Below are 57,531 nucleotides of genomic sequence, written 5' to 3' on the forward strand. Positions count from 1 at the left end.
CAAGACCATGAAGGTCGAGCGCGACGGCAAGATCATCAAGACGATCCCGATCACCGCGGGCGCGCCGTCCACGACCACGTACAACGGTCAGATGGTCATCAGCGAGAAGTACAAGGTGACCCGGATGAACGGCGCCACGGTCGGCTTCGGCGGTGAGTACGACATCAAGGACGTGCCGCACGCGATGCGCCTGTCCACCTCGGGCACCTTCGTCCACGGCAACTACTGGGCCTCGTCCGGGACCTTCGGCTCCGCCAACGTCAGCCACGGCTGCGTCGGCCTGCGCGACACGCGCGGCGCGGGCGACGGCTCCACCCCGGCGGCCTGGTTCTACGACCGCTCGCTCATCGGTGACGTGGTCGTCGTGAAGAACTCGAAGGACAAGCAGATCGCCCCGGACAACGGCCTCAACGGCTGGAACATGTCCTGGTCGGAGTGGATCAAGTAGGACCCGCTCGATCGAGCAGACCCTTCCGAAGGGGCCCGGTGCTGTGACCAACGGCACCGGGCCCCTCGGCGTTAACGCCCACTAACCTTCCCTCCATGACTGTGAACCTCGAAGTCGCCGAAGGCGTCGGCACGATCCGCCTCGACCGCCCCCCGATGAACGCGCTCGACATCGCCGTCCAGGACCGGCTGCGCGACTTGGCCCAGGAGGCGAGCGACCGTGACGACGTGCGGGCGGTGATCCTGTACGGCGGCGAGAAGGTCTTCGCGGCCGGCGCGGACATCAAGGAGATGCAGGTCATGGACCACGCGGCCATGGTGAAGCGGTCGCGCGCGCTCCAGGACGCGTTCACGGCGATCGCCCGCATCCCCAAGCCCGTCGTCGCCGCGATCACCGGTTACGCGCTGGGCGGCGGCTGCGAGCTGGCGCTCTGCGCCGACTACCGGATCGCCGCCGACAACGCCAAGCTCGGCCAGCCCGAGATCCTGCTCGGCCTGATCCCCGGCGCCGGCGGCACCCAGCGGCTCTCCCGGCTCGTGGGCCCCTCCAAGGCGAAGGACCTCATCTTCACCGGCCGGATGGTCAAGGCGGACGAGGCCCTGACGCTCGGTCTGGTGGACCGTGTCGTCCCGGCGGCCGAGGTGTACGAGCAGGCGCACGCCTGGGCCGCGAAGCTCGCCCAGGGCCCCGCCATCGCGCTGCGCGCCGCGAAGGAGGCGATCGACCAGGGTCTGGAGGCCGACATCGACACCGGCCTCGCGATCGAACGCACCTGGTTCGCGGGCCTGTTCGCGACCGAGGACCGGGAGACCGGGATGCGGAGCTTCGTCGAGGAGGGTCCGGGCAAGGCGAAGTTCGCCTGACGGCCGCTCAGCCTTCTGGCCGCTGGCATATGCCGGAGGAATCTCGCGGAATTGTCGATTCCGGGGTACGGATTCCTCCGGAACGGCCACGCGGCCCCGTCCGTGCGGCCATGATGGGGGCATGGCGGGCCTGGAGGGTGTGGAACAACCGCGGCAGCACGGCGGTGCGACCGCCGCACGCTGGGTACCGACCGCCGAGGACGAACAGGCCCTCAAAGCGCTGGAGTTGTACGGAAACCCGGCCGACGACGACGTCCGGTTGCCGTCCCGCCCCGAGTCCGCCGCCGTCGCCCGCCGGCTCACGCAGTGTGTGGTGCTCCGTCAGTGGGCCCTGACGCCGCAGATCGCGGAGCACGCGGTCTTACTCGTCTCGGAACTCGTCGGGAACGCCGTCCGGCACACCGGGGCGCGCGTCTTCGCCCTGCGGCTGCTCCGCCGTCGTGGCTGGATCCGGATCGAGGTCCGCGACCCCTCGCGCGGTCTGCCCTGTCTGATGCCCGTACAGGAGATGGACATCAGCGGCCGCGGCCTCTTCCTCGTCGACAAGCTCTCCGACCGCTGGGGCGTGGACCTGCAGCCGCGCGGCAAGACCACCTGGTTCGAGATGCGGGTGTCGGACCGCTGATTCGCGTCGACCGCTGATCCGCATCGGGCCGCCGATACACAAAAACCCCCGTGAGGGGGCTTCTGTGTAGGGAGCGCCGCGGATCGGGGGGGTGTAATCCACGGTGCTCGAACGACCTGGCCCGGGTCAATGGGGGTCGTGGCTCCGACTATGGCAGACAGGTGGCCTTGCCGCCAAAAGTCCCTATCAGGTCAAAATCGGTCAAACCGGTATGGTTCGCCGATGAATCATTGGTGACCTGAAGCACCCGCCTTGTAAATGGTGAATAAGTATGGCCTTCATCGGGTGTTTCCTCGCCCTGTCCGCATGCCGGACGCCCGGCGCGAACCTGTAAACGTCCTGAATTGGCTCAATCGTTATTTTTCGGACAGCCCGCCCCTTTAATGGGCGCGTGACCCTCACCGACCGTCGCGGCGCGCTCCGGGCAGGTGCGGCGGCCGCCCTCGCGGGAGCCGTCGCCGGAGCCCTCACCACCGCCTGCGACACGGAGACCCGCCCCGCACCCCGAGGCCCCGCCCCGGCCCCCAGGCCCGTCGGCGCCCCGGCGCCCCGCCGCTTCCCCGGCCTTCCCGCCGAGATCGTCAGCGGCCCGCGCGACCGCCCCCGGGTCGCCCTCACCTTCCACGGCCAGGGCGACCCGAACCTCGCCCGCGCCGTGCTCACCGAGGCCGAGAAGGGCGGGGCCCGGGTCACCGTCCTCGCCGTGGGCGAGTGGCTCGACGCGTACCCCGACCTCGCCCGCCGCGTCCTCGACGGCGGCCACGACCTCGGCAACCACACCCAGCGCCACCTCGACGTCGACGCGATGACGGAGGACGAGGCGCACGCCGAGATCGCCGCCTGCGCCACCCGACTGCGCCGCCTCACCGGCTCCATCGGCACCTGGTTCCGGCCCTCCAGGACCCAGCACGCCGGCGAGGCCGTCCGCCGGGCCGCCCTCCGGGCCGGCTACCCGCACGTCCTCTCGTACGACGTCGACTCCCTCGACCACACCTCACCCGGCGCCCCGGCCGTCGTCCGCACCGTCACCGGCCAGGTCCGCGGCGGATCCGTGGTGAGCCTGCACCTCGGCTACGCGGACACCCTCGCCGCCCTGCCGCCCCTCCTCGCCGACCTCGACCGCCGCGGCCTGCGCGCGGTGACGACCACGGAGCTGCTGACCTGATGCTGCCTCTCACCACGCGCACCAAGAGCCTCCTCGCCGCCGCGCTGCTCGCCGCGCTCGCCGGGTGCGGCACCGCCGACAGGGCCGCCGAGCCCCGGGGCGGCGCCAAGGAGGAGGCCGCCGCGCTCCCCGCCGTACCGAAGAAGGCCGCACCCGCGGGACTGCCGGGCATGCCGCCGGTCCTCGACCCGAACGACATCTACGCGGCCGACCGTCCGGGCAAGCTCTCGCCCGTCGTCAAGGGCTTCCCCAGCCGGGTCTACGTCCCCAACACCAACTCCAACACCGTCTCCGTCATCGACCCGGCGACGTACAAGGTCATCGAGACGATCCCGGTCGGCATCCAGCCGCAGCACGTCGTGCCGTCCTGGGACATGAAGACCCTCTGGGTCAACAACAACCGGGGCCACACGCTCACCCCCATCGACCCGGCCACCGGCGTCGCGGGCAAGCCCGTCGAGGTCCACGACCCGTACAACCTGTACTTCACGCCCAACGGGAAGTACGCCGTCGTCATGGCCTCCCTCGACCGCGAGCTGGTCTTCCGCGACCCGCACACGATGGAACGGAAGAAGACCGTCCCGGTCTCCTGCTACGGCGTCAACCACGCCGACTTCTCCGCCGACGGCCGGTACTTCGTCGTCTCCTGCGAGTTCTCCGGCGAACTCCTGAAGGTCGACACGGAGAAGATGGAGGTCGTCGGCCAGCAGCGGCTGCCCTTCGAGGGCGCCATGCCGCAGGACGTCAAGATCTCCCCGGACGGCAAGACCTTCTACATCGCCGACATGATGGCCCACGGCATGTGGGTCCTCGACGGCGAGAAGTTCACGACTCCGCGGCTCCTGCCGACCGGCAAGGGCTGCCACGGCCTCTACATCTCCCGCGACTCCAAGGAGATGTACGTCCCCAACCGGGGCGAGGGTTCCGTCTCGGTCTTCGACTTCGCCGCGAACCGGCTGACGAAGAAGTGGTGGCTGCCGGACGGCGGCTCCCCGGACATGGGCGGCGTCTCGGCCGACGGCAAGGTGCTGTGGCTGTCAGGCCGTTACGACTCCGAGGTCTACGCGATCGACACGACGACCGGCAAGCAGCTGGCCCGCATCCCGGTCGGCGGCGGCCCGCACGGCCTGGCGGTCTACCCGCAGCCGGGCAGGTACTCGCTGGGCCACACGGGCATCTTCCGCTGACTCGGCTCAGCGCGCGACAGGGGCGTCCCCTGGGCTCAGCGCGCGACGGGGGTGTCCCCTGGGCTCAGCGCGCGACGGGGGTGTCCCCTGGGCTCAGCGCGCGACGGGGGTGTCCCCTGGGCTCAGCGCGCGAGGGGGCGTCCCCGCCCCGGGGCTCAGCCCACGACGGGGTGCGTCCCCCGCCCCCGGGCTCAGCGCGCGACCAACAGGGCCTCCGAGGCCACCGGGCGGTAGCCCGCCGCCTGGAAGGCCCGGACGCTGCGGGCGTTGCCCGGGGCCTGCTGCGCCCAGACCACGTCGTCCGGCGTCAGGTGCCGGGCGGCGAGGGCGAGGGCCCGGCCGATCCCACGGTGCCTGGCGTCCTCGTCCACCTCGATCGCCGCCTCCCAGCGGCCCGCCACGCCCCGGCCCAGGATCAGCACTCCGCCGTCGGCCGCCCAGACCCGTACGTCGTCGCGGTACTTCCTCGCCCGCGCGACGCGGCCGTACTCCGCGTCCGCCATCTCCCGCAGCGGCAGCTCGGGCTCGCCGGGCAGCGCCGTGGCGACCGTCAGCAGGTCGACGCAGTCCATGCGGCGGCCCGTACGCGCCATCAGGGCGAGAAGGAACCCGGGGTTCATCGAGGCGGCCAGCGGATCGCTCGACGTGGCCGCCAGCTCCGCCCGTACCCACTCCGGATCCTGGTCGGTGAAGACGACCGAGTGCGCGGTGAAGGCGAGGACCCCCGCGTCCCGGGTGCTCGGCTGGGGGACGACCGTCGTCGAACCGTCCGGCGGCGGGAACTGCCCCCGTGCCGCCGCCGCCAGGATCCGTGCCACGTCGTCGCTCATATCTCCATGATCCACCAAGGCCCGACGCCCGGTCCGGGCGGGTCGCCCGATAATCTGGCCCCCGTCATCGAAGCATCGAGAAGGGGCGGAAACAGTGGCGGACATCGAGTCGGCACGCACGGCGTTCGAGCGGTTCGACGTGGACAAGGACGGCTTCATCACCGCTGCCGAGTACAAGAGCGTGATGGCCCAGCTGGGTGACTTCAACGTCACCGAGACGGTCGCGGAGGCGCTCATCAAGCAGCGGGACGACAACAGCGACGGCAAGCTCTCCTGGGACGAGTTCTGGGCCCACCTCAGCAAGGCCTGACCCTCCGGAGCAGGGCGGGCGGCGTGTACTCCGTGCGTACGCACGTGAGTTGCCGCCCGTCCGGGCGCCGGTGACGATCGAGCGGTGACGCCCACCGGATCCGCACGTACCTCGATACGTCCGACGGCCGCCGCGCTCGCCGTCATAGCCGTCCTGGCCGCCGCCCTGCTCGCCCTCATAGGCGCCGGCGTCGCCCAGACGGGCACCGGGGAACTCCGCGTCCCGGCGGCCGGCACCACGAGCCTCCTGCGGCTCCTCGTCCTCGTCGCGCTCGCCGTCCATCTGGGCGAACTCGCCGGCGTCCGGCTGGCCAGGGACGGCCCGCTGCCACGCAGCTGGTCGGCGCCCGCCTCGGTGGCCGGAGCGGCCGCGACGGCCGGCCTGATTCTCCTCTTCGCCGCGGTCAGCGGCCTGGGCCTCACCACGGTCTACGCCACCCGCGAGGGCAAACTGCTCCTCGTCACGGCGAACGCCTTCGCCTTCGCGGCCCTCTGCGCCGCGAGCCGCCGCCCGGGCCTGGCCCTGGCCCCCCTGGCGGTCGTGGTCGGCGCGGAAGCCCTCCGAGCCCACCCCGAACCGACCTCCCCGGCGGTGGGCGTCACCCTCACGGTCGTCCACCTGACGGCGGCCTCGCTCTGGTGCGGCGGCCTGCTGTACGTCCTGCGGACGCTACGACTTCGCGGCGGGGACCGGGCCGTCCTCCTCCGCTACGCCCGGGTCGCCGCCTGGATCTTCACCGCCCTGGTGGTCACCGGCACCTGCTCGACCCTGCGCCGCCTCCCCCTGGACCTCGTCCTCACGACGGCCTACGGCAGGGTCCTCCTGGCCAAACTGGCCCTGGTGGCCACAGCCAGCCTCCTGGCCCTGACCGCCCGGCACCGCCTCCTGCACGACGCGGACGCGGAGACCCCGGCCCGGATCGAGCTGTGCGTACTGGGCGCGGTCGTCGTGGTCTCCGCCATCCTCACGGTGCTCCCGGACCCCCACTGGCTCATGCGCTGAGCCGCGCCGCACGCCGCGTTCGCACCCTTGACATGGTTCTACTCCGGGTGGCCCCACCCCGGAGGGCGTGCCGATGCGGGGCGTCGGACGCCGTCCTAGGGTCGGCTGCATCGAAGGCGGGGCCGTCCGATCTCTTGCGAGGTGCTGGCCATGTGGAGACACGTCGCGCAGGCCACTGCCGCCGGGTCGATCATCGTCCTGGCGATCGTCGCGCCCGCAGGAGCGGTCTCCCCGTCGGCCCCGTTCGATGCTGAGGCGGAGAAGATCTGCGCCACCGCGAAGGCGCATAGGGAAGCCGGAACACTCGATCGGGCGAAGGCGCTCTACACCAAGGTCGCGGCGGGTGACGGGGAGAAGAACTGCGCCGTCGAGGGCTTGAAGCGCGTCGCGGAGCAACGTCAACTGGCGGCGAGGTGGGTCACCGAGGGACAGCAACTGATCCGTACAGGAGATCTTGACGGTGCACTCTTCAATTTCCGATCCGCGCTCGAGAAGGACCGGGGCAACGCAAAGGCTGCGGCGGGCATCGCGCGCGTGGCACGGCTCAAGGAACTTCCGCACCCCACCGCGTCGAGCAACTGGGATCGTTTCTACGACGACTGGGTGAAGCCTCTCGGTCGGCTGCTGCTGTTCATCGTGATCGCGTTGGGAGCCCTGTACGCCCTCGCCGGCCTGGCCTCGCGGGCCCTCGTGCGGGTCAAGGCGGTCGCGTGGCCGACTCCTCTGAAATGGACCGTGGGTGGCGTCGGCTCCTTCCTGATCTTCGGCGCGGGGGCGATGCTGCCGATCTTCGCCATGTTCGAACCGTTCACCACCGGAGGGCCGCTGATCGGATGCGCGGCCGCCGTGATCGTGGTGATCGCGCTCGGCGCCGTCGTGCTGGTCCTGTGGACGATCAGCAAGCCTCCGTACGACTGGAGGCACTGGCTGGGCCTGCTGATCTCCCTGGCTGCCGCGGTCGCTGTGGCGTGCGCCCTGCTCGTGCTCCCCCTGGGCCATGAGACACGCCTCATGGTGGCCTACATCGTCCTCGCGTTCGTCGGAGTCCTGCTGACGGGGGCCGCGTTGGGGCAGAACCTGCGACTTCAGGTCGAGGTGCAGAAGGCCGACGGCGCGGTGAGCGCGGCCGCCACCGATTACCTGCTCGCCCGCATGAAGGGGCTCGGCACCGAGTCGCCGAAGGCACTCGACCGTGCCACCTCGGCGCTGACCACCACGCCCCTGAGCAAGATCACCAGTGAGGAGCTGAGCGCGCTGCCCGCCGGGAAGGTCGTGGGTGCGCTGTCCCGTCTCTTCTTCGTGCTCAGACCGGACCTCACCTGGAGGGCACGGGTCACGCTCGTGGACGACGACCGCGTCTCCATCAGCCTGTCCCGCAACGGCCGCCATGCCCAGAGCGTGGTCTTCAGCAGACCTGATCTCGGCCTGGCGGCGATCCCCGCCGGGGCGGAGGAGGCCGAAAGCACCGCCGGACGGGATCGTGCCTCTGCCCAGATGCTCACCGGCGCCGCCGCCTTCATCCTGCTGCACCTCAGCAAGGCGCATCTGGAGCTCCAGGACGATCTGTGTGGGGCACGGCACTGGAAGAGCGTCGCGCTGCAGGTCATCGCCCGGAGCAAGTCACTCATCGACGAGGTCGATGATCAGGCTGCGGAACGCGTGGGGCTGCTGAGCCGAGCGATGGATCAGGACCCCGATTTCCTGCTGGCGCGCTTCGAGTACATGTGGGCGGCTTACAAGCGCATTCCCCCGGAGGAGACGGACCACGCCGCGTTCGCGGCGGCTCTCGATCAGCAGTACGTCAGTTCAGGCCTGGCGGAGAAGGGAGACGCGGCCGAGGGCTGGGCCCCGCTGCGGATCCGGGTCATGTACAGCAGTGCCACGCAATGGCTCAACGGCTACGTGGCCGAGGACAAGAAGAAGGGGATCGCGCTGCAGGAAGCAGCGCGGTCCGTCGTGGAGCTGAACCGTCTGTGCACGTTCCCTTGGAAGAGAGAGCAGCTGACCGAGCAGGCCAAACAGATGCTTCCCTTCGCCGAGAACCTGAAGTACTGCGTCGAGGCGCTGTGCGGACGCGCCCCCCAGGCGGACGCGGGATGGCTGCACCCTCATGAGGAGGCGCCTCCCTCACCACGGCTGACCTACGACCACGCCTGCCTGGACTGTTTTCTGGCGGACCTCCCGGGGCAGGACCGCGAGCTACGGCTGGGCGAGGCGGTCGAGGACCTGCGGTTCGCGGTCGCCACCGACGACGACAAGAGCAGCGCGGCCACCGATCCCTGTTTCAGCGCCCTTCGGGCCGACGACCGGTTCAGGCGCCTGGTGGGTACCCCGCCCGGGCACTTCCTGGACCTGTCGGTGCTCGCCTCGCACAAGGAGCCGCTGACGAAGGCCGGCATCACCTCCGCCTTCGATCTCGTTCGCAGGACACGGAGCACCGCGCAACGGGACCACCTGGCGGCCTACCTGAAGGTCTCCCGCGTGGTTGTCGACCAGCTCCGCGACATGGCGATGCTCGCCCAGGTCCATCGGGACCTGAGCGAGCCGGGCATGCTCCACCTGCTCATCGCAGTGGGTGTCGCTTCCCCCGCGGCTCTTCGCGAAGAAGCCCGCCGGAATCCGAAGCAGCTCGTCAAACGGATCCGCAGCCAGGCCTCCGAGGAGCGACTGAAACCACGCGGAGTGCGGCCGCCATGGCTCTGGCTGATCGCCGCACGAAGGTAACGCGCTGGTCAGGGCCTACAGCCTCAGCACTCGATGATGTTCACCGCGAGCCCGCCCCGCGCCGTCTCCTTGTACTTGACCGACATGTCCGCGCCGGTCTCCTTCATCGTCTTGATGACCTTGTCCAGCGAGACCAGGTGGCTGCCGTCGCCGCGCAGGGCCATCTTCGCCGCCGTGACCGCCTTGACCGCCGCCATGCCGTTGCGCTCGATGCACGGGATCTGGACCAGGCCGCCGACCGGGTCGCAGGTCAGGCCCAGGTTGTGTTCCATGCCGATCTCGGCCGCGTTCTCGACCTGCTCCGGGCTGCCGCCCATGACCTCGGCGAGGGCGCCGGCCGCCATCGAGCAGGCCGAGCCGACCTCGCCCTGGCAGCCGACCTCGGCGCCGGAGATCGAGGCGTTCTCCTTGAAGAGCATGCCCACCGCGCCCGCCGCGAGCATGAAGCGGACCACGCCCTCGTCGTCGGCGCCCGGAACGAAGTTCATGTAGTAGTGCAGGACCGCGGGGATGATGCCCGCCGCGCCGTTCGTCGGGGCGGTGACCACGCGGCCGCCCGCCGCGTTCTCCTCGTTCACGGCCATCGCGTAGAGCGTGATCCACTCCATCGCGAGCGCCGCCGGGTCGCCCTCGGAGCGCAGCTTGCGGGCCGTGTTCGCGGCGCGGCGGCGGACCTTCAGACCGCCGGGCAGGATGCCCTCGCGGGACATGCCGCGCGAGACGCAGGCCTGCATGACCCGCCAGATCTCCAGGAGACCCGTGCGGATCTCGTCCTCGGTGCGCCAGGCCTTCTCGTTCTCCATCATCATCGCGGAGATCGACAGGCCGGTCTCCTTCGCGAGGCGGAGCAGCTCGTCGCCGGTGCGGAAGGGGTACTTCAGGACCGTGTCGTCCGGGATGATCGGGTCCGAGCCCTCGACGGCGTCCTCGTCCACGACGAAGCCGCCGCCGACCGAGTAGTACGTCTTCTCCAGGACCAGCGCGCCCTCGGCGTCGTACGCGAAGATCGTCATGCCGTTGGCGTGGTACGGCAGCGCCTTGCGGCGGTGCAGGATCAGGTCCTCGTCGAAGTCGAAGGGGATCTCGTGCGCGCCGAGCAGGTTGATCCGGCCGCTCGACCTGATCCGCTCGACCTTGTCGTCCGCCGTCTCGACGTCGACCGTGCGCGGGGAGTCGCCCTCAAGACCGAGCAGGACGGCCTTCGGGGTGCCGTGGCCGTGGCCGGTCGCGCCCAGCGAGCCGTACAGCTCGGCCCGTATCGACGCGGTGTGGGCGAGGAGCCCTTCGTTCTTCAGCCGGCGGGCGAACATCCGGGCCGCGCGCATCGGGCCCACCGTGTGGGAGCTGGACGGGCCGATGCCGATCGAGAACAGGTCGAAGACCGAGATGGCCACGGGGAACTCCTTGTGGGGGGCTGACGCCGTTGTCTGCCGGGGTGGTGCAGAACTGAGCGGGAAAAAGGGGCTGGGGCACCGCGCTCACTGTCCAGTGTGCGCGGTGCCCCGGAACTTCGTACGTACGAAACCTGGAACTAAAGCGTACGAAATTACTTCAGGCCGGGGTACAGCGGGTGCTTCTCGGCGAGAGCGGTCACGCGGGCCTTGAGGGACTCCGCGTCGAAGCCGGGCTTCAGGGTCTCCGCGATGATGTCGGCGACCTCGGTGAAGTCCTCGGTGCCGAAGCCGCGGGTGGCGAGCGCCGGCGTACCGATGCGCAGACCCGAGGTGACCATCGGCGGACGCGGGTCGTTCGGGATCGCGTTCCGGTTGACCGTGATGCCGACCTCGTGGAGGCGGTCCTCGGCCTGCTGACCGTCCAGCTCGGAGTTGCGCAGGTCGACCAGGACCAGGTGCACGTCCGTGCCGCCGGACAGGACCGAGACGCCGTGCGCGGTGACGTCGTCCTGGACCAGACGCTCGGCGAGGATCCGGGCGCCGTCCAGCGTGCGCTGCTGGCGCTCCTTGAACTCCTCCGAGGCCGCGATCTTGAACGAGACGGCCTTGGCCGCGATCACGTGCTCCAGCGGGCCGCCCTGGAAACCGGGGAAGACCGAGGAGTTCAGCTTCTTCGCGAACTCCTTCTTCGCGAGGATGATGCCGCCGCGCGGGCCGCCGAGCGTCTTGTGCGTGGTCGAGGTGACCACGTCCGCGTACTCGACCGGGTTCGGGTGCAGACCGGCCGCGACCAGACCCGCGAAGTGGGCCATGTCGACCCACAGGTACGCCTCGACCTCGTCGGCGATCCGGCGGAACTCGGCGAAGTCCAGCTGACGCGGGTAGGCGGACCAGCCCGCGATGATCACCTTGGGGCGGTGCTCCTTGGCGAGGCGCTCGACCTCGGCCATGTCGACCAGACCGGCCTCGTCCACGTGGTACGCGACCACGTTGAACTGCTTGCCCGAGAAGTTCAGGCGCATGCCGTGGGTCAGGTGACCGCCGTGGGCCAGGTCCAGGCCCAGGATCGTGTCGCCGGGCTGGGCGATCGCGAAGAGCGCGGCCTGGTTCGCGGAGGCGCCGGAGTGCGGCTGGACGTTGGCGTACTCGGCGCCGAACAGGTCCTTGATCCGGTCGATGGCGATCTGCTCGGCCACGTCGACGTGCTCGCAGCCGCCGTAGTAGCGGCGGCCCGGGTAGCCCTCGGCGTACTTGTTGGTGAGGACCGAGCCCTGGGCCTCCATGACCGAGACCGGAGCGAAGTTCTCCGAGGCGATCATCTCGAGGGTGGACTGCTGGCGGTGGAGCTCGGCGTCGACGGCGGCGGCGACGTCGGGGTCCAGCTCGTGGAGAGGGGTGTTCAGAAGCGACATGAATCGATCCCTACGGGGTCTCGGTTAGCCGGCGGTGAAGGCGGTGTACTCGTCGGCGGAGAGCAGGTCGCCCGGCTCGTCCGTGATGCGCACCTTGAACAGCCAGCCACCCTCGAACGGGGCGGAGTTCACCAGGGAGGGGTCGTCCACGACGTCCTGGTTGGCCTCGACGATCTCGCCGGTCACGGGCGCGTACAGGTCGCTGACGGACTTGGTGGACTCCAGCTCGCCACAGGACTCGCCCGCGGTCACCGTGTCACCGACCTCCGGGAGCTGCACGAAGACGACGTCGCCGAGGGCGTTCGCCGCGTGCTCCGTGATGCCGACCGTCGCGACGCCGTCGACGACGGCCGACAGCCACTCGTGCTCCTTGCTGTAGCGAAGCTGCTGGGGGTTGCTCATGTCGTGATTCTCCTGGATCGGGGGAGTGCTGGTGTACGCGGGTCTTACGGGATGAGACGCGGGGTGAGACGTTCCGGCGTGTGAGGCGTGTGAAACGTCACTTCTGGCGCTTGTAGAAGGGCAGCGCCACGACCTCGTACGGCTCGTGGGTGCCGCGGATGTCCACACCTACACCCTGCGTGCCGGGCTCGGCGTGCGCCGCGTCCACGTAGGCCATCGCGATCGGCTTTCCGAGCGTCGGCGACGGGGCGCCGGAGGTGACCTCGCCGATGACCTGGCCGTCCGCGACGACCGCCATGCCGGCGCGCGGGACGCGGCGGCCCTCGGCGATCAGGCCGACGAGCTTGCGCGGCGGGGCGGTCTCGGCGCGCTCCGCGGCCTTCTCGAGCGCCTCGCGGCCGACGAAGCGGCCCTCGTTCGTCGTCTTCTCGAACTTCACGACCCGGCCGAGGCCCGCGTCGAACGGGGTGAGCGAGGTCGTCAGCTCGTGCCCGTACAGCGGCATGCCCGCCTCCAGGCGGAGCGTGTCACGGCAGGAGAGGCCGCAGGGGATGAGCCCGACCGGGGCGCCCGCCTCGGTCAGCGCCTTCCAGACGCCCTCGGCGTGCTCCGGCTTCAGGAACAGCTCGAAGCCGTCCTCGCCGGTGTAGCCGGTACGGGCGATCAGCGCGGGGACCCCGGCGACCGTGCCCGGGAGACCGGCGTAGTACTTCAGCCCGTCCAGGTCGGCGTCGGTGATCGACTTCAGGATGCCGGGGGACTCCGGGCCCTGGACGGCGAGCAGGGCGTACGCGTCACGGTCGTCGCGGACCTCGGCGTCGAAACCGGCCGCGCGCTCGACGAGCGCGTCGAGGACGATCTGCGCGTTGGAGGCGTTGGCGACGACCATGTACTCCGTCTCGCCGAGCCGGTAGACGATCAGGTCGTCGAGGATGCCGCCGTCCTTCTGGCAGATCATCGTGTAGCGCGCGCGGCCCACGCCCACCGTGGAGATGTTGCCGACCAGCGCGTGGTCGAGCAGTTCGACGGCCTGCGGACCGGTGACGGTGATCTCACCCATGTGGGAGAGGTCGAAGAGGCCCGCCTTGGTGCGGACGGCGACGTGCTCGTCGCGCTCACTGCCGTAGCGCAGCGGCATGTCCCAGCCGGCGAAGTCGGTCATGGTCGCGCCCAGCGAACGATGCAGGGCATCGAGGGCGGTCAGACGGGGGGCAGACGTGCTCATGGGTGGCTCCCGGATCCCAAGGGCGGAAAACATGACGGGCGAGGACGTCCTCCCCATCTGTCATGGAACCTGAGAGGTTCACCGAGAGCATCTCGTCACCGAGAGATCGGCTTGCACCTTGGGTGGAGCCGCACCGGGCACGCCGGGGCGGTTCACTTTTCAGATCTGCCTCATCCACGCGGTACGGGGCCTGAGAGATTCAAGGGAGGGTCTTGCTCCTTCGGCGCCCGGGGCCCACCGTGGTGGTTCCGGGACTCTCCCGCGCGGATTCGAGCGGCCGGTATGAGGTTGTGTGCGCTTGGCGCGCACATCATTGCACGCGGTGTCCGATCGGCAAATCGCTTGTGACTGATTACCCCTTCTTTACACTTTGTGGGAAAGGGGTCCCGGGGACCCGACAGGGGGAGAGACGATGACGATCCAGCGCACCGGCGCCTACGCCACGGGTACGGGGATACCGGCTCCGCGCTCCCGCGCCCGCAGCCGCAGGCGCCGCGCCGTACCCCTGCTGCGCGATCTGCGCGAGCGCGGCGGCCGCGGCCCCCGGACGCTCTCCTTCGCCACCGGGGACCTCGTGGTGGTCTCCGGGCTGCCCGGGAGCGGCAAGTCGACGCTGATGCGGCGCGCCGCCGAGGGCCTCGGCATCGACTCCCAGGACGCCCGCGAGCGCTGGGAGGCCCGGCTGCCCGCCTTCCTGCCGTACGCGGTCTACCGCCCGCTGGCCCGGATCGCCCACTACGCCGGGCTGCGGCGCGCGCTCCGCGCCGGGCGGAGCGTCGTCGTCCACGACTGCGGCACCCAGTCCTGGGTGCGGAACTGGCTGGCCCGCGAGGCCCGCCGCCGGGGCAGCGCCCTCCATCTGATCCTGCTCGACGTGACGCCCGACACCGCCCGCGCCGGCCAGCGCGAGCGCGGCCGGGGCGTCTCGGGGTACGCCTTCGCCCGGCACCGCCGGGCCGTCGGGCGGCTGCTCGGCTCGGTCGAGTCCGGCCGCCTGCCCCGCGGCTGCGCCTCGGCGACCCTGCTCGACAGGGACGCCGCCGGAGCCCTGCGGACGATCGCCTTCCGCTCCGCCCACTGAGCCCTTTTGGCCACGGGGGTGCCAGGGCGGCGTTAGGGTTCTGCCCCGAGGGCGTCGTGACCTGGGCGCGTGAGTAAGGGGAATCGGGAACCGTGGACGTTACGTGGCCGGGCAACGAGCTCGAAGAGGTCCTCGCGGCCTCGCTCGGCAACCCCTCCGCAGGAGGCCGTCTCGTCGAGGTCCTCGGCCGGAGCCCCGTCTGGGTGCCGCTGCCCAACGGCGGCAGCCCCGAGAGCAGGGACCTCGACCTGCCCACGATGGAGATCGACGGACTGCCGTACGTCCCCGTCTTCAGCTCCGAGCAGCAGTTCCTGGCCTGCGTCGGCAGCCACATGTCCTTCACGGTCGCCCCCGCCCGTGACTTCGCCCGCGGCCTGCCCCCGCAGCTCGGCATCGCCGTGAACCCGGGCGGCACCGTCGGCGCCCCGCTGCCCCCGCCCGCCGTCGCCGAGCTCTGCCGCGTCGGCCGCACCCCGCTGGACGGCCCCGCGAGCGGTGGCCGGGTCCGGCTCTTCGAGCCCGACTGGCAGGACGACCCCGTCGACTTCCTCACCGCGGCCGCCGCCGAGTTCGACGCCACCGGCGTCGTCCTCTCCGCCCGCCGCGCCCTCGCCAGCGTCGAGGGCACCGAACCGGCCCTCTTCGTCGGCGTCGAGCTCGTCACCTGGGACGGCGTCGACCGGAACGCCCCGCTCGACGCCCTCGGCCGCGCGCTCGGCCGGGTCGAGGTGGCCTGGCCGGTCAACCTCATCCTGCTCGACGTCGCGCAGGATCCGGTCGGCGACTGGATGCAGGAGCGGGTGCGCCCCTTCTATCAGCGGGCGTCCCGGTAATTAAGCTGGTGCGGTGGACGGAAGAGGGGCGGAAAACAGGGTGAGCGCGTCAGGCACCGCTGCGGCCGGGCAGGTCGAGCACACGCTGCGCCAAGTGGCACCCGGGCGCTACGACGCGTACGAGCAGCTGCTGCACGCCCTCGCCGACGGCAGCGTCTGGACGCTGCTCTGGCAGGGCACGCCCGGCTCGCCCGACGCCCAGTACGGCCACATGGACGTCGACGGCTTCGGGTACGCCCCGTGCGTCACCTCCGCCCAGGAGCTCGCCGCCTCCGGCTGGAACCGCGCCCACGAGGTGGTCACGGGCCGCGAGATCGCCCGCGCGCTCTACCCCGACCGGGTGGGCATCTGGCTCAACCCGCACGACCCGAACGGCGGCGTCGGCATCCCCTGGGCCGACCTCCGCCGGATCGCCACCGGTCTCGACCGGATGCCGGCCGGACCGCTGCGGCTCTCCGAACCCGCCGTGGAGATCCCCCAGTTCTACGCCCTGCTCACCCAGAACGCCCACCGCACCCCGTCCGTACGGGCGCTGCGCCGGGCCTGGGTGCAGCCCGCGCTCGGCTCCCCGTACCTCGCCATCGGCCTCGACCTGTACGACAGCTCCGCCGCCTCGGTCGAGTCGGTGCGGGCGATGATGCGCCAGACGGTCTCCGCCGTCCCCGACGGCCTGCCCGTCTCGACGGTCGCGATGTCGGACACGTACGACCCCGTCGCGATGTGGCTGCGCGCCAACGCGCGGCCGTTCTACGACCGTGACGCGCACGCGGCGCCCGCTCCGCCCGCCCCCGGCTACGGCTACCCTCCGGCCGTGCCCCGCACGTACTGATACGTCCGCTCCGTCACCCCAATTCGCCCCTGTCACGGGGGGGTTGGGTCAGATGTCCGTTCTGGCCGAATAGTGGGCGAGATGGTCCGCTGGCACGATCGCAGCGTCCGGATAACGGAAGACAACGAACCGCATCACGGTTGAGCAAACATTCACCGTGAGGTCTGGCGGGTGATCGTGGCCACATTGAAGACTCCCCGGAACACCGGGCGTTCGGCCTCCTGGCCGGTGCCCCGCAGTTGTTCCACCAAGCCGCTACCCGCGGCGGGCAAGGGCCGGCTACCGGCGGCCGAGAGGGGTCCTCACCACGATGACGGCACCACTGCACGAGACGAGTGCGGCCGAGTCGACCGCCACCGTCAATGCCGTGCCCCCAGCGCCGCCCGGCAAGACGATCGAGGGGCGTTCCCCCTGGCAGATCGCCTGGACCAGGCTCAAGCGGGACAAGCTCGCGCTGGCCGGCGGCGCGATCGTGATCTTCCTGGTCATCGTCGCCGTCCTCGCGCCCGTCATCGTGGGGCTGCTCGGCCACCCGCCGGACGAGTTCCACGAGGACCAGATCGACCCGCTCTTCGGCACCCCGATCGGCCCCTACGGCGGCATCAGCTCCGACTTCCTCCTCGGAGTCGAGCCGGTCAACGGCCGCGACGTCTTCAGCCGCATCATCTACGGGGCCCGGATCTCGCTGCTCGTCGCCTTCCTCGCGGCGATGTTCGCGGTCGTCCTCGGCACCATCCTCGGCATCGTCGCCGGCTACTTCGGCGGCTGGGTCGACGCGGCGCTCAGCCGGATCATGGACGTCATGCTCGCGTTCCCGCAGCTGCTCTTCACCATCGCCCTGGTCTCCGTGCTCCCCAACGAGCTGCTCGGCTTCTCCGGTTCGGGGGTCCGCATCGGCGCGCTGGTCGTGGTGATCGGCTTCTTCGGCTGGCCGTACGTCGGCCGGATCGTCCGCGGCCAGACCCTCTCGCTGCGCAATCGCGAGTACGTGGAGGCCGCCCGCAGCCTGGGCGCCGGCCGCCTCTACATCCTGCGCCGGGAGCTGCTGCCCAACCTGATCGCCCCGATCATGGTCTACGCGACCCTCATGATCCCCACCAACATCCTCACCGAAGCGGCCCTCAGCTTCCTCGGCGCGGGTGTGAAGCCGCCCACCGCTTCCTGGGGCCAGATGCTCTCGACGGCCATCTCCACCTACGAGTCGGACCCCCTGTTCATGGTGATCCCCGGCCTCGCGATCTTCATCACCGTTCTGGCGTTCAACCTCTTCGGCGACGGCGTGCGAGACGCGCTCGACCCGAAGGCCGCTCGCTGACGCCCGGCGCCGCACCGCCTGCCAGCCCGCACAGACCCGCCCCTGCCGCTGTTGACAGGAGGCAATCAACACCGGCGGACCGCCTTGACGGCCGCCACTATTCCGGAGGTTGCGAGACCATGACTCTGAACAGCTCTCAGCGGCGCAGAATGGCCGCGGGCGCGCTGCTCGCGGCGGCCACGATGGTCGTCACCACCGCCTGCGGTGGCGGCAGCGGTGACGGCGGCAGCAAGGGCAAGGCCGGCGCCCCCGGCTTCGACGCCGCCGTGAACAAGGTCGCCAACCCCTCGGACAAGAAGGGCGGCGAGCTGAAGTTCATCGGCTCGCAGGAGGCCGACTCGTGGGACCCGCAGCGCGGCTACTACGGCTTCGTGTGGGACTTCGCGCGCTACTACACGCGCCAGCTGGTCAGCTTCAAGGCCGAGCCGGGCGCCGCCTCCACCGAGCTGGTGTCCGACCTCGCCACCGACACCGGCAAGGTCTCGGCCGACGGCCTCACCTACACCTTCACCCTGAAGGACGGGGTGACCTGGGAGGACGGCAAGCCGATCACCTCCAAGGACATCAAGTACGGCATCGAGCGCATCTGGGCCCAGGACGTCATCTCCGGCGGCCCGATCTACCTCCAGCAGGTCCTCGACCCGAAGATGGAGTACAAGGGTCCCTACAAGGACACCTCGCCGGACAAGCTCGGCCTCAAGGCGATCGAGACCCCGGACGACAAGACCATCATCTTCAAGCTGCCTGTCGCCAACGGTGACTTCCTGCAGATGCTGGCCATGCCCGCCGCCTCCCCGGTCCGCCAGGACAAGGACACCAAGGCCCAGTACGGCCTGAAGCCCTTCTCCTCCGGCCCGTACAAGTGGCAGTCCTACACCCCCAACAAGTCGATGCTGCTCGTCCGCAACGACAAGTGGGACGCCAAGACGGACACCATCCGCAAGGCGCTGCCGGACAAGATCAGCGTCAAGTTCACCACCAACGCCGACGACATGGACAACCGTCTGGTCGAGGGCGAGTACGACCTCGACCTCAACGCCACGGGTGTCGGCGCCGCGGCCCGCGCCAAGGTGCTCCAGCAGCACAAGGAGAACGCGGACAACCCGCAGACCGGCTTCATCCGCTACGCGGTCTTCCCGCAGACGGTCATCGACAACGTCGAGTGCCGCAAGGCGATCATCTACGCGGCCGACTCCAAGTCCCTGCAGACCGCCCGTGGTGGCCCGCAGGCCGGTGGCGACATCGCCACCAACATGCTGCCGCCGGCGATCAAGGGTGCCGACCCGAAGGCCGACCCGTACGGCAAGCTGGCCGGCAAGCCGGACATCGCCAAGGCCAAGGAGGCCCTGGCCAAGTGCGGCAAGCCGAACGGCTTCAAGACCACGATCGCGGTCCGCAACAACAAGAAGATCGAGATCGCGACCGCCGAGTCCCTCCAGCAGTCGCTGAAGGCCGTCGGCATCGACGCCCAGATCGACCAGTTCGACGGCGCCCAGACCTCCGGCATCATCGGTTCGCCGAAGGTGGTCAAGGACAAGGGCTACGGCATCATCATCATGGGCTGGGGCGCCGACTTCCCGTCGGGCCAGGGCTTCCTGCAGCCGCTGGTCGACGGTCGCTTCATCCTCCAGAGCGGTAACAACAACTTCTCGGAGCTGAACGACCCGTCGGTCAACAAGCTCTTCGACGACGCGCTGAAGGAGACCGACCCGACCAAGGCCGGCGAGCTCTACAAGCAGATCAACACGAAGGTCTCGGACGCCGCCGTCTACCTGCCCTTCACCCACGAGAAGAACATCATCTGGCGTTCCTCGCGGCTGACCAACGTCTACACGGCCGACGCCTACAACGGCCGCTACGACTACGCGTCGCTCGGCGTCGTGAAGTAAGTCGAGTCTCCATCCACCCGCTCCAACGGCGCACCACCCGCCGCTAGGTCCGAAGGGCAGGTGATGGCCGCTCACGGCGGCCGGGGAACCCGATCGGGATCCCCGGCCGCCGGTCGGCCGACCGCATGCTTGCATATCTCGTCCGACGGCTGTTCGCCGTCGCAGTGATGCTGATGGTCGTCACCCTGGCGACGCTCAGCATCTTCTTCCTCATCCCCAAGATGACCGGCAGCGACCCTGCCGCGATGTTCGTCGGCAAGCAGGCGGATCCGGCTTCCATCGAAGCTGTCCGGCAGAAGCTGGGCCTGGACGAGCCGATCCTGGTGCAGTTCTGGCACTTCGTCTCCGGAATCTTCGTCGGCCGCGACTACGTCGGCGGCGGCAGCACCATCTCCTGCGAGGCACCCTGCTTCGGTTACTCGTTCCGTACCGAGCAGGACGTCTCGACGATGCTGGTCGACGCGTTCCCCGTCACCATCTCCATGGTCATCGGCGCCGCCGTGCTGTGGCTGGTCATGGGCGTCTCGACCGGTGTGGTCTCCGCCCTCAAGCGGGGCACCATCGTCGACCGCGCCGCGATGGTCACCGCCCTCGCCGGTGTCTCGCTCCCCATCTTCTTCACCGCCATGCTGGCGATGCTGATCTTCCGCACCCAGCTGGGCTGGCTCAACGCCTCGTACGTGCCGATCAGCGAGTCCTTCGGCAGCTGGTTCGGCGGACTGCTGCTGCCCTGGATCACCCTCGCCTTCCTGTACGCGGCGATGTACGCGCGGCTCACCCGCGCCACCATGCTGGAGGTCCTCGGCGAGGACTACATCCGTACGGCACGGGCCAAGGGTCTGCCGGAGCGGGTCGTGCTCGGCAAGCACGCCATGCGCTCCACGATGACCCCCATCCTGACCATCTTCGGCATGGACCTCGGCGCCCTCGTCGGCGGCGCGATCCTGACCGAGACCGCGTTCAACCTCCAGGGCCTCGGCTGGATGGCGATCAAGGGAGTCAGCGAGCGCGACCTGCCGCTGATCATGGCGGTCACGCTCATCACCGCGGCCGCCGTCGTCATCGCCAACCTCGTGGTGGACCTTCTGTACGCGGTGATCGACCCCCGAGTGAGGCTCGCATGACGGACAAGCTGACCAAGACCGGTGCGGCCCTGGGCGAGCCGGTCGCGTCCGGGAGCGCCCCGTCCGACGCCTTCCTCGACGTCCGCGACCTGAAGATCCACTTCCCGACCGACGACGGCCTGGTCAAGTCCGTCGACGGGCTCAGCTTCCAGCTGGAGAAGGGCAAGACCCTCGGCATCGTGGGCGAGTCCGGCTCCGGCAAGTCGGTCACCTCGCTCGGCATCATGGGCCTGCACACCGTCGGCCAGTACGGCCGGCAGAAGGCCCGGATCTCCGGCGAGATCTGGCTGAACGGCCGCGAGCTGCTCACGGCCGACCCCGAAGAGGTGCGCAAGCTGCGCGGCCGCGACATGGCGATGATCTTCCAGGACCCGCTGTCCGCGATGCACCCGTACTACTCGGTCGGCGCGCAGATCGTCGAGGCGTACCGGGTCCACCACCCGGTCGACAAGAAGACCGCGAAGAAGCGGGCCGTCGAACTCCTCGACCGGGTCGGCATTCCCGAGCCGGCGAAGCGCTTCTCCAACTACCCGCACGAGTTCTCCGGCGGTATGCGCCAGCGCGCGATGATCGCGATGGCGCTGGTCAACAACCCCGAACTGCTCATCGCGGACGAGCCGACCACCGCGCTCGACGTGACCGTGCAGGCACAGATCCTGGACCTGATCCGGGACCTGCAGAAGGAGTTCGGCTCCGCGGTCGTCATCATCACGCACGACCTCGGCGTCGTCGCAGAGGTCGCCGACGACATCCTCGTGATGTACGGCGGCCGCTGCGTGGAGCGCGGACCGGCCGAGGCGGTCTTCTACGAGCCGCAGCACCCCTACACCTGGGGCCTGCTCGGCTCGATGCCGCGCATCGACCGGGAGCAGACCGAGCGCCTCATCCCGGTGAAGGGCAACCCGCCCAGCCTGATCAACGTCCCCAGCGGCTGCGCCTTCAACCCGCGCTGCCCGTACGCGGACGTGCCCAAGGGCGGCATCACGCGCACCGAGCGCCCCGAGCTGAAGGAGACGGGCAGCCGTCACCACTCCGCGTGCCACATGTCGCGCGAGGAGCGGACCCGGATCTGGACCGAAGAGATTGCGCCGAAGCTGTGAGCGACAACAAGAGCACCGAGCCCCTGCTCAAGGTCAACGGCCTGGTCAAGCACTTCCCGATCAAGAAGGGGCTGCTGCAGCGCCAGGTCGGGGCGGTCAAGGCGGTCGACGGCATCGACTTCGAGGTCTACCCCGGTGAGACGCTGGGCGTGGTCGGCGAGTCGGGCTGCGGCAAGTCGACGATGGGCCGGCTGATCACGCGGCTGCTCGAACCGACGGGCGGCAAGGTCGAGTTCGAGGGCGTGGACGTCTCGCACCTCGGCGTGGCCAAGATGCGTCCGCTGCGCCGCGACATCCAGATGATCTTCCAGGACCCGTACGGCTCGCTGAACCCGCGCCACACGGTCGGCTCGATCGTCTCGGCGCCCTTCCGCCTCCAGGGCGTGGAGCCCGAGGGCGGGGTCAAGAAGGAGGTCCAGCGCCTGCTCGGCCTGGTCGGCCTGAACCCGGAGCACTACAACCGCTACCCGCACGAGTTCTCGGGCGGCCAGCGCCAGCGCATCGGCATCGCGCGGGCGCTCGCCCTGAAGCCCAAGCTGGTCGTCGCGGACGAGCCGGTCTCGGCGCTGGACGTCTCGATCCAGGCGCAGGTGGTGAACCTCCTGGACGACCTCCAGGACGAGCTGGGCCTCACGTACGTGATCATCGCCCACGACCTGTCGGTGATCCGGCACGTCTCGGACCGGATCGCGGTCATGTACCTCGGCAAGATCGTGGAGCTGGCGGACCGCAAGTCGCTCTACGAGTCGCCGATGCACCCGTACACCCGGGCCCTGATGTCGGCGGTCCCGATCCCGGACCCCCGCCGCAGGGGCGCGAAGAGCGAGCGCATCCTCCTCACCGGTGACGTACCGTCCCCGATCGCCCCGCCGCCGGGCTGCCGCTTCCACACCCGCTGCTGGAAGGCGACGGAGGTCTGCAAGACGGTGGAGCCCCCGCTCGTCGAACTCCGCCCGGGCCAGCGCGTCGCCTGCCACCACCCGGAGAACGCGGAGGGCGTGACGGTCCCCTCGGCGAGGGAGTCGGTCGAGGTGACGATCACCAAGGCGCCCCCGGCGGAGGCGCCGGAGACGGTCGAGGCGCCGGAGACGGCCGACGGCGACACGCCGAAGGCGTAGTGGCCTCCGAGGCCCCTCACCGCCCGAACCGGGCAGTGAGGGGCCTCGCCGCGCGGCGCGAAGGCTGCGGCCTCCCGGGGGTTCGGGGCGGAGCCCCAGGTCCCGTCAGGGTTTCGGGAAGGGGTGGGGTGGGGGAATCCACCACCCCACCCCGCCCCACGCCGTTCGGGCGCCGCCCCCCGCCGCGCAGCCACCGCGCAACGGGGCCCTGAGGCGGACCCCCAGGCCGTTCCGGCGCACCCGTGCACACCCGTCACAATGGTCGCCGTGGTTCACGATCTGTTCAGTCCCTCCGTTCAACACGCCCTCGACCTCGTCGGCATCTTCGTCTTCGCCATCTCCGGCGCCCTCCTCGCCGTCCGCAAGAACTTCGACGTCTTCGGCATCGCCGTCCTCGCCGAGGTCACCGCGCTCGGCGGCGGCCTCCTCCGCGACCTGATCATCGGCGCCGTACCCCCCGCCGCCTTCACCGACCTCGGCTACTTCCTCATGCCGCTCGTCGCCACGGTCCTGGTCTTCTTCCTCCACCCCCAGGTCGAGCGGACCCAGACCGCGGTCAACGTCTTCGACGCCGCCGGCCTCGGCCTCTTCGCCGTCACCGGCACCACCAAGGCGTACGACTACGGCCTCGGCCTCACCTCCTCCGCGGCCCTCGGCCTCGCGACCGCCGTCGGCGGCGGTGTCCTGCGCGACGTGCTCGCCAACGAGGTCCCCTCCCTGCTCCGTTGGGACCGCGACCTCTACGCCGTGCCCGCCATCGTCGGCGCCACGATGGTCGTGCTCTGCATCCGCTTCGACGCCCTCAACGCGTACACCAGCGGCGCCGCCGTCCTCACCGCGTTCGTGCTGCGCCTGCTCGCCATGCGCTACCACTGGCGCGCGCCCCGCGCCTGGAACCGCCGTTCCTCCGCCCGCGAGGAGCCAGAAAAAGCTACCGCTTAGTAGTGTCCTGCTGTACCGTCGGAACCATGAGCACGAGCATCGAGACGATCGCGGGGACGAGCGAGTTCGACCGCGACACCGCCGTCACCCTCCGCGCCCCCGGCGTCTACGACGCCGACCTCTCCGCCGGCTGGACGATCATCAGCGCCGTCAACGGCGGCTACCTCCTCGCCCTGCTCGGCCGCGCCCTCGGCGACCACCTCCCGCACCCCGACCCGTTCACGATCTCGGCGCACTACCTCACGCCGTCCGTGCCCGGACCCGCGGTGATCCGCACGGAGACCGTCCGCACCGGCCGCACCCTCTCCACCGGCCAGGCCTCCCTCTTCCAGTACGCCGAGGACGGCACCGAGGTCGAGCGCATCCGCGTCCTCGCCTCCTACGGCGACCTCGACGCGCTCACCGACGAGGTCCGCACCACCGCCACGCCCCCGGCCTTCGCCCCCATCGAGCAGTGCTTCGGCGCCTCCGACGGCCCCCGGCCGCCGATCCCCGGCTCCAGCGCCATCACCGACCGCCTCGCCCTCAAGCTCGACCCGGCCACCGTCGGCTGGGCGATCGGCGCGCCCTCCGGGAAGGGCGAGATGCGCGCCTGGTTCGCCCTCGCCGACGGCCGCGAGCCCGACGCGCTCTCCCTGCTCCTCACCGTCGACGCCCTGCCGCCGACCTCCTTCGAGCTGGGCCTGAAGGGCTGGACCCCGACCGTCGAGCTGACGACGCACGTCCGCTGCCGCCCGGCCCCCGGCCCGCTGCGTGTCTCCATCACCACCCGCAACCTCGCCGGCGGCTTCCTGGAGGAGGACGCCGAGGTCTGGGACAGCGCCGACCGCCTCGTCGCCCAGTCCCGCCAACTCGCCCGCGCCCCGCGCGGCTAGGGCCTTTCGTTTGGATCATGCCGTACGGGAGCGGCGACCGAGGTGGGCGCCGTCCCGAGGGGGCGGACCGGTGGGCGCGGTGGGTGCCACCCACGAGCCGGGTGCGGGTACGGGCAGCTCCACCCCGGGGGCGCGAACGGGTCACCACCGCACGCCCTCGTAGAATCAAGAAACCATGGCTTATCTCGACCACGCCGCGACCACGCCCATGCTCCCCGAGGCGATCGCGGCGATGACCGCCCACCTCGCCGTCACGGGCAACGCCTCCTCCCTGCACGCCGCCGGGCGGCGCGCCCGGCGGACCGTCGAGGAGGCGCGCGAGACCCTCGCCGCCGCCCTGGGCGCGCGGCCCAGCGAGGTCGTCTTCACCTCCGGCGGCACCGAGGCCGACAACCTCGCCGTCAAGGGCCTGTACTGGGCCCGCCGCGACGCCGACCCCGCCCGCACCCGGGTCCTCGCCAGCCCCGTCGAGCACCACGCCGTCCTCGACGCCGTCGACTGGCTGGCCACGCACGAGGGCGCCACCGTCGAGTACCTCCCCGTCGACCGGTACGGCCGCGTCCACCCCGACGCCCTGCGCGAGGCGATCGCCCGCGAACCGGAGACCGTCGCGCTCGCCACCGTCATGTGGGCGAACAACGAGATCGGCACGATCATGCCGGTACGCGAACTCGCCGACGTCGCCCGCGAGTTCGACGTCCCCCTGCACTCCGACGCCGTCCAGGCCTTCGGCCAGGTCCCGGTCGACTTCGCCGCCTCCGGGCTCGCCGCCCTGACCGTCTCCGGCCACAAGATCGGCGGCCCCTACGGCATCGGCGCGCTGCTCCTCGGCCGCGAGTACAGCCCCGTACCCGTCCTGCACGGCGGCGGCCAGGAGCGTCACGTCCGCTCCGGCACCCTGGACGCGCCCGCCATCGCCGCGTTCGCCGTCGCCGGGCAGCTCGCCGCCGAGCGGCGCGAGGAGTACGCCCGCGAGATCGGCGGCCTCCGCGACGAGCTGGTGGCCGCCGTCCGCGCCGCCGTCCCCGACGCGATCCTCGGCGGCGACCCGGTCGACCGGCTCCCCGCCAACGCCCACTTCACCTTCCCCGGCTGCGAGGGCGACTCCCTGCTCCTGCTCCTCGACGCCCAGGGCATCGAGTGCTCGACCGGCTCCGCCTGCACCGCGGGCGTCGCCCAGCCCAGCCACGTCCTGCTCGCCACCGGCACCGACCCGGACCTCGCCCGGGGCACCCTGCGCTTCACCCTCGGCCACACCTCCACCGAGGAGGACGTGGCGGCCGTCGCCCGGGCGATCGGCCCGGCGGTGGAACGGGCGAGGACCGCGGGCCTCGTCTAGGGCCTTTCGTTTGGATCGGGCCCGCGAGCCCGATCCAAACGAAAGGCCCTAGATCGCGTCCGGAAAGCCCGGCCTGACCCCGAGAACCTCACGCGGGCTTCTTCGACGCCTCCCGCACCAGCTTCATGTACCGGTCCCAGTCCCAGTGCGGACCGGGGTCCGTGTGGTCGGTGCCGGGCACCTCGACGTGGCCGATGATGTGCTTCCGGTCGACGGGTATGTCGTACCGCGCGCAGATCCCGGCCGTCAGCCGCGCCGAGGACGCGTACATCGCCGCCGTGAAGTCCTGCGGACGGTCCACGAAGCCCTCGTGCTCGATGCCGACGCTCCGCTCGTTCATGTCCCGGTCCCCGGCGTGGAACGCCACGTCGAGCTCGCGGATCATCTGCGCCACATGACCGTCCTCGCGGACCACGTAGTGCGTCGCGGCGCCGTGCCCCGGGTTCTTGAAGACCTTCAGCGCGGTCGCGTAACTGCCCTGGACGACGTGGATCACCACACGGTCGATCGTGAAGTCGGCCGGCCGGTCGGCCCGCCGCCAGTTCGCCCGGGACGCCGCCGTCCAGTCCGCGCCCTTGTGGTCGAGCGCGCCCTCGACCCGGTCCCGCTCGGTGCCGGGCAGCCGCCACCAGGCGCGCGCCAGCTCGTCGCGGGCCAGTGCCGCCGTACCGAGGACGGCCGCGCCGCCTCCGAGCAGGACGGCCCGCCGCCCCACCCCCCGCTTCTTCTCGCTCCCCATGTGCAGGACAACGCTTACTCACGCGACCGTGGTTCCCGGAGCCCCGTACCCTGGTAGGGCTATGACTGAGACTCCCCAGCGCCGCCTCCGTGTCCTTGCCGCCATGTCGGGCGGTGTCGACTCCGCCGTCGCCGCCGCCAGGGCCGCCGAAGCCGGGCACGACGTCACCGGCGTCCACCTGGCGCTCTCCGCGAACCCGCAGTCCTTCCGTACCGGTGCGCGCGGCTGCTGCACCATCGAGGACTCGCGCGACGCCCGCCGTGCGGCCGACGTCATCGGCATCCCCTTCTACGTCTGGGACCTCGCCGAGCGGTTCCGCGAGGACGTCGTGGACGACTTCGTCGCGGAGTACGAAGCGGGCCGCACGCCCAACCCGTGTCTGCGCTGCAACGAGAAGATCAAGTTCGCGGCGCTGCTCGACAAGGCGCTCGCACTCGGCTTCGACGCCGTCTGCACCGGCCACTACGCCACGGTCGTGCTCAACGAGGACGGCTCGCGGGAGCTGCACCGGGCCTCCGACATGGCCAAGGACCAGTCGTACGTCCTCGGTGTCCTGGACGAGAAGCAGCTCGCGCACGCGATGTTCCCGCTGGGCGACACCCTCACCACCAAGGACGAGATCCGGGCGGAGGCGGAGCGGCGCGGCCTCGCGGTGGCGAAGAAGCCCGACAGCCACGACATCTGCTTCATCGCCGACGGCGACACCCAGGGCTTCCTGGCCTCCCGGCTCGGCCGGGCCGAGGGCGACATCGTGGACGAGTCGGGGGAGAAGGTGGGCACCCACGAGGGTGCGTACGGCTTCACCATCGGCCAGCGCAAGGGCCTGCGGATCGGCCACCCGGCGCCGGACGGCAAGCCGCGCTACGTCCTGGACATCTCGCCCGTGAACAACACGGTCACGGTCGGCCCGGTCGAGGCGCTCGACGTCACCGGCCTGACCGCGATCAAGCCCCGCTGGTGCGGCACGGCCCCCGAGGGCTCCGGCCGTTACACCGCCCAGCTGCGCGCCCACGGCGGCGAGACGGCGGTCACGGCGGCGCTGGAGGACGGCGAGCTGACGGTCACCTTCGACGAGCCGGTCCGGGGCGTGGCCCCGGGGCAGGCGATCGTGCTGTACGACGGCACGCGCGTGGTGGGCTCGGCGACGATCGCGACGACGGTACGACGCACGGAGCCGGCGACGGCGTAAGGCCGAGCCGAGGGCGGCGGACGGGAGCCGGCGACGGCGTACGGAGAGCAGGCGGCGGCCTACCGGCCCTGGCTCTCGGACCGCCCCGGCTCACTCCTCCTCGAAGAAGTCCTCAAGGACCGGCGCCAGGACGTGCGGCGCCACCTGGTGCGTCTGGCCCGTCAGAGTGCGGTGGCGGCCCCGGGGGAGCGCCGTCGACACCGCCATGGCGGCCCGGCGCGTCCGGGCCGGGCTCGCGCCGCCGTCCACGACCAGCACGCGCGCGTGGACCCGCCCGAGCCGCGCGGCCGGCACCGTCCCGTCGCCCAGGACCGCGTGGTCGTACGCGAGGGTGTGCGCGACGGCGTCCAGCAGCGGCCGCGCCGGCACCGACTCCGTCGCCTCGGCGAGGAACAGCTCCAGCGCGGCGTCCCGCTGCCCCCGCTCCAGCAGACCGGCCAGCCGGCGCCGTCGCGCCACGAACGACTCACGGGCCCCCGCCTCCGCCGAGAACGGCGGCTCGAAGACCGAGAGACGTTCCACCGGCAGCCCGGCGGCCACCCCGGCGAGCGCCAGCGCCCCGCCCGAGGAGATGCCGTGCACGAACGCCGTGCCGCCCACCTCGCCGATCAGGGCCTCCAGGTCCTCGATCTCCCGCTCCACGTCGTACGGCCCGGTGTCACCGCTGCCGCCGCGCCCCCGCCGGTCGTACGTCACGACCGCGTAGCGCGGCGCGAGGAGGTCGGCCAGCGGCCGTTCGGTCTCGGCCGTGCACAGGGCGCCGCTCACCAGGATCACCGGCACCCCCTCCCCGCGCCGCTCGTACGCGATCCGCGTCCCGTCCGCGGACCTGACCCGCCCCCGGACCCTGCTCAGCGTGCCGCTCGTCTCGTCCATGGCAGTCATGACCGGGCGCGCGCCCGGAACTCATCGGCGGGCCAAGGAAATTCCCAGAAAATCTTGAAAGCCGAGGTCAGGGCCGCGAGGGATACGGTGGAGCCCATGAACATCTGTGTCTTCCTCTCCGCCGCCGACCTCGACGAGCGCTACACCGCCCCCGCCCGCGACTTCGCCGAGCGCCTCGGCAAGGCCGGTCACACGCTGGTGTGGGGAGGCTCCGACTCCGGGCTCATGAAGGTCGTCGCGGACGGGGTGCAGGAGGCGGGCGGTCGGCTCGTCGGCGTCTCCGTCGAGTTCCTCGCGGCCAAGGCCCGGCCCGGCGCCGACCAGATGCTCTTCGCCAAGGACCTCGCCGAGCGGAAGGCGCTCCTCCTGGCCAAGTCCGACGCGATCGTGGTCATGGTCGGCGGCACCGGCACCCTCGACGAGGCCACCGAGGTCCTGGAGCTGCGGAAGCACGGCAAGCACACCAAGCCCGTGGTCCTGCTGAACACGGCCGGGTTCTACGACGGCCTGAAGGCCCAGTTCCGGCGCATGGAGGAGGAGGGCTTCCTGCCGATTCCCCTCACCGACCTGGTCTTCTTCGCGGAGGACGGCGTCTCCGCCCTCGCCCACCTGGAGGCGTCGATCGCCGCGCGGTGATGCGAGCATGGTGTCCATGGCTACTCATGTGATCACCGGGGCGGGTTCCGGCATCGGCGCGGCGGTCGCCCGCCGGCTCCACGCGCGCGGGGACGACCTCGTGCTCCACGCGCGCGACGCCGGCCGGGCCAAGGAGCTCGCCGCCGAATTCCCCGGCGCCCGGACCCTCGTCGGGGATCTCGCCGACCCCGACCGGCTCTCCTGGGCGTTCTCCCACCAGAGCCTGCCCGAGCGCGTCGACACCCTCCTGCACATCGCGGGCGTGGTCGACCTCGGCCCGATCGGCGACCTCACCCCCAAGACCTGGCGGCACCAGCTCAACGTCAACCTGATCGCCCCCGCCGAGCTGACCCGGCACTTCCTGCCCCAGCTGCGGGTCTCCCAGGGCCACGTCGTCTTCGTGAACTCCGGCGCCGGGCTGAACGCCCACGCCGAGTGGGGCGCCTACGCCGCCTCCAAGCACGGCCTGAAGGCGCTCGCCGACTCCCTGCGCCACGAGGAGCACGGCAACGGGGTCCGGGTCACCTCGGTCTACCCGGGCCGCACCGCCAGCCCGATGCAGGCGAAGGTCCACGCCCAGGAGGGCAAGGAGTACGACCCCTCGCAGTGGATCGACCCCGAGTCGGTCGCCACCACGATCCTGACGGCCGTCGATCTCCCGCGCGACGCGGAGATCAACGACCTGACGGTCCGTCCGGGACGGTAGGAACCGTGAACGAGAGCACCGAGCCCACCGGGACGAACGGCACGACCGAGCCCTCCGGGACGACCGAGCCCGCCGAGACGACCCCCTTCCGCTGGGGGCCCGCCACCGGCGTCGGCTCCCTGCCCGGCGGTGACGCCCGGGAGGCCGCCAGGACCGTCACGGGCACCTTCGAGGACTTCCCCTTCCTCGCCGAGCTGCCCGCGCGCGGTCCGGGCGCCGACATGATCGGCCGGACCATCGGGCTGCTCGTCGACATGTACGCGCGCGTGGAGCCCAGCGGTTGGCGGGTCGGCGACCGGCCCGGCCGTGACACCCGGCGCGCCCGCTCCTGGCTCGGCGAGGACCTCGACGCCCTGGAGGAGTTCACCCAGGGCTACGAGGGTCCGCTCAAGGTCCAGGCCGTGGGCCCCTGGACGCTGGCCGCGGCGCTCGAACTGCGCGGCGGCGAGGCCGCCCTCGGCGACCCCGGCGCCTGCCGGGACCTCGTGGGCTCCCTCGCCGAGGGCCTCGGCGCCCACCTCGCCGAACTCCGCAAGCGGATCCCGGGGGCCAGGATCGCCCTCCAGCTCGACGAGCCCTCCCTCACCGCCGTCCTGCGCGGCCACGTCCGTACCGCCAGCGGCTACCGCACGTACCGGGCCGTCGACCGGCAGGTCGTCGAGAGCGCCCTGCGCGAGGTGATCGCGGTCCACGACGGCCCGGTCGCCGTCCACTCCTGCGCCCCCGACGTGCCGTTCGGGCTGCTGCGGCGGGCGGGCGTCGACGCGGTCTCGTTCGACTTCGGGCTGCTCACCGAACGTGACGAGGAGCCGATCGGCGAGGCCGTCGAGTCCGGCACCAAGCTCTTCGTGGGCGTGGTGCCCTCCACCGACACGGCATTGTCCGACCCGGGCGGTAGCGTCATGGGTGTCAGGACGCTGTGGCGCAGGCTGGGGCTGAATCCGGGGACTCTCGCCGAGTCCGTCGTGGTCACCCCGACGTGCGGGCTCGCGGGCGCTTCGCCCGCCTATGCCCGCGCGGCCCTCGCCCACTGCGCCCGGGCGGCGAGATCGCTCGCGGACAACCCTGAGTGACTTCGGTCCGAGGCAACGGGAGGACGAGTAACGGTGGCAGTCGAACAGGGGGCCCTGCCCGCCGAGGCACGGGAGAAGCACGCCGACCTGGCCGAGCAGGTCGAGGAGCACCGCTTCCGGTACTACGTGAAGGACCAGCCGGTCATCAGCGACGGCGAGTTCGACAAGCTCCTGCGCGCCCTGGAGGCGCTGGAGGACGAGTACCCCGAGCTGCGCACGCCGGACTCGCCGACGCAGAAGGTGGCGGGGCAGTACGAAACGGAGTTCACCTCCGTCGAGCACCGGGAGCGCATGCTCTCCCTCGACAACGCCTTCGACGACCTGGAACTGGCCGCCTGGGCCGAGCGGATCGCCCGTGACGTCGGCACCCCCGACTACCACCTCCTGTGCGAGCTCAAGGTCGACGGCCTCGCGGTCAACCTCACCTACGAGCGCGGTCGGCTCACCCGGGCGGCCACCCGGGGCGACGGCCGGGCCGGCGAGGACATCACGCCCAACGTCCGTACGATCGCGGACATCCCGGAGCGGCTGCACGGGGACCGCGTCCCGGAGCTCGTCGAGATCCGCGGCGAGGTCTACTTCCCGATGGAGGCCTTCGAAGGGCTCAACGCGCGGCTCGTGGAGGCGGGGGACAAGCCGTTCGCCAACCCGCGCAACGCGGCGGCCGGTTCGCTGCGGCAGAAGGACCCGAAGGTCACCGCGACCCGCCCGCTCCGCATGGTCGTCCACGGCATCGGCGCACGCGAGGGCTTCGCCATCGACCGCCTCAGTCAGGCGTACGAGCTGCTGCGCGAGTGGGGCCTGCCGACCGCCCGGCACAACAGGGTGGTCGACTCCCTGGAGGCCGTACGGGAGTTCATCGCGTACTTCGGTGAGAACCGGCACTCCGTGGAGCACGAGATCGACGGCGTCGTCGTCAAGCTGGACGAGATCCCGCTCCAGGGCCGGCTGGGCTCCACCGCGCGCGCCCCGCGCTGGGCGATCGCCTGGAAGTACGCGCCGGAGGAGGTCAACACCAAGCTGGTCGACATCAAGGTCGGCGTCGGCCGGACGGGCCGGGTCACTCCGTACGCCCAGGTCGAGCCGGTCACGGTGGCCGGTTCCGAGGTCGAGTTCGCCACCCTCCACAACCAGGAGGTGGTGAAGGCCAAGGGCGTGCTCATCGGCGACACGGTCGTGCTGCGCAAGGCCGGTGACGTCATCCCGGAGATCCTCGGCCCGGTCGCCGACCTGCGGGACGGCACCGAGCGGGAGTTCGTGATGCCCGCCGAGTGCCCCGAGTGCGGGACGCCGCTGCGGGCCATGAAGGAGGGGGACATCGATCTGCGCTGCCCCAACGCGCGGACCTGCCCCGCCCAGCTGCGTGAACGGCTCTTCTACCTGGCCGGCCGCGAGTGCCTCGACATCGAGAACTTCGGCTCGGTCGCCGCCGCCGCGCTCACCCGCCCGCTGGAGCCCTCCGAGCCGCCGCTCGTCGACGAGGGCGACCTCTTCGACCTCACCATCGAGCGGCTGCTGCCGATCAAGGCGTACGTCCTCGACCCGGACAGCGGCCTGCCCAAGCGGGACCCGAAGACCGGCGAGGAGAAGGTCGTCACGGTCTTCGCCAACCAGAAGGGCGAGCCGAAGAAGAACGCGCTCTCCATGCTGGCGAACATCGAGGCGGCCAAGACCCGTCCGCTGGCCCGGTTCATCAACGGGCTCTCGATCCGTCACGTGGGCCCGGTCGCCGCCCAGGCGCTCGCCCGCGAGTTCCGCTCGCTGGACCGGATCGAGCAGGCGAGCGAGGAGGAGCTCGCCGCCGTCGACGGGGTCGGCGGGATCATCGCCGCCGCCGTGAAGGACTGGTTCTCCGAGGAGTGGCACCGCGAGATCGTGCGCAAGTGGCGTGCGGCCGGGGTGCTTCTTGAGGAAGAAGGTGCGGGCGAGGACGAAGGGCCGCGACCGCTGGAAGGACTCACGGTCGTCGTCACCGGCACCCTGCAGAACTTCACCAGGGATGGCGCAAAAGAGTCCCTCCAGAGCCGTGGCGCGAAGGTGACCGGTTCCGTTTCGAAGAAGACCGACTTCGTCGTCGTGGGCGAGAACCCGGGATCCAAGTACGACAAGGCGATGCAGCTCAAGGTTCCGGTTCTGGACGAGGACGGCTTCGCCGTGCTGCTCGAACAGGGGCCCGAAGCCGCTCGGGAGGCGGCGGTTCCGCCCGAGGCGTAGCCGGGGGGACGCCGGCGGACGGCCCCGTCGGCGTCACCCGTTCGGCGCATACCAGATCGTTAGGGGTGGGCCGGTCGCATTCGGGCAAGACATGGAGAGCGCTGCCCGTCGGAGCCCTCCGCGGCCTAGTGTTGAGACCGTGCGTCTGTCGCGCACGGCTGCGTGGGGCTCTGCCGGTCGTGGCGGCATGACAACGGCCCATCGCGTTGCAACGGCACCGCCGGCTGTGAGAGGGACCAATGAAACCGACCGAGAGTGCCGCCGCCCCGCTCTCCCGGGCGCGGGGCCGCGCGGCTTGCGTCGCGATCACCTCCGGGCTTCCCGGAGCCGTGGTCGGCCTCGCCGCCGTCGTGCTCGCCACCGGGATCTACCGGGCCGTGAGCGCCGGCCACGGACTCTTCCCCGGCGGCGCCGAGGGCTGGTCCCTCGCCGTCCTCACCGGACTCATCGTCGGACACCTGGTCGCCCTCGGCCGGGACCGCTGGTGGGGCGGCACCGGCTCCGGCGCCGCCCTCACCCTCGCCGTCCTGCTCCTCTACGGCTGGGTGCCCGCCGGACTCGTCTCCATGACCGTCGTCGTCCTCGTCGGCGCGGCCCGCCGCCACCGCTGGCGCCAGGGCCTGCTCCACGGCGCCGTGGACGTCCTCGGGGTCGGCGCCGCCGCCCTGGTCCTCGCCGCCTTCGGAGACGTACCGACCGTCGAGCAGCCCTGGCGGCCCCCCGACTGGGGGATCGCCGACATACCGGAAGTCGCGCTCGCCGCCGGCACCTACCTTGTGGTGACCAGGCTCCTCCTGTGGTACTCCCTCTCGCCCCGCGGAGGGCTGCCGACCGTCGCCCGCACCGCCCTGCTCCGGCAGGGCCTCGTCGCCGTCGCCCTGCTCGGCATCGCCCCGCTGATCTGCGTCGTCGCCGTCTCCCAGCCGCTGCTGCTGCCGCTCTTCGCGGTCCCGCTCATCGCCCTCGACTCCACGCTCTGGATCGCCCGCGCCCGCGCGGAGGAGCAGCTGAAGGACCCGCTCACCGGGCTGCCGAACCGGCAGTGGCTCCTGGAGCGCGCCTGGAGCGCCCTGGAGGAGGCCGAGGGCGAGGGCGTCCGCTCGGCACTCGTCCTGATCGACCTCGACCGCTTCCGATCGGTCAACGACACCCTCGGGCACCTCGCCGGAGACCGGCTGCTCCTCCAGATCGCCGAGCGCCTCAAGCTCGCCCTGCCGCGCGGAGCGGAGGCCGCGCGGCTCGGCGGCGACGAGTTCGCCGTCCTGCTCCCCACCGCCGACTCCACGACCAGCGCCCAGCGCGTCGCCCGCCACCTGGTCGCCGAGCTCTCCTCGCCGCTCGACCTCGACGGCCTCACCCTCGTCCTTGAGGCCAGCGCCGGCGTCGCCGTCTTCCCCGACCACGCGCTCGACGCCGAGGGCCTGCTGCGCCGCGCGGACGTCGCCATGTACCAGGCGAAGAGGGACCGTACGGGCGTGGAGGTGTACGAGTCGAAGCGCGACTCCAACACCCCCGACCGGCTCGGCCTCCTCGGCGACCTGCGGCGCGCCCTGGACGCGGGCGACGTCGAGCTCCACTACCAGCCCAAGGTCCGCTTCGACGGCCAGGTCGCCGGCCTGGAGGCCCTCGTCCGCTGGGTGCACCCGGAGCGCGGCCGGGTCCCTCCCGACGAGTTCATCGCCATCGCCGAGTCCTCGGGCCTGATGCCGCACCTCACCGAGTACGTCCTGGAGACCGCGCTCGCGCAGGTGGCCCGGTGGCGTGCCCAGGGGTTGAACGTTCCTGTGGCCGTCAACGTCTCGCCCCGCGACGTCCACACCCCCGGCTTCGCCGGCGCGGTCGCCGCCCGGCTGGCCCGCCACGGCGTCCCCGCCGGAGCGCTCCAGCTGGAGATAACCGAGCACGTGCTCCTGGAGGACCCGCAGCGCGCCGCCGACACCATGGCCGGCCTGACAGGACACGGCGTGAAGATGTCCCTGGACGATTTCGGCACCGGCTACTCCTCCCTCGTCCACCTGCGGCGCCTGCCGGTGAGCGAGCTGAAGATCGACCGCTCCTTCGTGGCCAGGCTCGCCGTCGACGCCGAGGACGCCGAGATCGTCCGCTGCACCCTGGACCTCGCCCACTCGCTCGGCCTGCTCGTGGTCGCCGAGGGCGTCGAGGACGACGAGACCTGGGAGCGCCTGCGCGACCTGGGCTGCGACGCCGTCCAGGGCTGGCTGGTCGCCGCCGCGATGCCGCCCGCCGAGACCACGGCCTGGCTGCGCGCCCGCGGCGAGCACGGCTGGCGCCGCCCCTCCGAGGAGGCGGCCCTGGAGGCCGCCCGGGCGGCCTCGCCCGTGGACCTCGACCACCCCTCGGGCCAGGTGGTGCAGTAGCCCAGGGCGGTCGGGTACGGCGGTCCCGGGCGGTCCGGTGCGGCGGTCCGCGCGAGGGTGGCGGGCCGACCGTTTCACGGGTGGCGGTGCGGGCCCCATAGGATTGGGCCCAACACCATCAAACTCACCCCGTGAGGATCGCATGCCTGGCATCACGCGCGAGGAGGTCGCCCACCTCGCACGGCTGGCGCGTCTGGAGCTGAAGGGCGAAGAGCTCGATCACTTCGCCGGTCAGCTCGACGACATCATCGGCGCGGTCGCCCGCGTCTCCGAGGTCGCCGACCAAGACGTACCGCCGACCTCCCACCCGCTGCCGCTGACGAACGTCATGCGCGCGGACGAGGTCCGTCCGTCGCTCACCCCCGAGCAGGCGCTCTCCGGCGCCCCGGCCCAGGAGCAGCAGCGTTTCAAGGTGCCGCAGATCCTGGGGGAGGACTAATCACATGACGGACAGCACCATCATCAAGCTCACGGCCGCCGAGATCGCCGCGAAGATCGCCTCCGGCGAGCTCACCGCGGTCGAGGTGACCGAGGCCCACCTGGCCCGCATCGAGGCCGTGGACGAGAAGGTCCACGCCTTCCTGCACGTGGACCGCGAGGGCGCCCTCGCCCAGGCCCGCGCCGTGGACGCCAAGCGCGCCGCAGGCGAGAAGCTGGGCCCGCTGGCCGGCGTACCGCTCGCCCTGAAGGACATCTTCACCACCAAGGGCATCCCGACCACCGTCGGCTCGAAGATCCTCGAAGGCTGGATCCCGCCGTACGACGCGACCCTGGTGAAGAACCTGAAGGCCGCCGACGTCGTCATCCTCGGCAAGACCAACATGGACGAGTTCGCCATGGGGTCCTCCACCGAGAACAGCGCGTACGGCCCCACCGGCAACCCCTGGGACCTCACCCGGATCCCCGGCGGCTCCGGCGGTGGCTCCTCCGCCGCCCTCGCCGCGTACGAGGCCCCGCTCGCCATCGGCACGGACACCGGCGGCTCGATCCGCCAGCCCGCCGCCGTCACCGGCACCGTCGGCGTCAAGCCGACCTACGGCGGCGTCTCCCGCTACGGCATGGTGGCCTTCTCGTCCTCCCTCGACCAGGGCGGCCCCTGCGCCCGTACGGTCCTGGACGCGGCCCTGCTGCACGAGGCCATCGCCGGGCACGACCCGCTGGACTCGACCTCCATCGACGCCCCGGTCCCGCCGGTCGTCGAGGCCGCCCGCAACGGCTCCGTCGCCGGCATGCGCGTCGGTGTCGTCAAGCAGTTCCGCGGCGAGGGCTACCAGGCCGGTGTCGTGCAGCGCTTCGACGAGTCCGTCGAGCTCCTCAAGGGGCTCGGCGCCGAGATCGTCGAGCTGGACTGCCCGACCTTCGACCTCGCCCTCTCGGCGTACTACCTGATCGCGCCGTCCGAGTGCTCCTCCAACCTGGCCCGCTTCGACGCCATGCGCTACGGCCTGCGCGTCGGCGACGACGGCACCCGGTCGGCCGAGGACGTCACCGCCCTCACCCGTGAGGCCGGCTTCGGCGACGAGGTCAAGCGCCGCATCATCCTCGGTACGTACGCGCTGAGCTCCGGCTACTACGACGCGTACTACGGCTCGGCGCAGAAGGTCCGCACCCTCATCACCCGCGAGTTCGAGCAGGCCTTCGAGCAGGTGGACGTGATCGTCTCCCCGACGACCCCCACCACCGCCTTCCCGATCGGCGAGCGCGCCGACGACCCGATGGCGATGTACCTCGCGGACCTGTGCACCATCCCGACCAACCTGGCGGGCAACGCCGCCATGTCGCTGCCCTGCGGCCTCGCGCCGGAGGACGGTCTGCCGGTCGGCCTGCAGATCATCGCCCCCGCCATGAAGGACGACCGGCTGTACAAGGTCGGCGCCGCCGTCGAGGCCGCCTTCGTGGAAAAGTGGGGCCACCCGCTGCTTGAGGAGGCTCCGTCGCTGTGAGTGCCATGGCAAAGAAAGCCAAGAACTTCAAGAAGTCGAAGACCGGCATCTACGTCTCGCTGGCGACCACGGCGTTCGGTGCCGTCAGCGTCGCGAAGCAGGCCAAGCTGGCCCGCAACGACAACGACATGCTGCGGCTGATCGACTCCGCCGTATCCGCCGCCGCCATCGTTACCGGCCTGGCGATCCTCTACCGGGAGCTCAAGCGCCTGGGCGACGACGACGTCCTGCTGGGCTGAGAGGGAAAGTCTCACCGTGACTGTCACTGAACTGCTGTCGTACGACGCGGCCCTCGCGGCGTTCGACCCCGTCATGGGCCTGGAGGTCCATGTCGAACTCGGTACGAAGACCAAGATGTTCTGCGGCTGCTCGACCGAGCTGGGCGCCGAGCCCAACTCGCAGACCTGCCCCACCTGTCTCGGTCTGCCCGGCTCGCTCCCGGTCGTCAACGCGATCGGCGTCGAGTCGGCCGTCAAGATCGGTCTCGCGCTGAACTGCGAGATCGCCGAGTGGTGCCGCTTCGCCCGGAAGAACTACTTCTATCCGGACATGCCGAAGAACTTCCAGACCTCGCAGTACGACGAGCCGATCGCCTTCAACGGCTATCTGGACGTCCAGCTGGAGGACGGGGAGATCTTCCGCGTGGAGATCGAGCGCGCCCACATGGAGGAGGACACCGGCAAGTCGCTGCACGTCGGCGGCGCCACCGGCCGTATCCACGGCGCGTCCCACTCCCTGCTGGACTACAACCGCGCCGGCATCCCGCTCATCGAGATCGTCACCAAGCCCATCGAGGGCGCGGGCGAGCGGGCCCCCGAGGTCGCCAAGGCGTACGTCGCCGAGCTGCGCGAGCTGATCCGCGCCCTGGGCGTCTCCGAGGCGCGGATGGACAAGGGCCAGATGCGCTGTGACGTGAACCTGTCGCTGCGCCCCAACGGCACCAAGACCTTCGGCACCCGCTCGGAGACGAAGAACGTCAACTCGCTCCGCTCGGTGGAGCGCGCGGCGCGCTACGAGATCATGCGCCACGCGGCCGTACTGACCTCCGGCGGCACGATCGTGCAGGAGACCCGTCACTTCCACGAGGACGACGGCTCCACCACCTCGGGCCGGATCAAGGACAACGCCGAGGACTACCGGTACTTCCCGGAGCCCGACCTCGTCCCCGTCGCCCCGGCCCGTGCGTGGGTCGAGGAGCTGCGCGGCGGACTGCCCGAGCTGCCGCGCGTGCGCCGCAACCGGCTCCGTGAGGAGTGGGGCGTCTCCGAGCACGACATGCAGTCGATCCTCAACGCGGGCGCGGTCGACCTGATCGTCGCGACCACGGACGCGGGCGCTCCGTCGGACCAGGCCCGCAAGTGGTGGATGGGCGAACTGGCCCGTTCCGCCAACGAGTCGGGCACGGCTCTGGACGAGCTGCCGATCACCCCGGCGCAGGTCGCCCGGGTGACCGAGCTGGTGGCCTCCGGCGACCTCACCGACAAGCTGGCCCGCCAGGTCATCGAAGGCGTGCTGGCCGGCGAGGGCGGCCCGGACGAGGTCGTCGAGAAGCGCGGCCTGAAGGTCGTCTCCGACGAGGGCGCGCTCGGCACGGCGGTCGACGAGGCCATCGCGGCCAACGCGGGCATCGCCGACAAGATCCGCGGCGGCAAGGTCGCGGCGGTCGGCGCCCTGGTCGGCGCGGTCATGAAGGCCACCCGCGGCCAGGCGGACGCGGCGCGCGTGAAGGACCTGATCCTGGAGAAGCTGGGCGTCAGCGAGGGCTGACCGTCCGGTCGTTCCGTACGCGTACGAGGGCGGCGCCCCGGGTCTCTTGGGACTCGGGGCGCCGCCCTTCGCGTATCAGCGCTTGAGGGTGGGGTCGCCGAGGACGAGGGTGCCCATGTCGCAGCCGCCGTCGACGGGGTCGGCTCCGAGTCGGACGAGCAGCATCTCGCCGCCGTCGAGGCGTAGGTAGCGTCGATGGCGGTCGACGATCGCCTGCTCGGGCTCGGGCCCTCCGAGATGCTCGGTCATCTCGGGGGTGTTCTGGCGGTGCAGGGTCTCCAGACCCACTTCGACCATGGTTCGAGCTGAAGAGTGCTCATGACGCGGACACTACGCCCCGCCACTGACACTCCATCTCGCGCGGCACCAGGCGCACTTCAGCCCACCGGGCGCACTGTGAACGAGGCGCCCGGGGCCGCGTGGTCGACCGGGCCGTCGAAGCGGGTCGAGGCGCGGGCCACCGCCTCCCGCGGGGAGAGGGAGCGTCCGACGTGCGTGACGATCAGCCGGCCCGCCCCGGCCGCGCGGGCCGTGTCGCCGGCGTCCTCGGGGGTGTGGTGCACCTGCTCGCCCTCGGCCGGTACGTCCGCGCTGTCCGCCTCGCAGAGCAGGGCACCGCAGCCCTCGGCGAGTTGGGTGAGGCTCGGGCAGGGCGCGGTGTCCCCGGAGTACGCCAGCGACCCGCCGGCCGCCTCGACGCGGACGGCGAACGCCGGGATGCCGTGCGCCACCGCCCGGCTGGTCAGCCGCAGCGAGCCGACGGCCGCCTGATGGCCGTCGTACAACTCGGTGACGGCGAAGGCGGATTCGACCGGACTGCGGTCCGGTGTGTTGGTGAGGAACCCGGCCAGCCGGTCGGCGATGCCGGGCGGGCCGTAGAGCGGGATCGGTGCCGCCAGACGGATGTCCGCGTACAGGAGGCCGTAGTAGGCGGTGAGCAGGTCCGCGCTGTGGTCGGCGTGCAGGTGGGAGATCCAGACGGCGTCGAGCGCGTCGAGCCGTACGTGCCGCTGGAGCGGGCCGAGCGTGCCGGTGCCGGCGTCCATCCAGATCCGGGTGTCGCCGCTCGACACCAGATAGCCCGAGCACGGGTTGTCGACGCTCGGGTACGGCGTCGCGGAGCCCAGGACCGTCAGGCGCAGCTCATCAGTCATCCCGGGATCCTAGAAGGTGCCGTCCGCAGACCGCCGTTGCACCATGGGCGGCCGGGCGGCGGCCGGACGGCCGGACGGCCGGAGGACCGCGGTCCGTCTCCCGGCTCGATCTCGCTTGGACTCCTCGTGCCCAGTATGTGGACGTTCTTCGTCGCGTCGGCGTGAGGTCTTCTCCACGTCACCCTGCCTCACTACCGTCCCCCGGGAACCACCCCATGGCTCGACGACGAGCCATGGGGCCGTCGACTGGAGGTCGGTCTTGTCCCCCGAGAAGTCCCGGATGTCCCGCCGCAAGGTGCTCGCCCTGGGCGGAGGCGCGCTCGGCGCCGCTGCGGCGGCCTCGCTGCTCCCGCCGTCGCTTCAGGAGGCGATCGCCGCGGGGCCGCCGGCCGGAGGCATGTCCGCCGTGCGGCACGTGGTGATCCTCATGCAGGAGAACCGTTCCTTCGATCACTACTTCGGCACCCTGCGCGGAGTCCGGGGCTTCGGCGACCGGAACGCGATCGAGCTGCCCTCCGGCAAGCCCGTCTTCGAGCAGCCCGCCGCCCTCGGCAGGACCGTGCTGCCGTTCCCGATCCGGGGCGCCGCCGAGACGCAGAAGAAGGACCTCCAGTACATCGGCGACCTCGACCACTCCTGGAGCGGCGGAGCCAAGGCCTGGCACGACGGCTGGATGGACGGCTGGGTCTCCGCCAAGACCGCCGCGACCATGGCGTACTACGACCGCCGGGACATCCCGCTCCACTACGAGCTCGCCGACACCTTCACCGTCTGCGACGCCTACCACTCGTCCACCCACACCTCGACGAGCCCCAACCGCAACCACCTCTGGTCGGGCTGGACCGGCTACGAGGCCGACGGCAGCCGCGCCGTCACCAACGCCGCGTACGCCGAGGCCACCCACCCCGGCTACCCCTGGCCCACCTACGCCGAGCGCCTCGAAGCGGCCGGGCGGAGCTGGAAGACGTACACGGAGTGGGAGAACTTCACCGACAACAACATCGAGTTCTTCACCTCCTTCAAGAAGATCGCCCGCAAGGCCCTCGCCCCCACCGGCGGGCACACCTTCATGGAGTCCTTCTACGCCGCCGTCGGCGACACCGAGGACGCCGCCGAGCGGGCCAGGCTGCTCGCCGCCCTCGAGGACGGCGTCCGTACCCTCACCGACGCCGAGCGCTCGCTCTTCGAGCGCGGACTGCGCCGCGTCGAGACCGGGAAGCTCGCCGACGCCTTCCGCGCCGACGTGGCCGCGGGGACCCTGCCCGAGGTCTCCTACCTCGTGCCGTCCGCGATCGACTCCGAGCACCCCGGCTCCTCCTCGCCGATCGCCTCCGCCTCGCTCGTCTACAAGGTGCTCGACGCGCTCGGCTCGCACCCGGACGTCTGGCGCCACACCGTCCTGCTGATCAACTACGACGAGAACGACGGCTTCTTCGACCACGTGCCGCCGCCCGTCCCGCCGGCCGAGAACACGGACGAGCGCTGGAAGGGCCTGCCCACCGGCCTCGGCATCCGCGTCCCGCTGCTCGTCGTCTCGCCCTGGTCGCTCGGCGGCTACGTCTGCTCCGAGACCTTCGACCACACCTCGGTGATCCGCTTCCTGGAGAGGCTCACCGGCATCGAGGAACCCAACATCACCCCGTGGCGGCGCGCCGTCACCGGCGACCTGACCTCCGCCTTCGACTTCCGGCGCGCCCACCGGCAGCCCGAGGTCGAGGAGCCCGGCCCGATCCCGCCGTTCTCGGGCCGCTGGCGGCCGCAGCCCCCGCTGGTCCAGAAGATGCCGGTCCAGGAGCCGGGCACCCGCCCCGCGCGCCCGCTGCCGTACCAGCCGGACGCCCAGGCGCGGGTCGGCACCGGCCGGGTCACCGTCGACCTGAAGAACACCGGGAAGGGCTCCGTGCACTTCGCGCTCTACCCGTACGAGGGTGAGTTCACGGTCCCCCAGCACCAGGACGTAAGGGGCACGGCGCAATGGGCGGTACCCCTTACGCGTGATCATTACCGGTTCACGGTCACCGGCCCGAACGGCTTCCGCCGCGAGTTCGAGGGCCCGGCCACGGGCGGCGCCGAGCTCGCCTCGTACATCGACCATCACGACCGTGACCTGCATCTCACCGTACGGAACACGGGCTCCGCGCCGGTCTCCTTCACCGTCCGGCCGCTCGGTTACGTGGACCCCGAGGACCTGGGAGACCGGCGTGACTGGACCCGTACGGTCACGGTGAAGCCCGGCCGGAGCCGTACCCTCGTGCACTCGGCCGCCGACGCGCACGGCTGGTACGACGTCGAGGTGACCGCCCCGGGCGGCTTCCGCCGGCGACTCATGGGGCACATCGAGAACGGGCGGGCGAGCGTCTCCGGCTGAGACCTCCGAGAAACTCCGTACGCGGCTCCGCGCGGGGGCCCGGGTCCAAAGGCCCGAGCTTCCGCGCGAAGCTGTGAGTATCGACACGAATGGGGCAATTGATCTTATTGGGCTGCGACAGTGGCCTCATGTAGGTCATGCGTTCTTTTCGGGCTGTTCCCCGGCAAAGATCCACGAACCACCACCAGGGAGCAGGTCCTTTGGCAGCCATCGCACGGTGGTGCATCAAGCACCGCCTCGTCGCCGTTCTGCTCTGGCTCGTCGCGCTCGGCGGGGCCGTCGCCGGAGCATCGGTCGCGGGCTCCGCGTACTCCAACGACTACGAGGTCCCCGGCACCGAGTCCGGCCGCGCCACCGCCCTCCTCGAAAAGGGCTTCCCCGGCACCGGCGGCGACGGCAACACCATCGTGTGGCACACCGACAAGGGCAGCGTTCGGGCCACCGGTGTCGAGCAGCGCATGACCGAGATGCTCGACGAGGTCGCCGACCTCCCCGGCATCGCCTCCGTGACCTCCCCGTACGGCCCCGGGCCCGCCGCCCAGGCCCAGATCAGCGAGGACGGGCACACGGCCTACGCGGCCGTCACCTTCCACGAGCAGGCCGACGACATCCCGAAGTCCGAGGCCCAGGCCCTCGTCGACACCGCCCGCTCCGCCGCCGACGGGGACGTCGAGGTCGAGCTGGGCGGCAGCGCCGTCGCCCTCACCGAGGCCTCCGGCGGCCATGTCGCCGAGGCCGTCGGCGTCGCCGTCGCGGCCGTCGTCCTCTTCCTCGCCTTCGGCTCGCTCGCCGCCTCCGCGCTCCCCATCGCCACCGCGCTCGTCAGCGTGGGCATCGCGTACTCCGGAATCGCGCTCCTCGGCCATGTGATGACCGTCGCCGACTTCGCCCCCATGCTGGGCATGCTCATCGGCCTCGGCGTCGGCATCGACTACGCGCTCTTCATCGTCACCCGCCACCGAAAGGGCCTGAAACGCGGGCTCTCGGTCCCCGAATCCGCGCGGATCGCCGTCGCCACCACCGGGCGCGCCGTCGTCTTCGCCGGGGCGACCGTCTGCATCGCGCTGCTCGGCATGCTGATCCTGCGGCTGAGCTTCCTCAACGGCGTCGCCATCGCCGCCTCGCTGACCGTCGTCCTCACGGTCGCCGCGTCCGTCACCCTGCTGCCCGCGCTGCTCTCCCTGATCGGGATGCGGGCGCTGTCGCGCCGCGAGCGCAGGCAGCTGGCCGAGCACGGCCCGCAGCCCGAGCTGCCGACCGGCTTCGCCGCCCGCTGGTCCGCCTTCGTGGAGCGCCACCCCAAGCTGCTCGGCGTGGTCGCCGCCGTCGTCATGGCCGTCCTCGCGCTGCCCACCCTCTCGCTCCACCTCGGCACCTCCGACCAGGGCAACGGCCCTGCCACGGCCACGACCCGGCAGGCCTACGACCTGCTCGCCGACGGCTTCGGGCCAGGCGTCAACGGGCCGCTGACCCTCGTCGCCCAGATCGACGGCGCCGACGACCGCGTCGCGCTCGGCGAGCTGCCGGCCGCGCTGGCGAACACCAAGGGCGTCGAGTCCGTCTCCCCGGTCACGTACAACAGCGCGGGGGACACCGCCCTCCTCACCGTCGTACCGGACTCCTCCCCGCAGTCGAAGGCCACCAGCGAGCTGGTGGACCGGCTGCGCGCGGACGTGCTGCCCACGGCCGAGCGGGGCACGTCGCTCGACGTGCACGTCGGCGGCGTCACGGCCTCGTACGACGACTTCGCCGAGATCATCGTCGGCAAGCTGCCGCTCTTCGTCGGCGTCGTCATCGCGCTCGGCTCGCTGCTGCTCCTCGTCGCCTTCCGGTCGATCGGCATCCCGCTGAAGGCCGCGCTGATGAACGTGGCGGCCGTCGCCTCGGCCTTCGGGATCGTCGTCGCGATCTTCCAGTGGGGCTGGGGGAGCGAGCTGCTCGGGCTCGGCAGCGCGGGCCCGATCGAACCCTTCCTGCCCGTGATCATGGTCTCGGTGCTCTTCGGGCTCTCCATGGACTACCAGGTCTTCCTGGTCAGCCGGATGTACGAGGAGTGGCTGGAGACCGGGGACAACCGGCGGGCGGTCCGGGTCGGGCTCGCCGAGACCAGCCGCGTGATCAACTCGGCGGCGGTCATCATGATCTCCGTCTTCCTCGCCTTCGTGCTCTCCGGCGACCGGGTGGTCGCGATGTTCGGCATCGCCCTCGCGGCGGCCGTCGCCCTGGACGCCTTCGTCCTACGGACCCTGCTCGTCCCGGCCCTCATGCACATGCTCGGCGGGGCCAACTGGTGGCTGCCGCGCTGGCTCGACCGCCGGATGCCCCGCATCAGCATCGAGCCGCCGGAGAGTCGCGCCGCCGCCGACGCCCGGGACGCGGACGTCCGGGACGCCGACGCCCGCGACGCGGAGGTCGCGGCGATCCCCGCGCAGCGCGTGACGGTGGACGAGACGGCGTCTTAAGACACTTCTCATGTGCGGCACCTAGCGTGCGGCGCATGACTATCAAGACTGAGAAGACGACCGAGCCGGCCGAAGAGAAGGCCCCCGAGGCCGTCGAGCCGGCCGAAGAGTCGGACGAGGTCGTCGACGAGGTCGTCGACGAGTCCGACGAGCTGGACGAGGAGTTCGCCGAGGACGACGCGGATCTCGCCGCCTCCGCCGCCGGTGACGGCATCGGCGCGGGCGCCGCCGCCGTCGTCTCCGCCGGGCTCGGGCTCGCCGCCCTCACCGGCACCTGGGTGGGGAAGGTCAGCAGCGAGCGCGAGACGCTCATCGGCCAGATCAAGGCCCAGGGCGGCACGGCCGCCCAGCAGATCAACGAGATCTACGCCGACGCCTGGCACGCCACCGCCCTCGTCAACGGTGTCTTCGCGTTCCTCGCCCTGATCGTCGCCGTGCTCGTCCTCATCCGCCCGCAGCGGCCCGCCTGGGTCCGCGCGGTGGCCGTCGCCGGCGCCGTCCTCGGCGCGATCGGCATGTTCCTGTCGGCGGGGATGTTCTTCGACCTGTTCCTGAGCCTTCCGACCGCGCCCTAGGAGCCCTAGGGGCCCTAGTTCTCCCTAAGGCCCCCAGAGGGGTCTCCCTAAGGACCCCCGTACCCCGAACATGCGGCACTCGCCCGATGTGGCCGTCCCCCCTGGCCGACGAGAGTAGAGGCATCGCAAGGAGCGATACCGACACCAGGGGAGAACGACATGTTCGCGTACGAACTGAACCGCCAGCACCACGCCGAGCTCGTCGCCGAGGCCGCCGCCCAGCGCCTGATCCGTCAGGCCGTCTCGGCGCGGCGGGCCGCGAAGGCCCGCCGGTCCGGCGGCCAAGAGTCCGAAGGGCGGGTGGGATCGGCGCGCGACCGCTTCGCCCGGGCCGCGTGACCACCCTTGTGGGCGCCGCATCGGACGGTTGTGCGATGCTCGGCGCCGTGGAGACCAGGTCAGTCAGTCCCGTGTTCGTCGGCCGGGCCGGTGAGATCGCCGCCCTGACCGACGCCCTCGTCCGCGCCACCGACGGGGAGCCCCAGGCCCTGCTCGTCGGCGGTGAGGCGGGCGTCGGCAAGACGCGGCTCATCGAGGAGTTCGTGGCGGCGGCCTGCGACCGGGGCGCGTACGTCGCCGTCGGAGGCTGTGTCGAGGTCGGCGCGGACGGGCTGCCGTTCGCGCCCTTCTCCACGGCCCTGCGCTCGTTGAGCCGCCGGCTCCCGGACGAACTGGCCGCGGCGGCGGCCGGCCAGGAGGGCGAGCTCGCCCGCCTCCTGCCCGAGCTCGGCGACGTCGGCAGCCACGAGCCGTCCCACGAGGACTCCACCGCCCGCCTCTTCGAGCTGACCGTACGGCTCCTGGAGCGCCTCGCCACCGACCGGACGATCGTCCTCGTCCTGGAGGACCTCCACTGGGCCGACGCGTCCACCCGGCACCTCCTCTCGTACCTGCTCCGCACACTGCGCCGGGGCAGGATCGTCGTCGTCGCCACCTACCGCTCCGACGACATCCACCGTCGCCATCCGATGCGCCCCCTCCTTGCCGAACTCGACCGGCTACGGACCATCCGCCGCATCGAACTCGCCCGCTTCACCCGCGCCGAGGTGCGCCGCCAGCTCACCGGCATCCTCGCCGCCGAACCCGACGCCGCACTCGTCGACGAGGTCTTCGACCGCTCCGACGGCAACGCCTTCTTCGTCGAGGAGCTCGTCGTCTCCCACCAGGTCGGCTGCGCCCCGGGCGCTCTCAGCGACTCCCTGCGCGACCTGCTGCTCGTCCGCGTCGAGACGCTGCCCGAGGACGCCCAGCGGGTCGCCCGGATCGTCGCCGAGGGCGGCTCCACCGTCGAGTACGCGCTGCTCGCCGCCGTGGCCCGGCTCTCCGAGGACGACCTGATCGAAGCGCTCAGGGCCGCCGTCGGCGCCAACATCCTGCTCGCCGTCCCCGACGGCGAGGGCTACCGCTTTCGGCACTCCCTCGTCCGCGAGGCCGTCAGCGACGACCTGCTGCCCGGCGAGCGCTCCCGCCTCAACAGGCGTTACGCCGAGGCCCTGGAGGCCGACCCCTCCCTCGTCCGCGCCGACGAACGCGCGACCAGGACCGCCACCTACTGGTACCACGCCCACGACCCCGCCAAGGCGCTGCCCGCCGTGCTCCGCGCCTCCGTGGAGACCCGCAAGCGCTACGCCTACGCCGAGCAACTGCGGCTCCTCGAACGGGCCATGGAGCTCTGGGACGAGGTGCCGGCCGACGTACGGAGCTCCCTGCGGCCGATGGACTACGCCGAGGCCTACCCTCCGTGCGGCTGCGACCCCGAGACCACCCCGCTGCGCTACCTCGACCTGCTCGCCGAGGCCGCCATCGCCGCCCGGTTCTCCGGGGAACGCGAACGCGCCCTGAAGATCGGCAAGATGGCGCTACGGCTGCTCGAAGAGGAGGGCGAGGACAGCGACCCGCTGCGGAGCGCCTGGTTCTGGACCGAGCGCTCCCGCATCATGTCGAGCCTCGGGCGGTCCGACGGCTGGGCCGAGATCGCCACCGCCCAGGAACTCGTGAAGGGCCTCTCGCCGTCCGCCGTCCACGCCGTCGTGCTCACCGTGGCCGCCGGCTGGGGCATGCTCCACCGGCCCGGCCCGGAGAGCCTCGCCGCCGCCGAACGCGCCGTCGAGTACGCCCGGTTGGTCAAGGCCGAGGCCATCGAACTCGGCGCCCGCGTCACCCTCGGCACCCTCCAGGTCTCGGCCGGCTCCCTGGAGGAGGGCCTCACCTCGATGTACGAGGTGCGCGACCGGACCCTCGCCCTCGGGCTGTACCACGAGTGTGCCCGCACCCACGTCAACCTCTCGTCCAGCCTGGAGAGCCTCGGCCGCTCCCGGGAGGCCCTCGGCATCACCGAGGACGGCCTGCGCCTCGCCGGAGCCCACGGCCTCCTCGACAGCCAGGGCTGGATCCGCGCCAACCAGGCCGAGTCGCAGTTCTCCCTCGGCCTCTGGGACGAGACCCAGCGCAACGGCGAGTGGCTGGAGGACGCCGGACGGAGCTCCAAGCCGCGCGGCTCCGCCGCCCTCCGGCTGGCCCAGCTCGCCGTCGCCCGAGGCGAACTGGCCGTGGCCACCACCCAGTTGGCCGCCGCCGCCGAACACTTCGGCAAGGCCGACCCGATGCCGCAGTACACCATCCCGATGCGCTCCGTGGCCGTGAGCATCGCCGCCGGAAGCGGGCGGATCCACGAGGCCCGGGCCGAGGTGGCCGCCGCCGCGGAGATCGGGTTCCCGCCCGGCACCCATCGCGACGCCTGGCCGCTGCTCCTCGCCGCCGCCACCGCCGAGGCCGACGCCCGCGGACTGCCCGCCGCCGAGGAGGGCCGTGACGAGGCGATCGCCCTGCTCCGCCGCAGCGCCCTGGGAATGGCCGCCCCGGCGCCCGTCTGGGAGGCGTACTCCCGCCACACCTCGGCGGAGCTGGACCGCGCCGAGGGCCGCCACCCCGTCGACCGCTGGACGGAGACCGTCACCGCCTACGAGTCCCTGGAACGCCCCTACCTGCTGGCCCTCGCGCGGCACCGCCTCGCCGACGCCCTCCTGGCGGAGGGCGGTCGGCGAGACGAGGCCGCCGCGCTGCTCCGCGAGGCCCACACCACGGCCGTCCGCCTCGGCGCGCACCCGCTCCGCGAGGACATCGAACTCCTGGCAGCCCGCGCCCGCCTCCCGCTGACCGCCCCGGACCGCGCCCCGGAACCGGAACCGGGCGACGACGCCTTCGGCCTGACCCCCCGGGAACAGGACGTCCTGCGCCTGGTCGCCGCCGGCCGGACCAACCGCCAGATCGCCGAGGAGCTCTTCATCTCCCCGAAGACGGCGAGCGTCCACGTCTCCAACATCCTCGCCAAACTCGGCGTCTCCGGCCGGGGCGAGGCCGCCGCCCTGGCCCACCGCCTCCGCCTCCTGGAGCCGACGCCCTAGGGGCGGGCCGTGCGGCGGATCAGCCCCTAGGGGCCGTCCGGCGGCCCCTAGACAACCCCGCCCTCGTCGCCGTCCCCGCCGTCGCCGCCGTTCCCGTCGCCGTCCCCGTCCTCGTCGCGGACGGTCACCGGGGTCGGCACGCGTATCAGCACGGCGCCGGAGCTGAGGTCGATCGGCCCCCGCGAGGGGTCTGCGTCCCCCAGGTCCTCCCGGGTCAGCTCCAGCCGCTGCCGCTCGTCCTCGGTGTGCTGACGGCCGGGCGCGAACAGGTCTTCCATCATGTTGAACATGGTCTCCGCCTCCTACTTCACCTCCAACCGGAGGATCTTGTCGTCGCCGGGCCCGGGCGTGCCCCGGGTGTCGGTCTCGCTCGTCGTCAACCAGAGGCGGCCGTCACCCGCTGCCAGAACCGTGCGCAGCCGCCCGTACTCCTCCACGAGGAACGCCTCGGGGTCCCCGGAGCGTTCCGCTCCGGACAACGGGATCCGCCACAGGCGCTCGCCCCGCAGCCCCGCCATCCAGATCGCGCCTTCGGCGTACGCGATTCCGCTCGGCGAAGCCTCGTCCGTTCTCCACTGGGCGACCGGGTCCACGAAATCGGAGACACCGGCCACGCCCTCAACCTTCGGCCAGCCGTAGTTCTTCCCCGCCTGGACCAGATTCAGCTCGTCCCAGGTGTTCTGGCCGAACTCGGCCGCCCACAGCCGCCCGTCCCCGTCCCACGCCAGGCCCTGCACATTGCGGTGACCGTACGAATAGACCACCGAGCCCGGGAACGGATTGCCCGGTGCCGGCTTGCCCTCCGGCGTCATCCGAAGGATCTTGCCGCCCAGCGACTCCAGATTCTGCGCGAGCCCTGTCTCGCCCCGCTCGCCCGTCCCCGCGTACAACATCCCGTCCGGGCCGAACGCGATCCGCCCGCCGTTGTGCACGGTCCCCTTCGGGATGCCCGAGAGAACCACCTCCGGCGCGCCGAGCCGGTCCCCGGCCCCGCCTCCGTACGGCATGCGCACGATGCGGTTGTCCGCATCGGCTGTGAAGTACGCGTACACCTGGCCGCCGCGCACGGCGAGGCCGAGCAGCCCGCCCTCTCCGCCGGGGACCACCCCCGGCACCTCTCCGACCGGCGTCTTTCTCCCCGTCTCCGCGTCGACCCGGGTGATCGTGCGCTCGTCGCGCGAGGCGACGAGGAGGTCACCGTCAGGCAGCGCGGCCACGCCCCACGGCGACTCCAGGTCCTCGGTCAGCGTCCCGGCGACGCGCACGGCGCCCGGGGCGCCCCGCGACCCCGATGCCGTGGCGGACGCGGACGCCGACGCGGACACGGTCGCGGACGTGGAAGGGGAGGGAGGCGAGGCCCCGTCCCCGTCTCCGTCCGACGCGCACCCGGTCAGCAGCCCCAGCACGGCGGCGGCTCCCACAGCTCCCACAAAAGCTCGGCCCACGGTCCCGATCCCTTCCAGCGGCGATCACTACCCTTGATACACCGCTCGGCCCGATCAGGTTCCCGCCCGCGCCCTCAGTCCCACGATCCGCGCGGTCCCGGCAGTCCCGCGATCTCCGCCAGGTCCCCGGCCGTCAGCGCCAGCTCGGCCGCCCGCGCGTTCTCCACCACCCAGTGCTCCCGCTTGGCGCCAGGGATCGGCACCACGTGCGGTCCCTGCGCCAGCGCCCACGCCAGCGCGACCTGCGCCGGAGTGACGTCCTCCCCGTGCCGCGCCGCCACCCGCCGCAGCCCCGCCACGAGCGGCTGGTTCGAGGCCATCATCTCGGCGGTGAACCGGGGGTGGCGGGCCCGCGGGTCGTCCGGCTCGAAACCGCCGCCGGGCGTCAGCGTCCCGGTCAGGAACCCGTTCCCCAGCGGCATCGCGGCCAGGAACCCCACACCCCGCGCCTCGCACCACGGCAGCAGCCGCGCCAGCGCCTCCGGCGACCACACCGACAGCTCGGCCTCCACCGCGCTCACCGGAAACACCTGCTGGATCCGCTCCAACTGCCGGATCGTTCCCTCGAACACGTCGGCCGCCGTCCCGCGCCTCGCCGCCCGTGCCCCGACCGCGCAGAACCCGAGCGCCCGCACCTTGCCCGCGGACACCAGATCGGCCATCGCGCCCCAGGTCTCCTCGACCGGCACCTCCGGGTCCGCCCGGTGCAGCTGGTAGAGGTCGATCACATCCGTCTGAAGCCGCCGCAGCGAGGCGTCACAGGCCCGACGCACGTACCCGGGACGCCCGTTGGCCACGACATGCTGATCGCCCACGAGCAGGCCGCACTTCGTCGACACGAACGCCTCCGCCCGGCGCTCCTTCAACGCCCGCCCCACCAACAGCTCGTTGGTGAACGGCCCGTACATGTCGGCGGTGTCGAGCAGGCTCACCCCGGCGTCCAGCGCCGAGTGCACCGTGCGCAGCGACCGGTCGCCGCGCTGCTGTGAGCAGCTGTAGGCCCAGTTCATCGGCATACAGCCCAGGCCGACCGCGCCCACGTCGAGCGCCGCCGCCCCGATAGTCCTGCGCTCCACCTGCCGGTACCCCTCCCTGTGCCGTCCCCCAAAGTAACCAATGGCGGCCGGGATTCTTCGCATAGCCTCCCGGTCATGACGATCGATGAGACGACCACTGACGTGTGGCTTCCGATTCCGGCGGACGAGATCGAAGGGCTTCCCGACCCGGGCGCGTCGGGGCTGAACTACCGCTTCTGGGACGGCGGTCCCGACCTTCCCGCCGACCCGGCGCGCTGCGGCTTCTACGTCGTCCCGTACATGAAGGGCACGGAGGTCGCCGTCCGGCCGCTCGCCGCGATGGCCTCGGTCCGTGTCGTGCAGACGCTCTCGGCCGGCACGGACCATGTGACGCCCGGACTCGGCGCGCTGCGCCCGGGTGTCGACCTGTGCAACGCCAAGGGCGTCCACGAGGCCAGTACAGCCGAACTCACCATCGCCCTGATCCTCGCCTCGCTGCGCGGCATCCCGGGATTCGTGCGCGGGCAGGACAAGGAGGAGTGGCGGGCCGGCTTCTACCCGGCGCTCGCCGACAGGTCCGTGCTGATCGTGGGGTACGGATCCATCGGCGCCGCAATCGAGGACCGGCTCGCGCCTTTCGAGTGCGCGCGGGTGGTGCGCGTCGCGCGCTCCGCACGCACCACGGAGCGCGGTCCCGTCCACCCCCTCTCCGAGCTTCCGGCCCTGTTGCCGCAGGCCGACGTGGTCGTGCTCTCCACTCCGCTCACGCCCGAGACCCGGCACCTCGCCGACGCGGGCTTCCTCGCCCGGATGAAGGACGACGCCCTTCTGGTGAACGTCGCCCGAGGTCCCGTGGTGGACACCGCCGCTCTGCTCAAGGAGGTCGAGAGCGGCCGGATCACCGCGGCCCTTGACGTCACCGACCCCGAACCGCTGCCGCCGGGCCACCCGTTGTGGCACGCTCCCGGTGTTCTGGTGAGCCCCCATGTGGGCGGTTCCACTTCGGCGTTCATGCCGCGCGCCAAGCGGCTGATCGCCGCCCAGCTCACCCGCTTCGCGGCGGGGGAGCGACCGGCCAACGTGGTCCTGACCACCTGAGCAGGCGAGCCGGACCGCGCGCCCCTCGGTGCGCCCGCCGTGAGCCCCCAGACAGTCACGGAGAGTACAGCAACCCTGTCCCTGAGTGACGGTCCTGGTGTATCGTCCCGAAGTGGGGGGCTGCGTCGAGTACGAGCTGACGCCGGGGAGCGAAGTGACGGGTCATCAGATTCCGAGGGGGGCGACGGGTGATGTACGGCCGATGGACCGACGATCCGACGCGGCGGGGCCGCCGTCGACGACCCTCGCGCGCGACGACGACACCGGGCCGCCCCCGCCGGGCGCCCACCTCCGCAGGGCGAACGGCGCCACCGGTCTCCCCGCCCAGACCGACCGGCGCGGCGGCGACGCGGACCCGGGCGCCGATCGCGTTACCGCACCCCCGCGTGCCGTTGCCCACGGAAGCGCCGAGGCCCACGGAGGCGCCCAGAGCGTCCAGGCCCAGGGAAGCGCCCGCGGCGTCCACGGAAGTGCCCGTGGGCGTGAGCGCGCGCACGGAAAGCCGTCGGGGACGATGACCGCCCCCGGTGCGCTGATCGAGCGCGGTCAGGTCACGGGCGGGGGCGGGGCCGCTTCCGGGTCCGGCCGGACCCGGCCCGGGCCCGCTCGCTGCGGGGTCCCCCCGCTCGTCACCCAGATCCTCCTCGGACTCGTCTGCGCGGGGTACGCCACCGGCGCCGCCCTCGGCTGGGGCTCCGAGCGACTGGCCCTGGTCATGGGCGACTTCGGCCTCAGCGCCGCCGCCTTCGCCGCCGCCGTCTCCTGCTTCCTCTACGCGCGCGTGCACGAGAACCGCTTCCGCCCCGCCTGGCTGCTCTTCGCCTTCTCCTCCGGGATGGCCGCCGCAGGGAACGCCGTCTGGGGCTGGTACGAAGTCGTGCTCCACAAGGACGTGCCCAGCCCGTCCCTGGCCGATCTCTTCTTCCTGCTCTTCGCGCCGCCCGCGATCGTCGGCCTGCTCGTCCTCGCCAAGAAGCCCGTCACCCGGGCCGGCTGGGTCTGCCTCGTCCTGGACGCCTGGCTGATCGGCGGCTCGCTGCTCACGCTCTCCTGGAGCCTCGCCCTCGCGCACACCGCCCACTTCGAGGGCGAGAGCGTCGCCAGGGCCGCGCTCACCCTCGCGTACCCCCTGCTGGACATCGTTCTCGTCAGCATGGTCCTGGCCCTGCACTTCCGCCGCTCGCAGCTGAACCGCTCGGCGACCAACACCGCCATCGCCGCCCTCGCCCTGACCGTGCTGTGCGACGCCCTCTTCACCTCCCCGCTGCTCCGCGAGAACTACACCTCGGGCCAGCTCCTCGACGCCGGCTGGTTCGCGGGCTCCCTACTGCTCGCGTACGCCCCCTGGGGGGCCCGCCGCCCGGTCCCGGTCACCGGAACGGCGTCCGCGCGCGCCCAGCGCCACCACAGCCGCCCCGTCGCGGGCTCGCTGGCCGCCCTCACCCCGTATCTCGCCGCCGCGGTCTGCACGCTCGGCATCCTGTACAACGTCGTCGAGGGACGAAGAGTGGACCGCGTGGTCGTCCTCACCGGCTGCACGGTCGTGCTCGCGCTGGTCGTGCGCCAGGGCATCATGCTGCTCGACAACATCGCCCTCACCCACGAACTGGCCCAGAAGGAGAACCACTTCAGGTCCCTGGTGCAGGGCTCCAGCGACGTGATCATGATCGCCGCGCCGACCGGCATACTCCGCTACGTCAGCCCCGCCGCCTCGGGGGTCTACGGACGGGAGGCCGAGGACCTGATCGGCGAGGAGCTCGCCTCGCTCATCCACCCCGAGGACCTCGGCGGGGTCGTGCACGAGGTCCGCCGCTTCCTCGCGGCTCCTCCTTCGGAGGAGCCGACGACCCGGATCGAGTGCCGCTTCCGCTCCGGCCGGGGCGACTGGCTCAACGTCGAGTCGACCGTCAACCGCCACCAGGGCGGGCTGATCTTCAACAGCCGGGACGTCACCGAACGGGTCCGCCTCCAGGCCCAGTTGCAGCACAACGCGGAGCACGACCCGCTCACCGACCTGCCCAACCGCGCGCTCTTCACCCGGCGCGTCCGCAAGGCGCTCGCGGGCCGCCGCGCCTCCGACCCCGGCACCGCGGTGCTCTTCATCGACCTCGACGGCTTCAAGGGCGTCAACGACCGCCTCGGCCACCAGGCGGGGGACGAGCTGCTCGTCCAGGCCGCCCGCCGCCTCCAGGACTCCGTACGGGCCGGGGACACCGCCGCCAGGCTCGGCGGCGACGAGTTCGCGGCGCTCATCCTCGGTGACGGCTCCCGGGACCGCGTGGCCCGCGAGAACCAGGTCCACGAGATCGCCGACCGGCTGCGCCTCACGCTCTCCCAGCCGTACACCGTCGAGGGCGGGAACGAGGTGCGCGTCGCCGCCTCCATCGGCGTCGCCTTCGCCGAGCCCGGCATCAGCGCCGGAGAGCTGCTGCGCAATGCAGATCTGGCCATGTACCGGGCCAAGGCCGCGGGCAAGGACCGCGTCGAGATGTACGCCCCGCAGATGCAGGCCGAGGTCGTCCGCAGGACCGAACTGGCCACCCGGCTGCGCACGGCACTCGACGACGGCGAGTTCGCCCTGCTCCACCAGCCCGTCGTGGACCTCGCCACCGGCCGGATCACCGCCGTCGCCGCCCAGGCCCGCTGGCGCTCCGCGCAGGGCATCCTCTTCACCCCCGCCGAGTTCCTGCGGGTCGCCGACGACGGCGAGCGCATCGCCGAGCTCGGCCGCTGGCTCCTCGAGCACGCCGTCGAGCAGGCCGCCGAACGGGCGAGTCTCGGCCATCGGACGCCGGTCTCCGTCCGGCTCCCCGCCCGCCGGCTGCTCGACCGCTCACTGCCGCTCGGCTCCGTAGAGGCGCTGCTGACCCGGCACGGGCTCCCCTCCGGCTCCCTGATGATCGAGCTGGCGGACAACGACCCCCGGGTCTCCTTCGACGACCTGGAGCAGCGCCTGGTCTCCCTGCGCCGGCTCGGCGTCCGGATCGCCCTCGACGGCTTCGGCAGCGGCTACGCGGCGATCAACGCGCTCCGCCGCCTCCCCGTCGACGTACTGAAACTGGACAGGGGCCTCGTCGAAGGGGTGGTCGAATCCGCCCGGCTCCGTAAGATCACGAGCGGACTGCTCCGCATCGCATCGGACCTCGGGCTCCAGTCCGTCGCCGACGGGGTGGACGTCCCCGAGCAGGTGCTCGCCCTGCGCGCCATGGGCTGCACCCACGGTCAGGGCATGGCGTTCTCGGGGCCGCTCGACGAGTACCGGCTGCGCCGGGCGCTCGTCCGCGGCGAGTATCCGCTCCCTGGTGGGGCGGCGGTTCCCGTCGGAAACGGCCCCGCACGTCCTCCGATCCGCTCAAATAATGAGACGCCCGTCCCACCCACTTGACACTGGTAGTGGGTCGGGGGGAGGGTCAGTGCCATGCGCACCCGAATTCTCGTACTTGGAAAGCGCGTCGGCTGAAGCAGGGCCATGACGGCCCGGCTTGAACGCACCCGACGCGCTCCCCTCGCTTGCCACCCGGCACGAGGGGTTTTTTGTTGCACCGGCTCCAGTCAAACCCTGTCAAAACACTCGCAAAAACCCTCTGCTTCGAGAAGAGAATGCTGATGACCGAGCAGGCCACCGGGCACCATCCGCAGCCGCGGACCCGTAACGGCGGACAGTCCGCCACCATCGTCGAGCACGTCACGGGTGCGCAGTCCCTCATCCGTTCTCTCGAGGAAGTAGGGGCCGACACCGTCTTCGGCATCCCGGGCGGCGCCATCCTGCCCGCGTACGACCCGATGATGGACTCGCAGAAGGTCCGCCACATCCTGGTCCGGCACGAGCAGGGCGCGGGCCACGCCGCCACCGGCTACGCGCAGGCCACCGGCAAGGTCGGCGTCTGCATGGCGACTTCGGGGCCGGGCGCCACCAACCTGGTCACCCCGATCGCCGACGCCCACATGGACTCCGTCCCGCTGGTCGCGATCACCGGCCAGGTCGCCTCGAAGGCCATCGGCACGGACGCCTTCCAGGAGGCGGACATCTGCGGCATCACGATGCCGATCACCAAGCACAACTTCCTGGTCACCAAGGCCGAGGACATCCCGAGGACGATCGCCGAGGCCTTCCACATCGCCTCCACCGGCCGTCCCGGCCCGGTCCTGGTCGACATCGCCAAGGACGCCCTGCAGGCGAAGACGGTCTTCAGCTGGCCGCCGCAGACCGACCTGCCCGGCTACCGCCCGGTGACCAAGCCGCACGCCAAGCAGATCCGCGAGGCCGCGAAGCTCATCAACGCCGCCAAGCGCCCCGTCCTGTACGTCGGCGGCGGCGTCCTGAAGGCCGGCGCGACCGCCGAGCTGAAGGTCCTCGCCGAGCTCACCGGCGCCCCCGTCACCACCACCCTGATGGCGCTGGGCGCGTTCCCCGACAGCCACCCGCTGCACGTGGGAATGCCGGGCA

Annotated in this window: 49 protein-coding genes and 1 riboswitch (2 of these 50 cut by a window edge); of the genes, 37 read left to right on the top strand and 12 right to left on the bottom strand. The window is 71.5% G+C overall.

Annotated features, from left to right (window positions below; genetic code table 11):
- The 5 genes from ACGFYP_RS21185 to ACGFYP_RS21205 all read left to right on the top strand — a co-directional run.
- Positions 1–448: the 3' end of an Ig-like domain-containing protein gene (locus ACGFYP_RS21185; RefSeq protein ID WP_393495575.1), read on the top strand. The gene continues 800 nt to the left of window position 1, outside the view; 448 of the gene's 1,248 nt are visible here — the last part of the coding sequence; its start codon lies beyond the left edge, outside the window; it ends in the stop codon at positions 446–448.
- A gap of 95 nt (positions 449–543) precedes the next feature.
- A complete protein-coding gene (locus tag ACGFYP_RS21190) occupies positions 544–1,311 on the top strand; it encodes an enoyl-CoA hydratase/isomerase family protein (RefSeq protein WP_393495579.1) in 768 nt (255 codons plus the stop codon).
- A gap of 121 nt (positions 1,312–1,432) precedes the next feature.
- Entirely contained in the window at positions 1,433–1,936 is a 504-nt protein-coding gene (locus ACGFYP_RS21195) for an ATP-binding protein (protein ID WP_393495582.1), read from the top strand.
- A gap of 391 nt (positions 1,937–2,327) precedes the next feature.
- Entirely contained in the window at positions 2,328–3,101 is a 774-nt protein-coding gene (locus tag ACGFYP_RS21200; RefSeq protein ID WP_393495585.1) for a polysaccharide deacetylase family protein, read from the top strand.
- Positions 3,101–4,288, top strand: a complete 1,188-nt coding sequence (locus ACGFYP_RS21205; protein WP_393495588.1) for a YncE family protein — start codon at positions 3,101–3,103, stop codon at positions 4,286–4,288. The genes ACGFYP_RS21200 and ACGFYP_RS21205 overlap by 1 nt, the downstream gene beginning before the upstream one ends.
- Positions 4,289–4,479: 191 nt before the next feature.
- Here the strand turns inward: ACGFYP_RS21205 and ACGFYP_RS21210 are convergent, their stop codons facing one another.
- The gene (locus ACGFYP_RS21210) at positions 4,480–5,118 is read right to left on the bottom strand and encodes a GNAT family N-acetyltransferase (RefSeq protein WP_393495591.1); all 639 of its coding nucleotides are present in this window, start codon (positions 5,116–5,118) and stop codon (positions 4,480–4,482) included.
- 94 nt (positions 5,119–5,212) lie between these two features.
- Here ACGFYP_RS21210 and ACGFYP_RS21215 point away from each other — a divergent pair, with 94 nt between their 5' ends.
- The 3 genes from ACGFYP_RS21215 to ACGFYP_RS21225 all read left to right on the top strand — a co-directional run bounded on the left by ACGFYP_RS21215 (position 5,213) and on the right by ACGFYP_RS21225 (position 9,154).
- Positions 5,213–5,428 carry an EF-hand domain-containing protein gene (locus tag ACGFYP_RS21215; RefSeq protein WP_361959342.1) on the top strand — a complete coding sequence of 72 codons (216 nt, stop codon included), beginning with the start codon at positions 5,213–5,215 and terminating at the stop codon, positions 5,426–5,428.
- 84 nt (positions 5,429–5,512) lie between these two features.
- Entirely contained in the window at positions 5,513–6,430 is a 918-nt protein-coding gene (locus ACGFYP_RS21220) for a CopD family protein (protein ID WP_393495594.1), read from the top strand.
- Positions 6,431–6,580: 150 nt separating this feature from the next.
- A complete protein-coding gene (locus ACGFYP_RS21225; protein WP_393495775.1) occupies positions 6,581–9,154 on the top strand; it encodes a DUF4332 domain-containing protein in 2,574 nt (857 codons plus the stop codon).
- Between the two features lie 23 nt (positions 9,155–9,177).
- Here ACGFYP_RS21225 and ACGFYP_RS21230 read toward each other — a convergent pair whose 3' ends face one another.
- The 4 genes from ACGFYP_RS21230 to gcvT all read right to left on the bottom strand — a co-directional run bounded on the left by ACGFYP_RS21230 (position 9,178) and on the right by gcvT (position 13,587).
- Complete coding sequence (locus tag ACGFYP_RS21230) at positions 9,178–10,548, bottom strand: L-serine ammonia-lyase (protein ID WP_393495597.1); 1,371 nt, start codon at positions 10,546–10,548, stop codon at positions 9,178–9,180.
- Between the two features lie 152 nt (positions 10,549–10,700).
- Entirely contained in the window at positions 10,701–11,960 is a 1,260-nt protein-coding gene (gene glyA, locus ACGFYP_RS21235) for a serine hydroxymethyltransferase (RefSeq protein ID WP_361959330.1), read from the bottom strand.
- Between the two features lie 24 nt (positions 11,961–11,984).
- Positions 11,985–12,362 (bottom strand): glycine cleavage system protein GcvH, encoded by a 378-nt coding sequence (gene gcvH / locus ACGFYP_RS21240; RefSeq protein WP_361959327.1) that lies wholly within the window; start codon positions 12,360–12,362, stop codon positions 11,985–11,987.
- A gap of 97 nt (positions 12,363–12,459) precedes the next feature.
- Positions 12,460–13,587, bottom strand: coding sequence for a glycine cleavage system aminomethyltransferase GcvT (gene gcvT / locus ACGFYP_RS21245; RefSeq protein WP_393495602.1), 1,128 nt, complete (start codon positions 13,585–13,587; stop codon positions 12,460–12,462).
- 169 nt (positions 13,588–13,756) lie between these two features.
- Positions 13,757–13,859: riboswitch (glycine riboswitch) on the bottom strand.
- Positions 13,860–13,999: 140 nt separating this feature from the next.
- Between gcvT and ACGFYP_RS21250 the strand changes: the two genes are divergently transcribed.
- The 11 genes from ACGFYP_RS21250 (at position 14,000) to ACGFYP_RS21300 (ending at position 26,032) form a co-directional block, all read left to right on the top strand.
- Complete coding sequence (locus ACGFYP_RS21250; RefSeq protein ID WP_393495604.1) at positions 14,000–14,668, top strand: AAA family ATPase; 669 nt, start codon at positions 14,000–14,002, stop codon at positions 14,666–14,668.
- A 92-nt stretch (positions 14,669–14,760) separates the two neighbouring features.
- Positions 14,761–15,501: an enhanced serine sensitivity protein SseB gene (locus ACGFYP_RS21255; RefSeq protein ID WP_393495607.1), complete on the top strand. Its 741-nt coding sequence runs from the start codon at positions 14,761–14,763 to the stop codon at positions 15,499–15,501.
- 40 nt (positions 15,502–15,541) lie between these two features.
- Entirely contained in the window at positions 15,542–16,330 is a 789-nt protein-coding gene (locus tag ACGFYP_RS21260; RefSeq protein WP_393495610.1) for an enhanced serine sensitivity protein SseB C-terminal domain-containing protein, read from the top strand.
- A gap of 310 nt (positions 16,331–16,640) precedes the next feature.
- Complete coding sequence (locus tag ACGFYP_RS21265; protein ID WP_393495613.1) at positions 16,641–17,645, top strand: ABC transporter permease; 1,005 nt, start codon at positions 16,641–16,643, stop codon at positions 17,643–17,645.
- Positions 17,646–17,764: 119 nt separating this feature from the next.
- Positions 17,765–19,534, top strand: a complete 1,770-nt coding sequence (locus ACGFYP_RS21270; RefSeq protein ID WP_393495616.1) for an ABC transporter substrate-binding protein — start codon at positions 17,765–17,767, stop codon at positions 19,532–19,534.
- Between the two features lie 125 nt (positions 19,535–19,659).
- Positions 19,660–20,658: an ABC transporter permease gene (locus ACGFYP_RS21275; RefSeq protein WP_361959309.1), complete on the top strand. Its 999-nt coding sequence runs from the start codon at positions 19,660–19,662 to the stop codon at positions 20,656–20,658.
- The gene (locus tag ACGFYP_RS21280) at positions 20,655–21,758 is read left to right on the top strand and encodes an ABC transporter ATP-binding protein (RefSeq protein WP_361959306.1); all 1,104 of its coding nucleotides are present in this window, start codon (positions 20,655–20,657) and stop codon (positions 21,756–21,758) included. Before ACGFYP_RS21275 ends, ACGFYP_RS21280 begins: the two co-directional genes overlap by 4 nt.
- Positions 21,728–22,876 (top strand): ABC transporter ATP-binding protein, encoded by a 1,149-nt coding sequence (locus ACGFYP_RS21285; RefSeq protein ID WP_393495777.1) that lies wholly within the window; start codon positions 21,728–21,730, stop codon positions 22,874–22,876. The genes ACGFYP_RS21280 and ACGFYP_RS21285 overlap by 31 nt, the downstream gene beginning before the upstream one ends.
- Before the next feature lie 258 nt (positions 22,877–23,134).
- Positions 23,135–23,818 (top strand): trimeric intracellular cation channel family protein, encoded by a 684-nt coding sequence (locus ACGFYP_RS21290; protein ID WP_393495621.1) that lies wholly within the window; start codon positions 23,135–23,137, stop codon positions 23,816–23,818.
- Between the two features lie 26 nt (positions 23,819–23,844).
- The gene (locus tag ACGFYP_RS21295) at positions 23,845–24,693 is read left to right on the top strand and encodes a thioesterase family protein (RefSeq protein ID WP_393495625.1); all 849 of its coding nucleotides are present in this window, start codon (positions 23,845–23,847) and stop codon (positions 24,691–24,693) included.
- A 175-nt stretch (positions 24,694–24,868) separates the two neighbouring features.
- Positions 24,869–26,032 carry a cysteine desulfurase family protein gene (locus ACGFYP_RS21300; protein WP_361959258.1) on the top strand — a complete coding sequence of 388 codons (1,164 nt, stop codon included), beginning with the start codon at positions 24,869–24,871 and terminating at the stop codon, positions 26,030–26,032.
- Between the two features lie 88 nt (positions 26,033–26,120).
- On the opposite strand, the gene ACGFYP_RS21305 is transcribed toward ACGFYP_RS21300, so the two are convergent.
- Positions 26,121–26,771 carry an N-acetylmuramoyl-L-alanine amidase gene (locus ACGFYP_RS21305; RefSeq protein ID WP_393495629.1) on the bottom strand — a complete coding sequence of 217 codons (651 nt, stop codon included), beginning with the start codon at positions 26,769–26,771 and terminating at the stop codon, positions 26,121–26,123.
- 61 nt (positions 26,772–26,832) lie between these two features.
- Here ACGFYP_RS21305 and mnmA point away from each other — a divergent pair, with 61 nt between their 5' ends.
- Positions 26,833–27,960: a tRNA 2-thiouridine(34) synthase MnmA gene (gene mnmA / locus ACGFYP_RS21310; RefSeq protein ID WP_361959252.1), complete on the top strand. Its 1,128-nt coding sequence runs from the start codon at positions 26,833–26,835 to the stop codon at positions 27,958–27,960.
- A gap of 90 nt (positions 27,961–28,050) precedes the next feature.
- On the opposite strand, the gene ACGFYP_RS21315 is transcribed toward mnmA, so the two are convergent.
- Positions 28,051–28,836: an alpha/beta fold hydrolase gene (locus tag ACGFYP_RS21315; RefSeq protein WP_393495633.1), complete on the bottom strand. Its 786-nt coding sequence runs from the start codon at positions 28,834–28,836 to the stop codon at positions 28,051–28,053.
- A gap of 105 nt (positions 28,837–28,941) precedes the next feature.
- Between ACGFYP_RS21315 and ACGFYP_RS21320 the strand changes: the two genes are divergently transcribed.
- The 9 genes from ACGFYP_RS21320 (at position 28,942) to gatB (ending at position 39,562) form a co-directional block, all read left to right on the top strand.
- On the top strand, positions 28,942–29,481 hold the full coding sequence (locus ACGFYP_RS21320) for a TIGR00730 family Rossman fold protein (protein ID WP_393495636.1): 540 nt from the start codon (positions 28,942–28,944) through the stop codon (positions 29,479–29,481).
- Positions 29,482–29,488: 7 nt separating this feature from the next.
- Positions 29,489–30,187: an SDR family oxidoreductase gene (locus ACGFYP_RS21325; RefSeq protein WP_393495639.1), complete on the top strand. Its 699-nt coding sequence runs from the start codon at positions 29,489–29,491 to the stop codon at positions 30,185–30,187.
- Positions 30,188–30,192: 5 nt separating this feature from the next.
- Positions 30,193–31,260, top strand: a complete 1,068-nt coding sequence (locus ACGFYP_RS21330; RefSeq protein WP_393495642.1) for a methionine synthase — start codon at positions 30,193–30,195, stop codon at positions 31,258–31,260.
- Positions 31,261–31,293: 33 nt separating this feature from the next.
- Positions 31,294–33,474 (top strand): NAD-dependent DNA ligase LigA, encoded by a 2,181-nt coding sequence (gene ligA / locus ACGFYP_RS21335; protein ID WP_393495646.1) that lies wholly within the window; start codon positions 31,294–31,296, stop codon positions 33,472–33,474.
- A 239-nt stretch (positions 33,475–33,713) separates the two neighbouring features.
- Complete coding sequence (locus ACGFYP_RS21340; RefSeq protein WP_393495649.1) at positions 33,714–35,852, top strand: putative bifunctional diguanylate cyclase/phosphodiesterase; 2,139 nt, start codon at positions 33,714–33,716, stop codon at positions 35,850–35,852.
- Between the two features lie 142 nt (positions 35,853–35,994).
- Positions 35,995–36,291: an Asp-tRNA(Asn)/Glu-tRNA(Gln) amidotransferase subunit GatC gene (gatC, locus tag ACGFYP_RS21345; RefSeq protein ID WP_015036350.1), complete on the top strand. Its 297-nt coding sequence runs from the start codon at positions 35,995–35,997 to the stop codon at positions 36,289–36,291.
- Between the two features lie 4 nt (positions 36,292–36,295).
- Complete coding sequence (gene gatA / locus ACGFYP_RS21350) at positions 36,296–37,795, top strand: Asp-tRNA(Asn)/Glu-tRNA(Gln) amidotransferase subunit GatA (RefSeq protein ID WP_393495653.1); 1,500 nt, start codon at positions 36,296–36,298, stop codon at positions 37,793–37,795.
- A 5-nt stretch (positions 37,796–37,800) separates the two neighbouring features.
- Positions 37,801–38,034 carry a hypothetical protein gene (locus tag ACGFYP_RS21355; protein ID WP_150274336.1) on the top strand — a complete coding sequence of 78 codons (234 nt, stop codon included), beginning with the start codon at positions 37,801–37,803 and terminating at the stop codon, positions 38,032–38,034.
- Between the two features lie 16 nt (positions 38,035–38,050).
- Positions 38,051–39,562: an Asp-tRNA(Asn)/Glu-tRNA(Gln) amidotransferase subunit GatB gene (gene gatB / locus ACGFYP_RS21360; protein ID WP_393495657.1), complete on the top strand. Its 1,512-nt coding sequence runs from the start codon at positions 38,051–38,053 to the stop codon at positions 39,560–39,562.
- 75 nt (positions 39,563–39,637) lie between these two features.
- Here the strand turns inward: gatB and ACGFYP_RS21365 are convergent, their stop codons facing one another.
- Together ACGFYP_RS21365 and ACGFYP_RS21370 are read right to left on the bottom strand one after the other, a co-directional pair.
- Complete coding sequence (locus ACGFYP_RS21365; RefSeq protein WP_393495660.1) at positions 39,638–39,859, bottom strand: hypothetical protein; 222 nt, start codon at positions 39,857–39,859, stop codon at positions 39,638–39,640.
- A gap of 80 nt (positions 39,860–39,939) precedes the next feature.
- Positions 39,940–40,716 carry an MBL fold metallo-hydrolase gene (locus tag ACGFYP_RS21370; RefSeq protein WP_393495663.1) on the bottom strand — a complete coding sequence of 259 codons (777 nt, stop codon included), beginning with the start codon at positions 40,714–40,716 and terminating at the stop codon, positions 39,940–39,942.
- Positions 40,717–40,996: 280 nt separating this feature from the next.
- On the opposite strand from ACGFYP_RS21370, the gene ACGFYP_RS21375 reads away from it, so the two are divergent.
- The 5 genes from ACGFYP_RS21375 (at position 40,997) to ACGFYP_RS21395 (ending at position 49,525) form a co-directional block, all read left to right on the top strand.
- Positions 40,997–43,084 (top strand): phosphocholine-specific phospholipase C, encoded by a 2,088-nt coding sequence (locus ACGFYP_RS21375; RefSeq protein WP_393495666.1) that lies wholly within the window; start codon positions 40,997–40,999, stop codon positions 43,082–43,084.
- 200 nt (positions 43,085–43,284) lie between these two features.
- Positions 43,285–45,546, top strand: a complete 2,262-nt coding sequence (locus ACGFYP_RS21380; RefSeq protein ID WP_393495669.1) for an MMPL family transporter — start codon at positions 43,285–43,287, stop codon at positions 45,544–45,546.
- Between the two features lie 35 nt (positions 45,547–45,581).
- On the top strand, positions 45,582–46,121 hold the full coding sequence (locus tag ACGFYP_RS21385; RefSeq protein WP_393495672.1) for a hypothetical protein: 540 nt from the start codon (positions 45,582–45,584) through the stop codon (positions 46,119–46,121).
- Between the two features lie 159 nt (positions 46,122–46,280).
- Entirely contained in the window at positions 46,281–46,460 is a 180-nt protein-coding gene (locus ACGFYP_RS21390) for a hypothetical protein (protein ID WP_361959205.1), read from the top strand.
- A gap of 35 nt (positions 46,461–46,495) precedes the next feature.
- A complete protein-coding gene (locus ACGFYP_RS21395; RefSeq protein WP_393495676.1) occupies positions 46,496–49,525 on the top strand; it encodes an AAA family ATPase in 3,030 nt (1,009 codons plus the stop codon).
- Between the two features lie 47 nt (positions 49,526–49,572).
- Here the strand turns inward: ACGFYP_RS21395 and ACGFYP_RS21400 are convergent, their stop codons facing one another.
- The 3 genes from ACGFYP_RS21400 to ACGFYP_RS21410 form a co-directional block, all read right to left on the bottom strand.
- Complete coding sequence (locus ACGFYP_RS21400; protein ID WP_393495679.1) at positions 49,573–49,815, bottom strand: DUF6191 domain-containing protein; 243 nt, start codon at positions 49,813–49,815, stop codon at positions 49,573–49,575.
- Positions 49,816–49,827: 12 nt separating this feature from the next.
- The gene (locus tag ACGFYP_RS21405; RefSeq protein WP_393495682.1) at positions 49,828–50,955 is read right to left on the bottom strand and encodes a PQQ-dependent sugar dehydrogenase; all 1,128 of its coding nucleotides are present in this window, start codon (positions 50,953–50,955) and stop codon (positions 49,828–49,830) included.
- A gap of 89 nt (positions 50,956–51,044) precedes the next feature.
- Positions 51,045–52,046 (bottom strand): aldo/keto reductase, encoded by a 1,002-nt coding sequence (locus ACGFYP_RS21410; protein ID WP_393495685.1) that lies wholly within the window; start codon positions 52,044–52,046, stop codon positions 51,045–51,047.
- A gap of 75 nt (positions 52,047–52,121) precedes the next feature.
- On the opposite strand from ACGFYP_RS21410, the gene ACGFYP_RS21415 reads away from it, so the two are divergent.
- The 3 genes from ACGFYP_RS21415 to ACGFYP_RS21425 form a co-directional block, all read left to right on the top strand.
- Positions 52,122–53,084 (top strand): 2-hydroxyacid dehydrogenase, encoded by a 963-nt coding sequence (locus ACGFYP_RS21415; RefSeq protein ID WP_393495688.1) that lies wholly within the window; start codon positions 52,122–52,124, stop codon positions 53,082–53,084.
- 514 nt (positions 53,085–53,598) lie between these two features.
- Positions 53,599–56,469, top strand: coding sequence for a putative bifunctional diguanylate cyclase/phosphodiesterase (locus ACGFYP_RS21420; RefSeq protein WP_393495780.1), 2,871 nt, complete (start codon positions 53,599–53,601; stop codon positions 56,467–56,469).
- Between the two features lie 221 nt (positions 56,470–56,690).
- Positions 56,691–57,531, top strand: partial view of an acetolactate synthase large subunit gene (locus ACGFYP_RS21425; protein WP_361959191.1) — the beginning only. Its footprint extends 1,037 nt past the window's final position; 841 of the gene's 1,878 nt are visible here — the first part of the coding sequence; its start codon is at positions 56,691–56,693; the stop codon falls past the right edge of the window.

Origin of the sequence: Streptomyces sp. NPDC048370, assembly GCF_043200825.1 — a bacterium.
Lineage (GTDB): Bacteria > Actinomycetota > Actinomycetes > Streptomycetales > Streptomycetaceae > Streptomyces.

Coding starts and splice junctions, on each gene's coding strand:
- ACGFYP_RS21275 (WP_361959309.1), top strand. CDS start 19,660: ATGCTTGCATATCTCGTCCGACGGCTGTTCGCCGTCGCAGTGATGCTG.
- glyA (WP_361959330.1), bottom strand. CDS start 11,960: ATGTCGCTTCTGAACACCCCTCTCCACGAGCTGGACCCCGACGTCGCC.
- ACGFYP_RS21390 (WP_361959205.1), top strand. CDS start 46,281: ATGTTCGCGTACGAACTGAACCGCCAGCACCACGCCGAGCTCGTCGCC.
- ACGFYP_RS21280 (WP_361959306.1), top strand. CDS start 20,655: ATGACGGACAAGCTGACCAAGACCGGTGCGGCCCTGGGCGAGCCGGTC.
- ACGFYP_RS21210 (WP_393495591.1), bottom strand. CDS start 5,118: ATGAGCGACGACGTGGCACGGATCCTGGCGGCGGCGGCACGGGGGCAG.
- ACGFYP_RS21305 (WP_393495629.1), bottom strand. CDS start 26,771: ATGGGGAGCGAGAAGAAGCGGGGGGTGGGGCGGCGGGCCGTCCTGCTC.
- ACGFYP_RS21315 (WP_393495633.1), bottom strand. CDS start 28,836: ATGGACGAGACGAGCGGCACGCTGAGCAGGGTCCGGGGGCGGGTCAGG.
- ACGFYP_RS21325 (WP_393495639.1), top strand. CDS start 29,489: ATGGTGTCCATGGCTACTCATGTGATCACCGGGGCGGGTTCCGGCATC.
- ACGFYP_RS21395 (WP_393495676.1), top strand. CDS start 46,496: ATGCTCGGCGCCGTGGAGACCAGGTCAGTCAGTCCCGTGTTCGTCGGC.
- ACGFYP_RS21355 (WP_150274336.1), top strand. CDS start 37,801: ATGGCAAAGAAAGCCAAGAACTTCAAGAAGTCGAAGACCGGCATCTAC.
- ACGFYP_RS21375 (WP_393495666.1), top strand. CDS start 40,997: ATGTCCCGCCGCAAGGTGCTCGCCCTGGGCGGAGGCGCGCTCGGCGCC.
- ACGFYP_RS21250 (WP_393495604.1), top strand. CDS start 14,000: ATGACGATCCAGCGCACCGGCGCCTACGCCACGGGTACGGGGATACCG.
- ACGFYP_RS21290 (WP_393495621.1), top strand. CDS start 23,135: ATGGTCGCCGTGGTTCACGATCTGTTCAGTCCCTCCGTTCAACACGCC.
- gcvH (WP_361959327.1), bottom strand. CDS start 12,362: ATGAGCAACCCCCAGCAGCTTCGCTACAGCAAGGAGCACGAGTGGCTG.
- ACGFYP_RS21365 (WP_393495660.1), bottom strand. CDS start 39,859: ATGGTCGAAGTGGGTCTGGAGACCCTGCACCGCCAGAACACCCCCGAG.
- ACGFYP_RS21270 (WP_393495616.1), top strand. CDS start 17,765: ATGACTCTGAACAGCTCTCAGCGGCGCAGAATGGCCGCGGGCGCGCTG.
- gcvT (WP_393495602.1), bottom strand. CDS start 13,587: ATGAGCACGTCTGCCCCCCGTCTGACCGCCCTCGATGCCCTGCATCGT.
- ACGFYP_RS21225 (WP_393495775.1), top strand. CDS start 6,581: ATGTGGAGACACGTCGCGCAGGCCACTGCCGCCGGGTCGATCATCGTC.
- ACGFYP_RS21295 (WP_393495625.1), top strand. CDS start 23,845: ATGAGCACGAGCATCGAGACGATCGCGGGGACGAGCGAGTTCGACCGC.
- ACGFYP_RS21205 (WP_393495588.1), top strand. CDS start 3,101: ATGCTGCCTCTCACCACGCGCACCAAGAGCCTCCTCGCCGCCGCGCTG.
- ACGFYP_RS21370 (WP_393495663.1), bottom strand. CDS start 40,716: ATGACTGATGAGCTGCGCCTGACGGTCCTGGGCTCCGCGACGCCGTAC.
- ACGFYP_RS21300 (WP_361959258.1), top strand. CDS start 24,869: ATGGCTTATCTCGACCACGCCGCGACCACGCCCATGCTCCCCGAGGCG.
- ACGFYP_RS21320 (WP_393495636.1), top strand. CDS start 28,942: ATGAACATCTGTGTCTTCCTCTCCGCCGCCGACCTCGACGAGCGCTAC.
- ACGFYP_RS21190 (WP_393495579.1), top strand. CDS start 544: ATGACTGTGAACCTCGAAGTCGCCGAAGGCGTCGGCACGATCCGCCTC.
- mnmA (WP_361959252.1), top strand. CDS start 26,833: ATGACTGAGACTCCCCAGCGCCGCCTCCGTGTCCTTGCCGCCATGTCG.
- ACGFYP_RS21265 (WP_393495613.1), top strand. CDS start 16,641: ATGACGGCACCACTGCACGAGACGAGTGCGGCCGAGTCGACCGCCACC.
- ACGFYP_RS21385 (WP_393495672.1), top strand. CDS start 45,582: ATGACTATCAAGACTGAGAAGACGACCGAGCCGGCCGAAGAGAAGGCC.
- ACGFYP_RS21420 (WP_393495780.1), top strand. CDS start 53,599: ATGACCGCCCCCGGTGCGCTGATCGAGCGCGGTCAGGTCACGGGCGGG.
- gatA (WP_393495653.1), top strand. CDS start 36,296: ATGACGGACAGCACCATCATCAAGCTCACGGCCGCCGAGATCGCCGCG.
- gatC (WP_015036350.1), top strand. CDS start 35,995: ATGCCTGGCATCACGCGCGAGGAGGTCGCCCACCTCGCACGGCTGGCG.
- ACGFYP_RS21415 (WP_393495688.1), top strand. CDS start 52,122: ATGACGATCGATGAGACGACCACTGACGTGTGGCTTCCGATTCCGGCG.
- ACGFYP_RS21340 (WP_393495649.1), top strand. CDS start 33,714: ATGAAACCGACCGAGAGTGCCGCCGCCCCGCTCTCCCGGGCGCGGGGC.
- ACGFYP_RS21195 (WP_393495582.1), top strand. CDS start 1,433: ATGGCGGGCCTGGAGGGTGTGGAACAACCGCGGCAGCACGGCGGTGCG.
- ACGFYP_RS21400 (WP_393495679.1), bottom strand. CDS start 49,815: ATGTTCAACATGATGGAAGACCTGTTCGCGCCCGGCCGTCAGCACACC.